This is a genomic window from Myxococcales bacterium (genome assembly GCA_016712525.1).
Classification (GTDB): Bacteria; Myxococcota_A; Polyangia; order Polyangiales; family Polyangiaceae; genus JAAFHV01.
This window is the reverse complement of the sequence record JADJQX010000007.1, coordinates 226988-283807: the sequence shown is the minus strand read 5'-3', so window position 1 is coordinate 283807 and position 56820 is coordinate 226988. Positions and strand designations below refer to the sequence as shown.

General features: G+C 69.5%; 51 protein-coding genes, 1 tRNA gene and 1 pseudogene (2 of these 53 only partly in view). 25 read left to right on the top strand and 28 right to left on the bottom strand.

Features of this window, described 5'->3' with window-relative positions; translation table 11 throughout:
* The 3 genes from IPK71_18375 to IPK71_18365 all read right to left on the bottom strand — a co-directional run.
* Nucleotides 1-224: the 5' end (the start) of a peptidylprolyl isomerase gene (locus IPK71_18375; protein ID MBK8215701.1), read on the bottom strand. Its footprint begins 541 nt before the window's first position; the window shows 224 of its 765 coding nt (coding positions 1-224); it begins with the start codon at nt 222-224; the stop codon falls past the left edge of the window.
* 61 nt (nt 225-285) lie between these two features.
* On the bottom strand, nt 286-876 hold the full coding sequence (locus IPK71_18370) for a DUF192 domain-containing protein (GenBank protein ID MBK8215700.1): 591 nt from the start codon (nt 874-876) through the stop codon (nt 286-288).
* A 60-nt stretch (nt 877-936) separates the two neighbouring features.
* The gene (locus tag IPK71_18365) at nt 937-1899 is read right to left on the bottom strand and encodes a hydroxymethylglutaryl-CoA lyase (protein ID MBK8215699.1); all 963 of its coding nucleotides are present in this window, start codon (nt 1897-1899) and stop codon (nt 937-939) included.
* A gap of 69 nt (nt 1900-1968) precedes the next feature.
* On the opposite strand from IPK71_18365, the gene IPK71_18360 reads away from it, so the two are divergent.
* A complete protein-coding gene (locus IPK71_18360) occupies nt 1969-2760 on the top strand; it encodes a hypothetical protein (protein MBK8215698.1) in 792 nt (263 codons plus the stop codon).
* A gap of 84 nt (nt 2761-2844) precedes the next feature.
* On the opposite strand, the gene IPK71_18355 is transcribed toward IPK71_18360, so the two are convergent.
* From IPK71_18355 to IPK71_18345, 3 genes and pseudogenes are all read right to left on the bottom strand, one after another.
* On the bottom strand, nt 2845-3024 hold the full coding sequence (locus IPK71_18355) for a hypothetical protein (protein ID MBK8215697.1): 180 nt from the start codon (nt 3022-3024) through the stop codon (nt 2845-2847).
* Between the two features lie 86 nt (nt 3025-3110).
* The gene (locus IPK71_18350) at nt 3111-3767 is read right to left on the bottom strand and encodes a hypothetical protein (GenBank protein ID MBK8215696.1); all 657 of its coding nucleotides are present in this window, start codon (nt 3765-3767) and stop codon (nt 3111-3113) included.
* Between the two features lie 30 nt (nt 3768-3797).
* Nucleotides 3798-5520 (bottom strand): annotated as a pseudogene (locus IPK71_18345) (protein kinase).
* A gap of 234 nt (nt 5521-5754) precedes the next feature.
* Between IPK71_18345 and IPK71_18340 the strand changes: the two are divergent.
* The gene (locus IPK71_18340) at nt 5755-6099 is read left to right on the top strand and encodes a hypothetical protein (GenBank protein MBK8215695.1); all 345 of its coding nucleotides are present in this window, start codon (nt 5755-5757) and stop codon (nt 6097-6099) included.
* A gap of 61 nt (nt 6100-6160) precedes the next feature.
* On the opposite strand, the gene alaS is transcribed toward IPK71_18340, so the two are convergent.
* Genes alaS through IPK71_18325 form a run of 3 tightly spaced genes read right to left on the bottom strand, consistent with a single transcriptional unit; the run spans nt 6161 to nt 10951 of the window.
* The gene (gene alaS, locus IPK71_18335; GenBank protein MBK8215694.1) at nt 6161-8881 is read right to left on the bottom strand and encodes an alanine--tRNA ligase; all 2721 of its coding nucleotides are present in this window, start codon (nt 8879-8881) and stop codon (nt 6161-6163) included.
* Between the two features lie 37 nt (nt 8882-8918).
* Entirely contained in the window at nt 8919-10073 is a 1155-nt protein-coding gene (locus IPK71_18330; GenBank protein ID MBK8215693.1) for a glycosyltransferase family 4 protein, read from the bottom strand.
* A gap of 41 nt (nt 10074-10114) precedes the next feature.
* Entirely contained in the window at nt 10115-10951 is an 837-nt protein-coding gene (locus IPK71_18325) for a HEAT repeat domain-containing protein (GenBank protein ID MBK8215692.1), read from the bottom strand.
* Between the two features lie 208 nt (nt 10952-11159).
* Between IPK71_18325 and IPK71_18320 the strand changes: the two genes are divergently transcribed.
* The 4 genes from IPK71_18320 to IPK71_18305 all read left to right on the top strand — a co-directional run bounded on the left by IPK71_18320 (nt 11160) and on the right by IPK71_18305 (nt 16232).
* Nucleotides 11160-12356: a TerB family tellurite resistance protein gene (locus tag IPK71_18320; GenBank protein MBK8215691.1), complete on the top strand. Its 1197-nt coding sequence runs from the start codon at nt 11160-11162 to the stop codon at nt 12354-12356.
* Nucleotides 12357-12418: 62 nt separating this feature from the next.
* Nucleotides 12419-13297 (top strand): MoxR family ATPase, encoded by an 879-nt coding sequence (locus tag IPK71_18315; GenBank protein ID MBK8215690.1) that lies wholly within the window; start codon nt 12419-12421, stop codon nt 13295-13297.
* Nucleotides 13294-14946, top strand: a complete 1653-nt coding sequence (locus IPK71_18310; GenBank protein ID MBK8215689.1) for a DUF58 domain-containing protein — start codon at nt 13294-13296, stop codon at nt 14944-14946. Before IPK71_18315 ends, IPK71_18310 begins: the two co-directional genes overlap by 4 nt.
* Nucleotides 14943-16232: a hypothetical protein gene (locus tag IPK71_18305; GenBank protein MBK8215688.1), complete on the top strand. Its 1290-nt coding sequence runs from the start codon at nt 14943-14945 to the stop codon at nt 16230-16232. The genes IPK71_18310 and IPK71_18305 overlap by 4 nt, the downstream gene beginning before the upstream one ends.
* A gap of 51 nt (nt 16233-16283) precedes the next feature.
* Here IPK71_18305 and IPK71_18300 read toward each other — a convergent pair whose 3' ends face one another.
* Entirely contained in the window at nt 16284-16997 is a 714-nt protein-coding gene (locus IPK71_18300; GenBank protein ID MBK8215687.1) for a glutamine amidotransferase, read from the bottom strand.
* 305 nt (nt 16998-17302) lie between these two features.
* Here IPK71_18300 and IPK71_18295 point away from each other — a divergent pair, with 305 nt between their 5' ends.
* From IPK71_18295 to IPK71_18265, 7 genes are all read left to right on the top strand, one after another.
* Entirely contained in the window at nt 17303-18676 is a 1374-nt protein-coding gene (locus IPK71_18295; GenBank protein ID MBK8215686.1) for an HAD-IG family 5'-nucleotidase, read from the top strand.
* Between the two features lie 121 nt (nt 18677-18797).
* A complete protein-coding gene (locus IPK71_18290; protein MBK8215685.1) occupies nt 18798-19883 on the top strand; it encodes a tRNA pseudouridine(13) synthase TruD in 1086 nt (361 codons plus the stop codon).
* Nucleotides 19884-19973: 90 nt separating this feature from the next.
* Nucleotides 19974-20738 (top strand): MotA/TolQ/ExbB proton channel family protein, encoded by a 765-nt coding sequence (locus IPK71_18285; GenBank protein ID MBK8215684.1) that lies wholly within the window; start codon nt 19974-19976, stop codon nt 20736-20738.
* A complete protein-coding gene (locus IPK71_18280) occupies nt 20738-21199 on the top strand; it encodes a biopolymer transporter ExbD (protein ID MBK8215683.1) in 462 nt (153 codons plus the stop codon). Before IPK71_18285 ends, IPK71_18280 begins: the two co-directional genes overlap by 1 nt.
* Nucleotides 21200-21920: 721 nt before the next feature.
* The gene (locus tag IPK71_18275) at nt 21921-22109 is read left to right on the top strand and encodes an energy transducer TonB (protein MBK8215682.1); all 189 of its coding nucleotides are present in this window, start codon (nt 21921-21923) and stop codon (nt 22107-22109) included.
* A 3-nt stretch (nt 22110-22112) separates the two neighbouring features.
* Complete coding sequence (locus IPK71_18270) at nt 22113-22991, top strand: uracil-DNA glycosylase (protein ID MBK8215681.1); 879 nt, start codon at nt 22113-22115, stop codon at nt 22989-22991.
* A gap of 63 nt (nt 22992-23054) precedes the next feature.
* Nucleotides 23055-23777, top strand: coding sequence for a 2OG-Fe dioxygenase family protein (locus tag IPK71_18265; GenBank protein ID MBK8215680.1), 723 nt, complete (start codon nt 23055-23057; stop codon nt 23775-23777).
* 44 nt (nt 23778-23821) lie between these two features.
* On the opposite strand, the gene IPK71_18260 is transcribed toward IPK71_18265, so the two are convergent.
* Together IPK71_18260 and IPK71_18255 are read right to left on the bottom strand one after the other, a co-directional pair.
* Nucleotides 23822-24556: a HEAT repeat domain-containing protein gene (locus IPK71_18260; GenBank protein MBK8215679.1), complete on the bottom strand. Its 735-nt coding sequence runs from the start codon at nt 24554-24556 to the stop codon at nt 23822-23824.
* 127 nt (nt 24557-24683) lie between these two features.
* Nucleotides 24684-26081: a hypothetical protein gene (locus IPK71_18255; GenBank protein MBK8215678.1), complete on the bottom strand. Its 1398-nt coding sequence runs from the start codon at nt 26079-26081 to the stop codon at nt 24684-24686.
* Between the two features lie 252 nt (nt 26082-26333).
* Here IPK71_18255 and IPK71_18250 point away from each other — a divergent pair, with 252 nt between their 5' ends.
* Nucleotides 26334-27362: a histone deacetylase gene (locus IPK71_18250; protein ID MBK8215677.1), complete on the top strand. Its 1029-nt coding sequence runs from the start codon at nt 26334-26336 to the stop codon at nt 27360-27362.
* 22 nt (nt 27363-27384) lie between these two features.
* Here IPK71_18250 and IPK71_18245 read toward each other — a convergent pair whose 3' ends face one another.
* The 9 genes from IPK71_18245 to IPK71_18205 all read right to left on the bottom strand — a co-directional run bounded on the left by IPK71_18245 (nt 27385) and on the right by IPK71_18205 (nt 34022).
* Entirely contained in the window at nt 27385-27999 is a 615-nt protein-coding gene (locus IPK71_18245; protein ID MBK8215676.1) for a hypothetical protein, read from the bottom strand.
* Complete coding sequence (locus tag IPK71_18240) at nt 27996-28979, bottom strand: hypothetical protein (GenBank protein ID MBK8215675.1); 984 nt, start codon at nt 28977-28979, stop codon at nt 27996-27998. Before IPK71_18240 ends, IPK71_18245 begins: the two co-directional genes overlap by 4 nt.
* A gap of 26 nt (nt 28980-29005) precedes the next feature.
* A complete protein-coding gene (locus IPK71_18235) occupies nt 29006-29623 on the bottom strand; it encodes a hypothetical protein (GenBank protein ID MBK8215674.1) in 618 nt (205 codons plus the stop codon).
* Between the two features lie 121 nt (nt 29624-29744).
* Nucleotides 29745-31070, bottom strand: a complete 1326-nt coding sequence (locus IPK71_18230) for a hypothetical protein (protein MBK8215673.1) — start codon at nt 31068-31070, stop codon at nt 29745-29747.
* Nucleotides 31071-31146: 76 nt separating this feature from the next.
* On the bottom strand, nt 31147-31620 hold the full coding sequence (locus tag IPK71_18225; GenBank protein MBK8215672.1) for a hypothetical protein: 474 nt from the start codon (nt 31618-31620) through the stop codon (nt 31147-31149).
* Nucleotides 31617-32165 carry a prepilin peptidase gene (locus tag IPK71_18220; protein ID MBK8215671.1) on the bottom strand — a complete coding sequence of 183 codons (549 nt, stop codon included), beginning with the start codon at nt 32163-32165 and terminating at the stop codon, nt 31617-31619. The genes IPK71_18225 and IPK71_18220 overlap by 4 nt, the downstream gene beginning before the upstream one ends.
* A gap of 312 nt (nt 32166-32477) precedes the next feature.
* Entirely contained in the window at nt 32478-32672 is a 195-nt protein-coding gene (locus IPK71_18215; protein MBK8215670.1) for a hypothetical protein, read from the bottom strand.
* Between the two features lie 105 nt (nt 32673-32777).
* Nucleotides 32778-32850 (bottom strand) — tRNA-His (locus IPK71_18210).
* Between the two features lie 74 nt (nt 32851-32924).
* A complete protein-coding gene (locus IPK71_18205; protein MBK8215669.1) occupies nt 32925-34022 on the bottom strand; it encodes a phosphatidylserine/phosphatidylglycerophosphate/cardiolipin synthase family protein in 1098 nt (365 codons plus the stop codon).
* 67 nt (nt 34023-34089) lie between these two features.
* On the opposite strand from IPK71_18205, the gene IPK71_18200 reads away from it, so the two are divergent.
* From IPK71_18200 to IPK71_18190, 3 genes are all read left to right on the top strand, one after another.
* Nucleotides 34090-34857 (top strand): phosphotransferase, encoded by a 768-nt coding sequence (locus IPK71_18200; GenBank protein ID MBK8215668.1) that lies wholly within the window; start codon nt 34090-34092, stop codon nt 34855-34857.
* 63 nt (nt 34858-34920) lie between these two features.
* A complete protein-coding gene (locus tag IPK71_18195; protein MBK8215667.1) occupies nt 34921-36087 on the top strand; it encodes a cystathionine gamma-synthase in 1167 nt (388 codons plus the stop codon).
* 74 nt (nt 36088-36161) lie between these two features.
* A complete protein-coding gene (locus tag IPK71_18190) occupies nt 36162-36773 on the top strand; it encodes a hypothetical protein (protein MBK8215666.1) in 612 nt (203 codons plus the stop codon).
* Between the two features lie 104 nt (nt 36774-36877).
* Here the strand turns inward: IPK71_18190 and IPK71_18185 are convergent, their stop codons facing one another.
* On the bottom strand, nt 36878-37396 hold the full coding sequence (locus tag IPK71_18185; protein MBK8215665.1) for a tetratricopeptide repeat protein: 519 nt from the start codon (nt 37394-37396) through the stop codon (nt 36878-36880).
* A gap of 106 nt (nt 37397-37502) precedes the next feature.
* Here IPK71_18185 and IPK71_18180 point away from each other — a divergent pair, with 106 nt between their 5' ends.
* The 5 genes from IPK71_18180 to IPK71_18160 all read left to right on the top strand — a co-directional run bounded on the left by IPK71_18180 (nt 37503) and on the right by IPK71_18160 (nt 44047).
* Nucleotides 37503-38462 carry a hypothetical protein gene (locus IPK71_18180; GenBank protein MBK8215664.1) on the top strand — a complete coding sequence of 320 codons (960 nt, stop codon included), beginning with the start codon at nt 37503-37505 and terminating at the stop codon, nt 38460-38462.
* Between the two features lie 107 nt (nt 38463-38569).
* On the top strand, nt 38570-39694 hold the full coding sequence (locus IPK71_18175; protein MBK8215663.1) for a GNAT family N-acetyltransferase: 1125 nt from the start codon (nt 38570-38572) through the stop codon (nt 39692-39694).
* 40 nt (nt 39695-39734) lie between these two features.
* Nucleotides 39735-40871 carry a glycosyltransferase gene (locus tag IPK71_18170; GenBank protein ID MBK8215662.1) on the top strand — a complete coding sequence of 379 codons (1137 nt, stop codon included), beginning with the start codon at nt 39735-39737 and terminating at the stop codon, nt 40869-40871.
* Nucleotides 40872-40934: 63 nt separating this feature from the next.
* Nucleotides 40935-43163, top strand: coding sequence for a hypothetical protein (locus IPK71_18165; protein MBK8215661.1), 2229 nt, complete (start codon nt 40935-40937; stop codon nt 43161-43163).
* Nucleotides 43164-43174: 11 nt separating this feature from the next.
* Nucleotides 43175-44047 (top strand): hypothetical protein, encoded by an 873-nt coding sequence (locus IPK71_18160; protein ID MBK8215660.1) that lies wholly within the window; start codon nt 43175-43177, stop codon nt 44045-44047.
* An 81-nt stretch (nt 44048-44128) separates the two neighbouring features.
* Here IPK71_18160 and IPK71_18155 read toward each other — a convergent pair whose 3' ends face one another.
* Genes IPK71_18155 through IPK71_18145 form a run of 3 tightly spaced genes read right to left on the bottom strand, consistent with a single transcriptional unit; the run spans nt 44129 to nt 48171 of the window.
* Nucleotides 44129-44362 carry a hypothetical protein gene (locus tag IPK71_18155; GenBank protein ID MBK8215659.1) on the bottom strand — a complete coding sequence of 78 codons (234 nt, stop codon included), beginning with the start codon at nt 44360-44362 and terminating at the stop codon, nt 44129-44131.
* Nucleotides 44359-46581, bottom strand: coding sequence for a glycogen debranching protein GlgX (gene glgX, locus IPK71_18150; protein ID MBK8215658.1), 2223 nt, complete (start codon nt 46579-46581; stop codon nt 44359-44361). The genes IPK71_18155 and glgX overlap by 4 nt, the downstream gene beginning before the upstream one ends.
* A gap of 27 nt (nt 46582-46608) precedes the next feature.
* Nucleotides 46609-48171, bottom strand: coding sequence for a 4-alpha-glucanotransferase (locus IPK71_18145; GenBank protein ID MBK8215657.1), 1563 nt, complete (start codon nt 48169-48171; stop codon nt 46609-46611).
* A 123-nt stretch (nt 48172-48294) separates the two neighbouring features.
* On the opposite strand from IPK71_18145, the gene IPK71_18140 reads away from it, so the two are divergent.
* Nucleotides 48295-49110, top strand: a complete 816-nt coding sequence (locus tag IPK71_18140) for a hypothetical protein (protein MBK8215656.1) — start codon at nt 48295-48297, stop codon at nt 49108-49110.
* 31 nt (nt 49111-49141) lie between these two features.
* Here the strand turns inward: IPK71_18140 and IPK71_18135 are convergent, their stop codons facing one another.
* Together IPK71_18135 and polA are read right to left on the bottom strand one after the other, a co-directional pair.
* Nucleotides 49142-50728: a hypothetical protein gene (locus IPK71_18135; protein ID MBK8215655.1), complete on the bottom strand. Its 1587-nt coding sequence runs from the start codon at nt 50726-50728 to the stop codon at nt 49142-49144.
* A 10-nt stretch (nt 50729-50738) separates the two neighbouring features.
* Nucleotides 50739-53525 carry a DNA polymerase I gene (gene polA / locus IPK71_18130; GenBank protein MBK8215654.1) on the bottom strand — a complete coding sequence of 929 codons (2787 nt, stop codon included), beginning with the start codon at nt 53523-53525 and terminating at the stop codon, nt 50739-50741.
* 148 nt (nt 53526-53673) lie between these two features.
* Here polA and IPK71_18125 point away from each other — a divergent pair, with 148 nt between their 5' ends.
* Entirely contained in the window at nt 53674-55110 is a 1437-nt protein-coding gene (locus IPK71_18125) for a serine/threonine protein kinase (GenBank protein MBK8215653.1), read from the top strand.
* Here IPK71_18125 and IPK71_18120 read toward each other — a convergent pair.
* Nucleotides 55104-55874 carry an NAD-dependent protein deacetylase gene (locus IPK71_18120; GenBank protein ID MBK8215652.1) on the bottom strand — a complete coding sequence of 257 codons (771 nt, stop codon included), beginning with the start codon at nt 55872-55874 and terminating at the stop codon, nt 55104-55106. The genes IPK71_18125 and IPK71_18120 overlap by 7 nt on opposite strands.
* A 252-nt stretch (nt 55875-56126) precedes the next feature.
* Between IPK71_18120 and IPK71_18115 the strand changes: the two genes are divergently transcribed.
* Nucleotides 56127-56820, top strand: the 5' portion of a protein-coding gene (locus tag IPK71_18115) for a hypothetical protein (protein MBK8215651.1). It continues 503 nt past the right edge of the window; 694 of the gene's 1197 nt are visible here — the first part of the coding sequence; the start codon lies at nt 56127-56129; its stop codon lies off the right edge, out of view.

Below are 56820 nucleotides of genomic sequence, written 5' to 3'. Positions count from 1 at the left end.
ATGTCGCGGAGGGCGTCCGCGAGGGCGAACCTGCCGCCGAGCGGATCTCCGCCCTTCGCCGGCGCAGCCTGACCTTGGCCCGGCTGGGCGACGTTCGCGCTCGCAGCAGCCGGAGCGACGGCGGGATCGGCGTGCACGCTCGTGATCTCGGGCGGGGCCGACTTGGAGCACGCGACGAGGAACACCGACACCGTGACGAGGACGAAAGACACCGAAGAGCGCATGGGCGCCCTTTACCATAGGGCCGGCCACACGGTGAAATCGGCGCCGCGCGAGGCCTTCGCGCTACTGCGGCAGGATCGCCTTCATCCCCGCCCGCAGCCCGTGGGCCTTGGAGAAGCCCCCGTTCAGCTCGAGCACGTAGCGCGAGGGCTTGTGCACCGTCCGCTGCGCCTCGTTCAAGATCGGCACGTTCTCGAGGATGCCGACGATGGTGCCGTCGTCGTCGAGGAAGAGCATGTCGAGCGAGATGCATGTATTCCGCATCCAGAAGATCTGCTCCTCGCGGCGAGGCATGCGGAAGAGCATGCCTCGGTACTCGGGCATGCTCGTGCGGTACATGAGCCCGCGCGTGACCTCCTGCTCGGTGCGGGCGATCTCGGCGTCGATGCGCACCTTCGCCTCGGGGATCTCGATGGGCCGCAGGGTCGGGACGCTCGGCGGATCGGGGTCCTTGGGGCAACCGGGAACCGAAGGGCCCTCGGCGACCTTCGGGCTGGTCGTGTCGACCGGAGATGGCGCGGGGGCCGCCACGACCTTGGGCGCGACCGACGTCTCGACGGGCGCGGGGGGCAGCTCCTCGGGGGACCTTCGGCACGCGACGGTGAGGGCCGCGATCGAGACGACGACGAGAGTGCGGGAGACCGAGCGACGCATCGTGGGGTCTCCTCTATCGCGAGCCGACCGCGCGCGCCCACGAATTTCCGACCGAGGGGCTCACACCCGGAGCGAGCGCGTGCCCGCCTTGTGGACCTTTCCGGGAAGCGCATGGCCGACGATGCTCTCGGCGACCTTTCCCGCCTGGACGAGCAGCTCGAGATCGACGCCCGTGCGGACGCCCATGCCCTCGAGCAGGTACACGAGGTCCTCCGTGGCGACGTTCCCCGCGGCCCCCGGCGCGTACGGGCACCCGCCGAGCCCGCCCACCGACGCGTCGAAGTGCCGGACGCCGAGCTCGAGGCCGACGAGCACGTTCGCGAGCGCCGTGCCCCTCGTGTCGTGCATGTGCATGGCGACCGCCTCCAGCGGGAGGGCAGCGAGGGCCGCCCGCATCACACGTTCGGTTTGACGCGGCGTCCCACACCCGATCGTGTCACCGAGAGACACCTGGTAACATCCGAGACCGAATAGCTTTTCGGCGATTCGAATGGAGGCCTCGATGGGCACGTCGCCCTCGTAGGGGCACCCCCACACGCACGAGACGTACGCGCGGACACGCATGCCCGCCGCGAGCGCGGGGCCGACGGTGTCCTCGAAGCCGGCGAGCGACTGGGCGATCGACGCGTTGACGTTCTTCTTGTTGTGCGTCTCGCTCGCGCTGACGAAGACCGCGATCTCCTGGACGTGGGCCGCGCGCGCGCGCTCGAGGCCACGGGAGTTCGGGCAGAGGGCCGAGTACACGACGTTCGGGGGTCGACCGAGCTCGCGGAGCAAGTCGTCGGCGTCGGCGAGCTGGGGGATCCACTTCGGGGACACGAAGCTCGTGGCCTCGATGCGGCGGAGCCCGGCCGAGACCAGCGCGCTCACGAGCCGGATTTTGTCGGGCAAGGCGACCGTGATGCGCTCGTTCTGGAGGCCGTCGCGGGGGGAGACCTCGTAGATCGACACCTCGGCGGGCGCACCCCCGAAGAGACCGGGGTCGGAGGCAAGGGAGGGCCCGTGTCCGGTAAAATTCGCCATTTATGACACCGTTGACACCACAATAACGATTGCCAAGTCCAGACGAAAGAGCGCAGTCTGGAAGGTGCGATGACCTTCGGTTCCGACGATCGTGGGGCGCCGTCCAGTCTGCGGGGGTGGCTATCCGAGGTTTACTTTCCTGCCGTGCTGGCGGGCGCGCTCGAGCCTTTGCTCTTGCGCCTCGGCGCGCGCGCGACCCTCGACGAGCCCATGATCGGGCACGCCGCAGGCCTCGAGCAGCTCGCCGAGAACCTCGGGCAGATGTCCAAGAAGCTCGCCGAGACGAACGCGAGCTGGGACAGGTACGCCTTCGTGACGGGCATCGACCGCGACATGACGGAGGGGATCCTCTCGTTCGATCGCGAGGACCTGCGCATCGCGCTGCCGGTCGCGGTGGTGGCCGAGCGGCGCAAGTCGCGCGAGGTCGAGCTCCGGGTCTACTGCCGCTCGCGTGAGCTGCCTCGGTCCCTCCCGCGGAACCCGCCGTTCATCCCCCCCCTCCCCGCGCTCGTGCCGGACAACGTCCGCGCGCTGCTCGACTGCTTCGCCGCGGGGGACGCGAAGGGGGCGGCCGCGCTCTTCGATGGCGCGAGCTTCACCCGCGAGCCGACCGCACGCCAACGCGAGGGGCGCGAGGCCATCGAGCACGGGTTCGCGAGCCTGCTCGGCGCGGGCGTGGAGCTCTTCCCGACGGGCACCGCCGACGACGGGCGCCACTGCCTCGTCGAGGGCGCGTTGCTCCGTATCGGGGGCACCGAAGTGCGGCCGATCCACAGCCTCTTCGTGCTCGAGCGGAGCGATCAGGGGCTCTTCCGCTCGCTCCGCATCTACGACGACGCGCTCGCCAGCACCGAAGGGTAGCATCGGCCACGGAGCTCGGAGGCGACGGAGCTCCGACGCGAGAGCCCGAGATCGCGGTCGGTCGAAGGGCCTCGCCCCGCGCGGCTATTTCTTGCCGAAGGAGCGCTCGAAGAGGATCGACAGGATGCCGACGGCGATGCCCACGCCGAACGTCGACGCGTAGCCCATCGAGCCTCCGCACGCGCCGGCCTGCGAGGGGCACGCGAGCGCGATCTCGGGGAGCGCGACGACGGAAGCGAGCACCGCGAACGAAACGACCTTCATGCAAGAGAGCCTAGCAGCCCTCTCGGCTCGGTTCGAGCCGAGACCTCGGGCCCCCTCGATCTCGCCGCCAACCCTTTGAAAACGCTTTAGTTTCCGTAGGTCGCAAGGATCGAGATTTTGTACCGGGAGTGGGCGTGGGTGACGCCCTCGAGCGGGGTCTGAGACACCTTCGCGCGGACCGCCTGCGCGCACCCGGAGAGCTGCTTGGCGTTCTTGAAGGAGCGCCCGCTCCTCGGGAGCGTGAGCACGATCGGGTTCTTCTTTCGCACGAACGACACGTCGAGGACGTACTCGATCGTGCCCGCGCCGGCCGAGTCCGGAAGGCACGTGGACGAGCCCTCGATGGCCTTCGCGAAGGCTTGCTCCACTTGCGCGAGGTGATCGCACGTCTCGGTCGCGCCCTTCTTCTTGCCCGAGTCTTGGCAGGAGATCACGCGGGCGTCGGCGAGCTTCACGCGGGGTGGGGCCGCCGAGCCGGACGGTGCCGGCGAAGGGGCCGCGACCACCCCGGCCTCGCCCGCGAGGAGCGCCTTCGGATCTCCGGCATCTTGGGCTTGCGCGAGGTCCTCGGCGCGCGGGCGCCGCCACACGTAGAGAAGGGCGGCCACGAGCACGAACGGGACGAAGAGCGCGCCGAAGAGCTGGAGCCGCAGGGGGCGCTCGTTCGAGACCTCGGCAAAGCTCTTTCGCGAGGGTCGCGGCTCCGACGGAGGATGCGACGGCTTTCGCTGCGGTTCGGTCATGTCGATCGAGGCGTCTCTTTACGCCCCTTTTTAGGTGAGATCGACGAGCTGGCGAACGTTCATGCCGGATTCGTAGCGGGCGATCGACGCGTGGAGATCGAGCCCCTCGGGGAGCATCCCTTGGACCTGCCCCACCACCTGCTCGACGAGGTTCTTCGCCTCGTGCGGACCGGGACCGACCATGGCCACCGCGAAACGCAAGGGGCCGGTCTTTCCGCCGGTGACGGCGATGAGCGAGAGGAGGAGCATGTCGGTGAGCTCGACGACGCGGGTCGCCGCTCGGCGGAGCGCGAGCATCTCGAGGATGGTGGGCCGCTCGGACACCTGGCGGTTCGGACCACGGAGCTCGTAGCGCGCCACGGTGAGCGGCTGCTCGACCCAGTCGGCGAACTGCGCCTCCTCTTCGATCGCCCGGAGCAGGTACTCGGTGGCGTAGAGCCCGGTGAGCCCGTCGCGTTTGGCGAGGTACGCGCGGGCGCGTTTGTGGGCGAGCGAGTCCTTCGGGAAGCTCACGAGCTTGAAGCGGAGCTCACCGAACTGCACCTCGCCCGAGTGCATCAGGTTGACCGTCTTTTTGCGCTCGTACGTGTGCTCCACGTACGTGCCGTTGGTCGACCCTTGATCTTCGATCTGCCAGCTACCGGCTTGCCACCGGAGGTTCGAGTGGTGACCGCTCACCGTCGCCTCGGGGACCACGATGTCGACGTCGGTCCGGCGACCGATCGAGAGCAGCGGCTTGTCGAGGGTGATGAGCTCGCCCACGAACTCGGGCGAGTTCGTCGCGTAGGTCGTGAGCAGCGCCTGAGAGCTCGGTTGGAAGCTCGAGGCCGCGCTGCGCCCTGGAGGCGGTCCGGGATCGAGGCGCTCGCGCGGCACCTGGACCGGGTTCGTCGTGAGGGCCGCCGGATTGAAAAACCTGAGGTGTCTCGCGGGGATACGCTGCGACGGGTCGTCGGACAGGCAGCGGAAGATCTGCTTGATCTCGTCGACCGAGAGGCCCGACGGGACATCGAACATGATCTGGTGCCGCATGGGCTTGGCGCGCGGCTTGTACCCGGGCTCGGGCACGCGGCACGTCCACATTTCCCAGAGCGTCAGGCCGAGGGCGTAGAGGTCGTCTTCTTGGGAGGCGCCGCCCGAACGAATGCGCTCGGGCGCCATGTAGTTCGGGGTGCCGCCGTCGGGTGGGGCCCCGGGGCGACGAGCGCTCGCGCGCGCGCGCTCTTTGGCGAAGCCGAAGTCGAGAACGATCGCCTTGCCGATCGACCCGTCCGGGTTCGACGTGACCATGACGTTGCCGGGCTTGAGGTCGCCGTGGACGAGCCCTTGCGCGTGAATGGCGGCGACGCCGGACGAGATCTCGTGGGCGATGCGACGGAACTCGTCCGCCGTGTACCCGCCGAGGGCTTTTTTTCAAGCGAATATGGGTGTGGAGCGTCTTCCCGGTGATGTGCTCCATCACGAGGATGGGGCCGTACGGAGAGGGCGCCAGGTCGTGAACGCGGCACACGAACGGGTTCGACACGGAGCGCGCGTGAAGCAGCTCTTGCCGCAGGGCCTCGTCGTCGCCCGGCATTCGGGCTTCTTCCCGCACGATCTTCAGGGCCACCTTCTGATGGGTGGTGCGATCGTACGCGAGGAACACCTCGCCCATGCCGCCCTTGCCGAGGCTCTGGGAGATCTCGTACCGCTCGTTGATCACCGTGCCATGCGAGATCGGCGGCGGGGGCGTGGTTCGCTGCGTTTCGGTCATGCCGGATGGGCTCTTCGGGCGTCTACGAGCTAGCGTCGTCGATTCTGACGGACGAAGCAACGACCATTTCGCACAAGCGTCGTCGTCACGAGAAAACGTCGGCGAGCACGGCGAGGGGGCAGCGCAATCGGGCGAATCCATTCTCGTTTTTGGCGGAGAGGGAGAGCCGCTCGGCCGGCCGAGGCGGGCCTTTCGAAAACGTGCCCGAGGGGCCCGGTCTGCTAGAGTCCCGTCATGGGCCCGAAAGCGCTGCTCCGCACCCTCGTGACGTTGGCCCGCAGGGTGGGCGTCGAGGTGCGCGAGGTAGAGCTCTCGCCCCTCCAGCGCACACGGGGTGGTGAATGCCGCGTGCACGGGAAGACCGTGGTCCTCCTCGACGTGACGAGCCCTACGTTCGACCGCGCCTGCCTCGTGGCCGCCGCGCTCGCGAAGCGCGACCTCTCGGGCATCGCGCTCCCCGCCGAGCTTCGTGACCTCATCGATCGTGGCCCGCGCGCCCCGCGGATCATCCCTGCGGAGCAGCTCCGTCCCCTCGCGAAGGCACGCCCACGACCTCGCGCCGAGCGCGCCTCGGTCTGATCCGAGCCGCCGAGCGGCCGCGCCCGAGCCGATGGGGCCCGGGGCGCGCCACGCTCGCTCGCTACTCGGCGGTGAGCTCGTCGAGCTTCTTCAACGCCTCGTCGAGCTTCTGCGTCTCGGTCCCGCCCGCCTGGGCCATGTCGGGGCGGCCACCACCCGAGCCGCCGACGATCTGCGCCACGGGCTTGATGAGATCGCCCGCGCGGAAGCGGCCGACGAGCCCCTTCGACACGGTCACCACGAGCTGGGCCTTGCCGGCGTTCTCGGCGCCGAGCAGCACGATCGCGTCGCCGAGCTTGTCGCGGACCTTCTCGGCCATCTCGCGCAGGACGGCGCCGTCGGGGGCGACCACCTTGGCGGCGAGCACCTTCCCGAACGAACGCGTCGTCGCGCGGGCCGCGAGGTCGTCGAGGCCACCGCCCTTGCCTCCCTCGCCTGCCCCTCCACCGCCCGCGAAGGCGAGCTTGCGCTTGGCCTCGGCGAGCTCCTTTTCGAGCGCGCGCGACGCCTGCGTGAGCTTCTCGAGCTTCTCGGTGAGCTCGTGGGGCTGGGCCTTCAGCACCTGCGCGGCCGACCGCACCTCGCTCTCGAGCTTCTGCACGTAGGCTAGCGCGCCCTCTCCGGTCACCGCCTCGATGCGGCGTACACCCGCGGCGACGCCGGACTCGGACACGACCTTGAAGAGCCCGATGTCGCCCGTCGCGCGCGCGTGCGTGCCGCCGCAGAGCTCCACCGAGTCCGACGTCATGGTGAGGACACGGACCACATCGCCGTACTTCTCGCCGAACATCGCCGTCGCCCCGCGCGCCTTCGCTTCGGCGATCGGCAGCACCTCGGTCACGACCTTCGCGTTCTCGAGGACCTTGGCGTTCACCAAGGCCTCGATCTTGGTGATCTCCTCCGCGCTCACCGCACGGCCATGGGAGAAGTCGAACCTTAGGCGCGACGGCCCGACGAGCGAGCCCTTCTGCGTGGCCTGCTCCCCGAGCACGGCCCGGAGCGCGTAGTGGAGGAGGTGCGTCGCCGAGTGGTTGCGGCGGGTCTCGGCGCGGGCCTTCGTGTCGACCGTCCCGAGCACGGTGTCGCCGACGGCGAGCGCGCCACGCACGACCTTCGCGCGGTGAGCGAACGTCGCGCCGATCGCCTTCTGGGTGTCGGAGACGCGGAGGGTCGCGCCTTCGGTCGAGAGCTCGCCCGTGTCGCCGACCTGGCCGCCCGACTCGGCGTAGAACGCGGTGCGATCGAGCACGACGTCGACCTCGTCGCCCTCGGAGGCGCGCGCCACGCGGGCCCCGTCCTTCACGAGCGCGAGCACCTTGCCGCTCGCCTTGTCCTCCTCGTACCCCACGAAGACGGTCGACTCGGAGCCCGCGCGCGTGAGCTCTTCTTTGAGCGAGAGCCAGACGTCGTCCTTGGCCTTGTCGCCGACCTTCGAGCCCTCGCTGCGCTTCTTCTGCTCTTCGAGGGCGGACTCGTAGCCGGCCTTGTCGACCTCGAGCGAGCGCTCCTTCGCGATCACCTCGGTGAGATCGAGAGGGAAGCCGTACGTGTCGTAGAGCTTGAAGGCGACGTCCCCCGCGAGCGTGCTCGAGCCGCGGCCGCGGAGCGCGACGATCTCGTCGTCGAGGATGCGGAGCCCGCGATCGATGGTCTCGCGGAAGCGGACCTCTTCCTGCTGCGTGACGTCGGCGATGACGTTCTTGCGCTCGACGAGCTCGGGATACGTCTCGCCCATGGTCTCGACGACACGCAGCGCGACGTCGTGCAAAAAGGGCTCCTTGATGCCGAGCCTGTGCCCGTGCCGAATGGCGCGCCGCATGACACGGCGGAGCACGTACTCGCGGTCGCCGCGGTCGGGGAAGACGCCCTCGGCGATGAGGAACGCCGTGGTGCGCGCGTGGTCGGCGATGACGCGCATGGAGACGTCGTCGTCCGAGAGGGTCGCGCCGTAGGGCTTCTTGGCGAGCTCGGACGCCCGCGCGACGAGGGCGCGGAGGAGGTCGGAGTCGTAGTTGGAGCGCTTGCCCTGGAGCACGCTCGTGACACGCTCGAGCCCGGCGCCCGTGTCGACGCAAGGCTTCGGGAGCGGGGTCATCGCGAAGCCGTCCGCCGTCTGTTTGCGGTCGAACTGCATGAAGACGAGGTTCCAGATCTCCATCCAGCCGATGCCGTCGGGGCCGGGCTCGTCGCCGAAGGTGCCGAGGGTGGCCTCGCCGTCGCCGGTGAAATAGTGGATCTCGGTGCACGGGCCGCAGGGGCCGGTGTCGCCCGCGGACCAGAAATTGTCCTTCGCGCCCATGCCGATGATGCGCTCGTCGGAGAAGCCGGTCACCTTGCGCCAAATCGCCCGCGCTTCGTCGTCGGCGGCGATGCCGTTCTCGCCCCCGAAGACGGTGATGACGAGGCGCTCCTTCGGGATCTCCCAGACCTTGGTGAGCAGCTCCCACGCGTACGCGATCGCGTCGTCCTTGAAGTAGTCCCCGAAGCTGAAATTCCCGAGCATTTCGAAGAACGTGTGGTGGCGCGCGGTGACGCCGACGTTCTCGAGGTCGTTGTGCTTGCCCGAGATGCGGATGCACTTCTGGCTGGAGGTGGCGCGGGTGTAGCCGCGCGTCTCTTTGCCGGTGAACACGTCCTTGAACTGGACCATGCCCGCGGCCGTGAACATGAGCGTCGGGTCGTTCTGCGGGACGAGGTTCGCCGAGGGCACGACGGCGTGGCCCTTGCCCTTGAAAAAGTCGAGGAAAGACGCGCGAACCTGGGAGCCTTGCAGAGTGAGCATGGGGTTTCTGCCCGCATACCACTATCGCTCGCGTTTTTCAGCCCGATCGCGGCGCCCCGCCACCGAGCGCGTCCGCGTAGAGCCGGTCGTGGGCCCGCCCAACCACCTCGGGGGAAAAGCGCGCACGATGGAGCTCCTTCCCGGCCTCGGCGGCGCGGGCCCGCGCGTCGGGCGAAAAGAGCGTGACGACGGCATGGGCGAGCGCCTCGTCGTCTCCGAGGGGGACCACATGGGCCGCGTCGCCGAGCGCCTCGAGGGGCCCGCCGCCAGCGACCACCATCGGGACACCGAGCGCGAGCGCCTCGAGGAGCACGAGAGGCACGTCGACCTTGCCGTACAGGTCGTCGACGGGGAACGCCACGACGTCGGAGGCCGCGAGCAGCGTGGGCATGGAGGCGACCTCGCCCACGAAGCGCACCTTCGACGAGAGCCCGGCGCGTGCGATCGCGTCCGAGAGCTCTCGCTCGGCGCCCTCGGCGCGAGGCGTCTTCTTGCGGCACGCGAGCACGAGCGTCACGTCGGGGTGCCGCGAGAGCATGCCCGGGAACGCCGAGACCACGTTGCGAGCGCCACGTGAGTGTTCGATATCCCCTGGATAAAGAACGACTTTTCCGAAGAGGCCGTGTTTCTGCCGGAGCGCCTCGACGTCCGCCTCCGCGGGCACCTCGGGGGCGCGCGCGCACGGCGGAATGACCTCGATGGGGACCCCCTTCACCCCGGCGCCGACGAGCCTGCCGCGCGTCCACTCGCTGAGCGCGACGACGCGGTCGCCGAAGACGAGGCGCGCGACCCCGTCGAACGAACGAGGGGCGCTCGCGATCGTTTGGACCACGGGGCCCCGAAAGCCGAGCGCCCGTCGAAACCGCTTCGCGAAGAGGGCGGCCGCGGAGGACGCCGGGTTCGGCGCGAAGACGAAGTGCCAGAGGTCGTGGGGCTCGCCTCGAAGGAGCCGGGAGAGCACGCGTGCGTTGGCGAAGAGGGCCGGAGAGAACCCCCCGCCCTCGCGGTAGACGGGCTCGACGCGCACGAAGGGCCGAAGGTCGTTCGCTTCGGAGAACGCCTCGGTCGTCATCACGGTGGGCACGGCGTCGACGAGGTTTTCGGCGACGTCGCGCACGAGGTTCTTGGAGCCGTCGTGCCACGGCGGGGCGATCGGCTTCGACACGAAGAGGACGCGGGGGCGAGAGCTCACGCCGCCACCCTACCAGGGCTGCAAAGGGAGCGGGGGGATGCTCAGCGGCTCGCTTCGGCGAGGCCGTGCTCGGCCCCGCGGAGCGCGCTCTCCACGGCGCCGCTGACGACCTCGCCCTGGAGCTCGGCGAGACGCTTCGTGCTCTCGAGCGCCTTGGACGAGTCGCTGCCCGCGGCGCCGCCGTGGAACGTCCCTTTGAGGACCTGGCTCGGCGCCTTCCGGACCACGAACTCGACCTGCGCGGCGTAGGTCACGTTGCCCGCGCCGTCGGCGCGCGAGAGCTTGGACAGTTGGCCGTCGAGCACGAGCACGGGGAGGTGTTTCTCGGAGGCCTTCTGCAGGAGCGCGTCGCCGGGGCCTTCGACCACGACCGCGCCTTTGAGGTGAGCGGCGTGGGTCTTCGCGGCCGCGCGCATCACGTCGGGGAGCTGCGAGTTCCTCACGGTGGTGACGTTCGTCATGTTGCCGAGCTGGACGACGAACTTGGCCGAGTCGAGGCTCGAGCGTTTGAGCTTGGAGATCGTGTCCGTGATGCGTTGACGCACGGACGCCTGGGGCTCGACGGCGGCGCGGGCCTCGAGCGCGCGCACCGCGCCGACGTCCCCGAGCGCCCCGAGGCCGGTCACGGCCGCGATGCGGACCGACTCGGACGGATCCCCGAGGCTCTTCTCCAGCTCGGCGCGGGCGTTCGGGCCGTGCGAACGGCCCAGTTGGAGGAGTTGGACGATGCGGACACGGTTGTCGCCGTTGGGCTGCGACTGGGCGGTCGACTCGAGCGGAGCGACCACCATGCCGACGAAGAGCGCGCCAAGAAGGACAGCGGCGAAGCGGCCGCTCGGCTTCTGCGGAGGCGCGTGATGCGACGGGTGCCCTGACATCGAGTGCCACTCCTTCTCTCCGCACGACCACGGAGCCGACGACCTCGCCGATCCTGAACGCGCTCCCCCCATGGACGCAAGGAGATCCACGATCCCCGAGGTCACTCTTGGGGGACATGGACCTACGTCAGGAGCCCATGTGGGGATGGATGGGACAAGGAAAGCACGACACCCCGCGAGGGAGCCGATACCATCGAGCCCACGGGGTATGCGCGGACACGCCGTCGAGCTTCAAGAAGACTGCCCGCATTGCCGGCTCGAGGGTGGGCTCGCGGAGACCTACGACGCCCGCGAGGCCGCGTGCCGTTTCGGTGTCCCCGCGCGGGCGAGCTGCAAGCTTTGTGGAGTCACGAAGGTAGGCACGGTGTCGGGCACGACGTGCGACGACCTCCAGTCGATCCCGACGAACTTGTGCCCCGCGTGCCGGGCGCCTCTCGAGCCCGAGGCGCTCGACGTTCGCCGTTGCGGGCTCTGCGGCGTGAGGGCCGCTCTCGTCGACGTGACGGGACCTGCGGATCTCTTGGACCGCGCGACGCTCGAGGCGCGCCTCTCGCAGTGGGCCGCGAGCGAGGGCTTCGACGACGCCGAGGAGCTCGTGCGCGCGACCTTCGTGGCGGAGTCGACGTCCGAGGTTCATGCGCGGCTCGTCGCGGGGGACGTGCTCGAGACCGTCATGGATCCGTTCGCGTTCGGAGGCCGAGCCACGGGCGGCTCGTCCGATGGCACGGACGAGAGGCGCGGACCTCGATCCGTGCGCCCCGTGCGACGCAGCGCGACGCCCCCCATTCGTGTGCTCGGCGCCGACGACGAGCCGCCCCCCGCGACGCTCCGCATCCCAGGTGCGCCTACCGTCCCTCGCGACACGGTGGTGGAGGCCCGTCCGGCTGCCCCCGTGCTCGCGGCCCAAGCCCCGCCCCCGCCCCCGCCCCCGCCTTCGACCGCGCGAGCTGCGGGAAGCGAAGGCCACGAAGCGCACGAGCCGCCGCGCTCGGCCCCCCCTCGCGCCATTCTCTACCCGCTCGTGTCGGTCATCTCGGCCGACGGAGAGATCCACCCGAGCGAGCGCGCGTTCGTCGACGCCTTCCTCGCGAGCGAAGGCATGGCCCCCCTCGCCGACGACGAGATCCGTGTCTACTCTCCCCAAGAAGTGGCGAGGTACGTCCCGAAGCACCGCCGCGAGAAGATCGTGGAGCTCATGTGCGAGGTCGCCATGGTCGACGGCCTCGGCGACGACGCCGAGCTCCGCGTGGTGCGCGCGTACGGCTCGGCCTGGCAGATCCCCGAAGAGAAGGTCGAGACCTGGCTCTGGGGATACGAGCACGCGCAGTCGTCCGCCGCCCGCCAATTTTGGCTCCGAATTCGCCGCTTCGTCCTGTCGTCCCGCTGGGAGAACCAAGAACCGTGACCGCTCCGCCCGCCATCGATCCCAACGTCCTACGGGCGCAGTTCCGCGCCGTGCTCGATTCCATGAGGCGCGTCATCCTCGGAAAGGACGAGGTCATCGCGCGTGTGCTTTGGGCCGTGGCCGCCGGGGGCCACGTGCTCTTCCGCGACGTGCCCGGCGTCGGCAAGACCGTGCTCGCAAAGTCGTTCGCGGCGAGCGTGTCCGGCGCGTTCAAGCGCATCCAGTTCACCCCCGACCTCCTCCCCATGGACGTCTCGGGAGCGAACGTGTTCGACATGCGCAAGAAGGCCTTCGAGTTCCAGCCGGGCCCGATCTTCACGAACGTCCTCCTGGCCGACGAGATCAACCGCGCGCCGCCGAAGACCCAGTCGGCCTTGCTCGAGGTCATGGAAGAGCGGCAGGTCACGATCGAGGGCACGACCCACAAGCTCGAGGCCCCGTTCGTCACCCTGGCGACGATGAACCCTCTCGACGACGAGGGCACCTATCCCCTGCCCGCCGCGCAGCTCGATCGGTTCATGATGATGCTCTCGGTGGGGTACCCTCCGGAGGACGCCGAGGTGAAGATGCTCGAGGTGCACCTCGGCGGATCGCCGCTCGCCGACGTGTCGGCGGTGGTGACGAAGGACGACGTGCTCACCTGGCAGCGCACCGTTCCCCACATCTACGTCTCACCCGAAATCCGGCGGTATCTCGTCGCGATCCTGCGCGCGCTCCGCTCCGATCACCGAAACCTGCGCTCCGTCTCGCCGAGGTCCACCCTCCTGCTCGCGCGGGCGTGCCAAGCGCGTGCGCTCTTCGAGGGGCGCGGGTTCGTGAACGTCGAGGACGTGAAGGTCCTCGCTCCCGAGGTGCTCGGCCACCGCGTGCTCACGGCCGACTCGCAGGTGGGCCGCGATTTCGTCGCCCAGTGCACGGAGCGGGTCCCGGCCCCGGCATGACCTTCCTGAAGCTCGTCCGCGCCGGCTTCCACGGCCTCCTCCTCTTCCTGCTCCCGTGGGGGGTCGGAGGTCTCTCGTCGCTCGTGTTCGACACACGCGAGGTCGAGGAGTCGAGCGGCGAGCTCACGCGGTACTTCGCCCTCTTCACGGTGCCCCTCCTCTTCGCGCAGCTCGTCGCGATCTCGGTCAAGGTCGGGCGCGAGCGGCGCGCGCTCCGCGAGGCCGGCGTTCGCGGGTTCACGGGCTTCGTCGAGGCCCTCGACAGGCACGTCCGTGTGCTCACGGGCCGGGGCATCTCGCTCGCGCTCTCGTCGCTCATCGCGGTCGCGCTGGCGCTCTCGGCCAAGTGGGCGCAGCTCGGCGTGCTCGCGGTCGCGGGGCTCGGCATCAACTACGTGCTCGCCACCGCCGCGACGCTCGTCTCGGCCTTCTCGGTGCGGGCCTTCGACGATCGCATCAAGCGCGGGCGAGGCTCGATCGAGCGCGAGCTCCAGCCCGCCGTGGTCGACGCCGGCGAGGCCGTCGAGGAGCGCTTCGTGCTCTCGAAGGTGCCCGTACCGCCCGCGTTTCGCCTGCACATCGAGGAGAGCCTCCCGCGCAGGCTCGGCGGAGAGACGCGCTTCGCCCTCGACAGGTCCGTGTCCCGCGCGGACGCGACCGTCTCCGCCCCGCTGCCGCGCACCCCTCGCGGCGTCTACGCGCTCGGACCGGCGACCATCTGGTACGAGGACGTCCTCGGGCTCACGCGCGTACGTGTGGCCTCGCGGGCCACGGCGAGCCTCCGCGCGCTACCCCGGCTGCGCCCTCTCGCCCTCGAGAAGAAGCCGCGCGCGCTCGCGAAGGCCGAGGGCGCGCTGAGCATGCTCTCGCGCATGGCCACCGAAGAGCACTACGGCGTGCGCGCCTACGTTCCCGGCGACGACGTGCGACGCCTGCATTGGAAGCTCAGCGTGCGCACCGGCACGCTCCAAGTCCGCGTGCCCGAAGCCGTGCCGTACGCGCCGCGGAAGGTGCTGCTCGTCCTCGACAGCTACCTCCCCGAGGCCGACGGGGTCATCGAGGAGCACCTCGAGTCCCTGCTCGATCTGCTCGTCGAGGGGTGGGTGGCGCTCGCCCATACGCTCGCGAAGCGTGGCGAGAAGGTGAGCCTCGCGGTGGCGACGCGTGACGAGAGCGGAGGGGTGCGGGTCGTGGAGCTCGCCGCGCGGCGCGGGGAAGAGCGCAAGTGGCGAGCCCTCGGGGCGGACGTCGCGTGGCAGGCCAAGGTGCCCCTCGACGCCTTCCCCAAGCCTCCCGGGGACATGTCGGCGATCTTCCTCACCGCGGGCTTCGGCGCCTCCGCCGCGGCGGTGGGCCCGGGATCGAGCGTCGTGTTCGCCGATCCGCAGATCGTCTCCGAGACGGCCGCCGAGCTCCCCAAGGGCACGCTCGGTGCGTTCGGGAAGCTGCTCTTCTTTCGCTACCCGGTCGGCTCCGACGACAACCGCACGGACTACCTCGGCCTCTTCCGCGCGAAGCCGAGCCCGAAGGCCGCACAGGATCGCGCCGGCCGGGGAGCCGCCTACGTCACCGAGCTCGCGCGAGGGCGAGGAGCTCACGTGCTCCGCCTGCGCCGCGCCGGCCCCACCCTCGCCTTGGAGTCGCCATGAGCTCTCCCGTCGCCGAGTGGCGCCCCTCGTTCGTCGAGTCGCTCAAGCTCGCGTGGAAGCCTATTTTGGCCTACTCGCTCTTCACGGGCCTCGGCTTTTTCGCGTTCTTCGTGACCATCCTGTCGTACGAGCGCGGCTCGCGCGACAACGTGTTCGAGATCTTCGCCGCGGTCGCCTCGGGGTTCGCGGGCATCCTGCTCGGGCAGCTCGTCGCGCTCCTCCGGGTGCGCACGATCCCCGTGCTGATCGTCGGAACGTTCTCGATCGTGATGGCGGTCTACCTGATCGTCGCCGTGCGCGCCGACCTCCCCCCCGCCGTCGGCATCTCGATCTTCTTCTTCTGCTTCGCGTTCCCGAGCGGCATGGTCGCCCTCCATCATCGCTTCGAGCTGCTCGGCGTCTTCTGGCCTGCGGTCGGATGGATCGGGAGCGTGATGGTGATCTTGAACGAGGAGGGGCGCGCCTCGACGTGGGAGAAGAGCAAGGTCTCGGCGTGGCTCCCTATCCCATTGATACTGCTAGGATTTTTCATCCTCGGCCTCGTCTTGTTCATGACGTCGAAGCAGGCCATGCGCGTGTCGAACTGGCAGGCGCTCTCGGGCGCCGTCGAGCGCCGCGTGCACAAGAAGCACCGCGCCGACGTGGCCGCGCTGCCCAAGAAGAACCTCCTTCCGCTCCTCGGGATCGTCGCCCTCATCTTCGCCTTCACAGCCGTGATCTCGCCGTACCTGTGGCGCACCGGGAAGGGCGATCGCGAAGGCAAGGACGGCGCACACAGCCACGAGCCCGACGATCGCCCGGGGCGCACCCCTCGCCCCCCCGAGCTCGATGGAGAGGCCATCTTGCGCGCGATGCAGCAGGCGGGCAGCTCGGCGAAGGCCGCCGCCGGGGTGCTCTGGCCGCTCCTCCTGCTCGCCCTGCTCTACCGCCCCCTGAAGCGCGCTGCGCTCACGAGCCACCTCGTGACACCGATCTTTCCGACGCCACCGAGCGAACGGATCGACAACCTCTGGGAGTACGTGCGGATCGCCGCGGAGGACGCCGGCAACGTCCCCAAGCCGTCGGACTCGGTGGAGGACTTCGTCGGCCGCATCCGCGCGAGCGGGAAGACCATCGACGAGCTCGATCGCGCCGCGGTCATCTACGAGCGCACCCGCTACGGCTTCACGGTGGCCAAAGGCGACGCGATGGCGATGAAGGCCACGGCCGTCATCGCCGCCACGAAGCTACGCAAGGACATGACCGCCTTCGAGCGCCTGAAGTCGTACTTCCGGCCTCTCTCGTAGCAGACGATTGTTCAATCATAACGAACGCTTACGCAGGAGCGAAAGCTCGAGTCAGCGGCCCAGGACGAGCTCGCGCACGAAGCTCCGGAGGATCGCGCCGCCCGCGGGCGTGTCCGTAGACCGCGCGAGGATCGCGTCGGCGTCGAGCCCCTCGGCCTCGATGAGAGGGCGCCTCAGGGTGACCCAGGACCGCATCGCGTCGCCGTCGATCTCGGGATGAAATTGCACGCCTCGCGCTCGGCCCGGCAGCGCGTACGCGGCGTGGGGCTCGAGCTCGGTGCGCGCGAGCACCCTCGCCCCCGGGGGAAGGCGCGTGACGCTGTCGACGTGCGTCGTGTTGACGGTGAACGTGCTCCCTAGCTCGTCGAAGACCGGATCGGGCTCGAGTACGCGGACCTCGCGTGTGCCGATCTCGCGGCCGTTCGGGTTCTTCTCGACGAGCCCACCGAGCGCCTGCGCCAAGATTTGGTGGCCGAAGCACACCCCGAGCATGGGCACGTCGCGGGCGACACAGTCGCGCAAGTAGGCCTCGAAGGCGAGCATCCACGGCGCCCGCTCGGTCACACTGGCGCTCGAGCCCGTGAGCACGAAGCCCGAGACCTCGGCCGGATCCGGGAACGCGCCGCCGGTGCGTACGTCGTGCTCGAGCCAGGCGTGCGTCCAGGTGCTGCCGACCTCGCGCCGAAACCACCCGAGGTACTCGCCACGCGTAGCCGCGATGGGAGGGGGCACGTCGCCGGAGCGCAAGACCACGAGAGGACGCATGGCTCCGAAGCGTACGCCACTTCGGCACACGCGCGCGCGCCGACTTGCCAATTCCCCTGCGCCCGTGGGACGCTTCCCCTAAGCGCGTGCCGGCGCGCGGCCCTCGCCGGCCCCCACGGCCCGCGCGGCATGCCCCGAGGAGCTCGACCCGATTGACCAACGACGCGAAGCCCACCGCCGCCCCCGAGAGCGCGGCGCGTGAGGGAACCGAACAGCTCGTCCTCCCCCTCGACGATTTCCTGGCCCGCGAGCGCCCCCCGCGCATCCCTCGTCACGAGCGCGTCTTCTGCAACCGCAACCTGCGCATGAGCAACATCGCGTGGGTCGGCTTCGACATGGACTACACGCTCGCGATCTACAACCAGGCCGAGATGGACCGGCTGTCGATCGACGCGACCATCACGAAGCTCATCGGGCGCGGGTACCCCGAGCTCATCCGAGACGTCGAGGTGCCGATCGATTTCGCGGTGCGTGGCCTGCTCATCGACAAGCGCTTCGGCCACGTGCTGAAGATGGACCGCTACAAGAACGTCAACAAGGGCTTCCACGGCTTCCGTGAGCTCACGAAAGAGGAGCTCCGCGCCCTCTATCACACGAAGAAGGTGCGCCCCGCGACGCCGCGGTACCACTGGATCGACACGCTCTACGCGCTCTCCGAGGCCGTCACCTACACCGCCCTCGTGCACACCCTCGAGGATCGCGGCTACGCGGTCGACTACGCGAAGCTCTTCACGGACATCCGCGAGTGCATCGACGAGGCCCACCGCGACGGCACCATCCTCGACGCGATCCTCGCCGACCTGCCAAGGTTCGTCATCAAGGACCCGAAGCTCGCGCCCACGCTCCACAAGCTCCGGAGCGCCGGAAAGCGGCTCTTTTTGCTCACGAACTCGCGCTGGGCGTACACCGAGCGCATGATGACCTACCTCCTCGGTGGGAGCATGAGCGAGTACCCGTCGTGGCGGAACTTCTTCGACGTCGTCATCGTCGCCGCCACGAAGCCCGCGTTCTTTCAGGAGCGACGACCTCTGCTCGAGCACGAGAACGGTCGGACGAAGCCGGTCACGTTTCCCCTCGAGCGCGGGAAGGTCTACGAGGGAGGGAACCTCCACGAGCTCGAGCGCGCCATGGGCGTGACCGGCGACCAGGTGCTCTACGTCGGCGATCACATCTACGGCGACATCCTCCGCTCCAAGAAGGACTCGGCCTGGCGCACGGCGATGATCATCCAGGAGCTCGAGGTCGAGGTGCTCGCCCACGCCTCCTGCAAAGAAGACTTCGAGACGCTCGACCGGCTCGAGGAGCTGCGCGAGCGCCACGAGGACGATCTCCGCTTCTACCAGGCGCGCATCAAGGACCTCACCCGCCAGCTCGAGAAGGACCCGTCCGACAAGCTCGAGGCGGAGCGGCTCCGCGTGAAGCGCGCCGTCGAGCGCATCCGCGGAGTGCTGCGCCAGATCGAGGCCGAAGCGACGGCGATCGAGCGGCGGTCCGACGCGCGTTTCCACGCCTACTTCGGCTCGCTCATGAAAGAGGGCAACGAACAGTCGAGCTTCGGCAAGCAGGTCGACGAGTACGCGTGCATCTACACGTCGCGAGTGTCGAACCTCTCGGCCTACTCGCCGGCTCAGACCTTCCGAAGCCCCCGCGACGAGATGGCGCACGAAATCGGGGACTGACGGCGCCACCCCTTCGCACAACCCCAACGATTCCGGTCACATAGACGCGCCGCAAGGGATCCCGGAGGCCTTTCGCGCAACTGGATTTCATTTTCTCGAGGTTCGCGCTAGAAGCTCGTGCGTGGACAAACCGCGCGCACGGTTCAAGGTGATTCCCGAGGATTTCGTGGTCGACGAGATCCCCGCCTACCTCCCCGAGGGCCAGGGAGACCACCTCTACCTCCACATCAAGAAGCGCGGCCTCACGACGAACGACGCGGTCGCCCGCATCGCCGACACCTGCGGCGTGCCCCGGAGAGACGTGGGCGTCGCTGGCCTCAAGGACAAGGTCGCCGTCACCACCCAGTGGCTCTCGATCCCGGCGCTCCCGGGCACCAAGGTCGAAGAGAAGGCCCGCGCGATCGAGCCCGACGGGACGCTCGAGGTGCTGTCCCTCGCCCGCCACAAAAACAAGCTCCGCACCGGCCACCTCGACGGAAACCGCTTCACGATCCGCCTGCGGGGCCTGCCGGAGGCCGAGCTCCCCGCGATCTCTCGGGCATTTTTGGCGCTCGGCGAGTCCGGTGTGCCGAACGCGTTCGGCGCGCAGCGCTTCGGGAAGTACGGCGACAACGTCGAACGAGCGCTCGCGTTCCTCTCGGGCAAAGAGCGTGGCCCGCGCGATTTTCGCGCCAAAAAGTTCCTCTTTTCCTCCCTCCAGTCGCACGTGTTCAACGCCGTGCTCGCCGAACGCGAGGCCCAAGGCACCTGGAATCGGCCGCTGCTCGGAGACCTCCTCAAGCTCGAGACCGGCGGAATGTTCGTCTGCACCGACGTCGCCACCGACACGGACCGCGCCGTTCGGGGGGAGCTCGGGCCCACGGGTCCCATGTTCGGCGTGAAGATGCGTTCACCCGAGGCCGACGCGCTCGCCTTCGAGACCGCGATCGTCGCGCGCGAGCTCGGGCCTTCGTTCGACCTCGCGGCGACACAAAAGCTCGGCGAAGGCACGCGACGACCGCTGGTCCTCCGCCCCAAGGACGTGGCCTGCCGAGTCGAGGCTACGCCAGGGGAACAAGGCCCCGACCTGTTGGTTGAATTCGTGCTACCGAAGGGTGCCTACGCGACGACCGTCCTTGCCCGGGTGGTCGACGCGCACGAAGGCTCCTCGGAGCCGGCCCACGATTCCGCGGACGGCTCTCAAGACGGCGACCCCATCGACCCGTGACGCATCGTAGGGCGGTAAGGCTTCCCCCCGCCCTCCCCCGAGAAGGAACGAACGGACGTGAATCAGCTCATCGAGCGCGTGAAAAGTGCGATGGTCGGCCTCGGCGCCGGCTGGCTGTTGATCCTCATGCTCGTCCTGAGCGTGGTCTCCCTCGCCATCACGCTGGAGCGGGCCTTCCTCTACTGGTCCCTGCGGGACGACATCCCGTCCCTCATGAAAGACCTCGCGAGGCTGCTCCGCTCGGGCGACATCGACGGCGCGCGACGGCGCCTCGAGGCCTCCCCCAGCGCCGAGGCGGCGGTGGTGGTCGCGGGGATCGTCGAGGCCGAGCTCGGGGCCGAGAGCGCCGAAGAGGCCATGGCGGGGGCGTCGGCCCTCCAGCGCATGAAGCTCGAGAAGCGGCTCGCGTTCCTCGGAACCCTCGGAAATAACGCCCCGTTCATCGGGCTGCTCGGCACGGTCATCGGCATCGTCGGCGCCTTCGACGAGCTCGGCAAGGTCAAGGCGGCTGCCCCGGGTGCGGTGGCCGCTCCTGCCGCCGCGGTCGCCCCCGAGGCCGTCATGACCAATATCGCCGAGGCGCTCGTGGCCACGGCGGTCGGTCTTCTGGTCGCCATCCCGGCGGTCGCGGCGTTCAACACGTTCCAGCGCATCGTGAAGGGCACGCTCGCCAACACGGACGCGATGAGCGCCCTCGTCTTGGCGCACCTCAAGGCCGACCCCGAGGCCCTCGCCGAGCTCGCGAAGGCTCCCGCCAAAGTCTCCAAGCCCGCGTCCAAGAAAGACGACGAGCCGAAGAAGAAGGCGGACAAGGCCAAAGACGAGAAGGCCAAAGACGAAGAGGACGAAGGCTAATGGCCGGCGGCGCTCAAGACTCCGACGACGCGATCAACGGGATCAACGTCACCCCGCTCGTCGATATCATGTTGGTTTTGCTCATCATTTTCATGGTGACGGCCAAAATCATCGTGTCCCAGTCGAACGTCCCGCTCGACCTCCCGAAGGCCTCGAGCGGCCGGAGCGACATCCAGGTCGTCTTCAGCGTGGTGCTCGCGGCCGACGGAACGACCCAGGTCGACTCGAAGCCCGTCCCTAACGACGACGCGATCCTTGCGCTCGCCACCGACGCGGCTCAGAAGAACGCCGACCTCCGCGCGGTCATCAAGGCCGACTCGGCCGTGCCGCACGGGCGGGTGATCCACGTGCTCGATATTTTGAAGAACGCCAAGGTGTCCAAGATCGCCTTCGGGGTCACGCCCGTCGCATCGGGTAGCCCCGCGACCATCCCCGCCCCCGCCCCCGCCCCCAAGCCCTGACCCCGAGCCCGGCCCACCATGCAGCACGCCTACCACCGCCCCGCAGGACGACCGTCATCGCCTCGCGAGTCCGCGCTCGATGGCGTCCTCGGCCTCGACGGTCGCGGCGGTCACGTCGTGTGGGTGGCGTCGGGGATCGCGGTGCTGCTGCACCTCCTCCTTCCGTGGCTCGTGCGCATGACGATCGTGCTCATGAGCCTCATCGGGCTGCTCCTCGCCAAGCTCCTGCCGAGCCCTCCTGCGGCCCCTCCGATGCAGGCCTTCGACGTGGAGCTCGCGGAGCCCGCGCCTCCGCCCCCGAAAGAGGAGCCCAAAGAAGAGCCGAAGGAAGAGCCCAAGCCGGAACCCAAGGAAATTCCTAAGGATCTCAAGGCTCCCGAGGCCCCTAAGGAGGCCCCCGTGGCGGCCGCCGCGCAGGCCGGCGCGGTGCTCACTCAAGAGACGAAACCCGACGAGCCCGTCGACCTGACGAACAGCTTCGTCACGGGCACCGGTTCGACCTATGCGGGGGGGACCACGATGGCCGCCGGAACCGCCACGGCCGCCGTTCGCGCCCCCACGGCTTCGCCCACGGGCGTCGTCGGAGGGACGGGCACGGCAGCCCCGGTGGCCCCAGCGGGTCCCGACCGCTCGCGCAACGCGGGGCTCGGCGGATCCAAGAGCTGGAACGACTGCCCCTTCCCCTCCCGAGGCCGACGTCGACAACATCGACCAAGCCGCGGTGCTGGTGCAGGTCTCGGTCAACCCCGACGGTCGGCCCGGTCAGGCGAAGGTGCTCTCCGACCCGGGTCACGGGTTCGGTCGCGCCGCGCGAGCCTGCGCGATGCAACGCACCTACCAGACCGCCCTCGACCGGGACGGAAAACCCGTCGCCGGCGTGTTCACCGCCAACGTCACCTTCGCGAGGTGACGCGTGACGACGGGCGGACCGGACGAACGCGCGGAGCTCCGGGCCATCGCTGCGAGCCTACGCGCCTACCTCGAGCTCCAGGCCGATAGCGGAGCGACCGGGATCCCACGCGGAGAGAGGATCGCGCGTCCTCGCGGCGAGCCCGTGGTTGCGCCTCCTCCCGCTCCCCCCTCGCCTCCTTCCGCTCCGGAGCCTGTACGACTCGTCGTGGCGTCTCCGCCGCTGGCCGTCCCGAGCGCCCCACCGCAAGTGGCACCGATCGCGCGCGCGCCCGAGCCACCGCCCGCGCAGCCACCCACCAAGGTCCGGGAGCTCCCCGTCCTCGCGGAGGCCGTGGCCTCATGCCGGGCGTGCAGGCTCGCCGAAACCCGCAAAAACACTGTCTTTTCTCGCGGCAACCCGCGCGCGCCGCTCGTCTTCGTGGGCGAGGCTCCGGGTGCCGACGAGGACGCGCAGGGCCTGCCCTTCGTGGGCCGCGCGGGGCAGCTCCTCGACAAGATGATCGTCGCCATGGGGCTCGATCCCGAGCACGACGTCTACGTGTGCAACATCGTGAAGTGCCGGCCCCCCGAGAACCGTCGGCCCGAGCCCGACGAGCTCGCCGCGTGTTTCCCCTACCTCGACGAGCAGCTCGCGAACGTGGCCCCGAAGGTGATGGTCGCCATGGGCAATACGGCGGTGGCCGCGCTCTTCGACACCAAGATGGGCATCACGCGCGTGCGCGGCACCTGGAAAATGTACAAGGGCAAGATCCCGACGATGCCGACCTACCACCCGAGCTACCTGCTTCGAGCCTCGCCCCAACAAGCCGAGGCGAAACGCCAATGCTGGGACGACCTCCAGGCGGTCATGAAAGAGCTCGGGATCTCGAAGAAGCGCTGAGGTCGACGCCCCTCGCCGCGGCGCGCGAAAGGCATTAAGGAGCGGGCGATGCCCCTCACGCTCATGCCCACCGCGCGTCGCGAGCACGTGCTCCACGCCCTCGTGTCCGGAGGCTTCGCGGTGGTCCCGAGAGACGTGCTCTTCACCACGGTGGGCGCCTCCCTCCCCGAGGCCCTCGCGCTCGCGCCCCTCTTCGACGACCTCCCCGCCGACGCGCACCTGAAAGACGGCGGAGCCTACCGTTTTCGTCGGCACGGGTGCTTCGTGCACGAGCTCGAGTCCGACACGCTCACGGCCGTCCCGCACCGGGCGCACTACCAACCGCTCACCTACAACGCGCTCCACGGCGGCATGGAGCGCTGGTTTTCGCCTCTTCACCCCGCGATGAGCGAGAGCTCCGCGTTCTCGGCCCTCGTACGAGGGCTCGGCCAGATCTTCGCCAGCGTCCGCCGAGCCCCACGATACTTCGTCGAGGCCCACGCGTTCCGCATCGACCCGAGCGAGGGCGTCGGCAGACCGACCCCCGAGGGCGCCCACCGCGACGGCGTCGATTTCGTCGCGGTGGTGCTCGTCGATCGGGTCTCCGTCCGAGGGGGAGAGACCCGCGTGTTCGAGGCCGACGGGCCCGAGGGCGTGCGCTTTTCTCTCGTCGAGCCGTGGTCGGCGCTCCTGCTCGACGACACCCGGGTCGTCCACGAGACGACCCCCATCGTGCCGACGGGCCCCACCCCGCACCGCGACACGCTGGTGATCACGTACCGCGAAGCGGGGTTTCAGGCGCCGTAAAGCTCAATCCTTACGGGCAATTACAGTACACCTCGCCGCCGCGTTCACCCCTTCTTCAGGGCGCCGCTACCGTCGACCACGTAGCGCTCGGGGAGGGCTTTGCGCACCTCGTCCCGGCGCTCTTCGGCGATCTCGGCCCCGAGCTGCATGAGGCCCTCGCAGATTTTGTTCTTCACGCGGACGCTCTCTTCGTCGAGGAGCTGAGTGACGAGGGGCTCGACGACCTTCGTGTCCTTCTGGGCGAGCAAGGCCATGACGGCGTTTAGGCGCGCGGTCTCGTTCGAGTCGGCCACGAAGGGCAGCACCGCGGGCACGATCTTCTCGTGCGTGTGGTCCTGGAGCTCTTCGAGGATCTGGAGCTTCGGGTCGATGAACTTGGCGTACTCCGTGTCCCACTTGGAGAGCCACGTGAGGAGCTCTTCGACGTACTCGTCCTCTTCGACGAGCTCTCGGAGGAGGCGCATCGGCCACGAGACGCTCTCGGCTTTGGCCACGAACGCGCGAATGGGCTCGACCGCGCCACGCCCGGCTGCGAGGACGCCCTTCGCCGCGAGATCCTTCTCTTCTTGGTCGGTGATGGACGGGTCGATGATGAAGGTGAACCTACGGAGGAGCGCCTCGGCCGCCTCGGGCGTGCCCATGTTGGCGAGCTCGGTGAGCGCCTCTTGGCGATCGTAGTTCTGCGCGCGTTTGCTGGCGGCGGCCTCGGCCCACTTCGCGGCGGGCGACGACTTCTTGGTGTTGCCCTTGTCCTTCTTGAAAAAGTCGAAAAAGCCCATCAGCAAGCGCTCTCGGTTCTCCGCCCTCGGCTCGCGACGTGCGGAGCCGAGGGGCCATGGTGGTGCGCGCGGGGCGCACAAAAGCGTGACGTGTCGGCGGTGTAGAGTTCGTTCGCCGCGCCAGATGTCAAGTGAGCGGGACGGCCAGCAGCTGAACTTCCTTGTCGGCGCGCTTCACTTGGTAACGAACGGGGCGCCCGTGCTTCTGCGCCGCCTCGGCCTCCATGCTCTGGATGCGCGAGCGGAACGTGGGCTCGGTGATGTGGTCGGTCGCCTCGCCGAGCGCCTTCTTGGCGGCGATGTACTCGGCGAAGAGCCGCTGGTAGTACGCCTCGGGGGCCTCGGCCTTGAGCGCCGCCACGTCGGACCCTGCCTCGACCTCGGTCGCCGGTTGGTAGCTCCGCGCCGACGGCGGGTGCGAGAGGCGACCCTGTTCGTCGCTCGTGTCCTCTTCGACGCCCATGAGCGCGTTCAAGAGCTGATCGATGCGGAACGCGAGGCCACCGAGCTCCTCGTGCTCCAGGTTGAAGCGCTTGTCGCTCTGGCCGTTGACGATCGCGAGGAGCCCCTCTTCGAGCGTGTTGATCGGCGTCGAGATGTAGGAGCCGAGGAACCCGCCCGCCACGATCACGAGCACGAGACCGAGGACCATCGCGCCCAGCACGGGCCAGGCGAGCGAGGCCGGAGCGTCGATCAGCGTGGCCGTCCCGATGGCGAGCGCGGCGACGTGTTTGCCTTCACCGAAGCCGTCGAGGGCCGAGGCCGCGAAGACCGCCCCACCGCCGGCGCCGCTCGCCGCGTGACCGGACGAGATCGCCGTCTTCACCTCGTCGACCGCCTCTTGCTCGAGGCCCTTGGCCGCGTCGCTGCTGGCGGCGGCGAGCTTCACGTCCTTGCCGTCGTTCACGTAGATCGCCACACCTCCGCCCGAGGTGAGGTCGCTCACCTTGGCGATCGCGTCGTTCAGGCCCATGCCGAGCACGAGCAGGGCGATGGGCTTCCCACCGGCGTCACGCACGGGGACGTAGCTCACGACGAACTTGTCGTTCTTGCGCTCGACCCACACGTCCGATCCTCCGACGCCCTTGGCGATCGAGGCCTTCACGAGCGGGTACGACGTGCCCATGTCGTCGCCGCGCTCGAGCGGAGAGCCGTTCCGGCCTACGATCTTGCCGTTCGCGTCGACGACCGCGACGAGCGAGGGCGCCGTGGCGAAGGCCGACTTGGCCGCGCCGGCGACCGAGTCACAGAACGCCGTGGCGGCGTCGCCTTTGGCGCCGTCCGAGGCCTTGTTGAAGATCTCGAGGGCCGCGGGCTCCGTGACCTTCTGGGCGAGCCAGCGCTCGATGCGGAGCCCGTCGAGCTGGAGGCGGGCCGCCACGGCCTGCGCGTCACGCTCGGTCCTGCCCTTGATTCGCTCGGGGTTCGTGGCGGCGGCCAGCGTCGACTGCCGGACGATCACGAACGACAGAAGGCCGACGATGAGCACGATGACGGCGTTGACGGCGATGATCTTGTTTCGCATGCAGCCTCACTGAGAGGAGAGGTACGAGAAGGTGGGACGAGCGTGGCGACGAGCGCGCGAGAACCATGCGCGCCTCGTGGCCCGGTACGAGCGAACGAGACGGAGCCAGAGGCGAACCGAGAGAGGGCAGCCGAGTCCCACCGCCACCTTTGGCTTGGGATCCCAACGCGAAGCTAACACCCGCGACTTCGGCCCGGCAACATGCGATAACGAGGCTCGACGCGGTGCTCCACGGCGCCGCCCCCCGGATTCATGGCTTCTCTCCCCCGCGCGCTCCTCCTCGACGACCCGGCGTTCTCGCGTCACGTCCCCCTCGGGCACCACCCCGAGCGCCCGGAGCGCCTCAGGGCGGCGCGTCAGGCCGTCGAAAAGGCGAAGAAGGACGTGACCTTCGAGGCGATCGTGGCGCGGGAGGCCACCGCCACGGAGCTTGGCCGGGTGCACGCGCCGCAGTACGTCGAAGCGATGGCCGAGCACCACGGCGCTTCGCGCTATCTCGACCCGGACACCTACGTCTCGGCGGAGAGCATCACGATCGCTCGGCAGGCCGCGGGTGGCGTCTTGGCCATGGTCGACGCCGTGCTCGAGGGGGACGTGCGGCAGGGCGTCGCCCTCGTTCGGCCGCCCGGTCATCACGCCCGCCCCGAGCGCGCCATGGGCTTCTGCCTCTTCAACAACGTCGCGGTCGCGGCGGCGCACGCAAGGGCACGCGGCCTCTCGCGGATCGCCATCGTCGACTTCGACGTGCACCACGGGAACGGCACCCAGGAGATGTTCTACGCCGACCCGTCGGTGCTCTACGTCTCCACGCACGAGGCCCCGCTCTACCCGGGCACGGGCCACGTCGACGAGACGGGCGAGCGCGAGGGGCGCGGGTTCACCGTGAACGTGCCGCTGTCGGCCGGTGGCGGCGACGACGTGTACCGCGGCGCCTTCGAGCGCGTGGTGCTGCCCGTGCTCTCGGAGTACGCGCCCGAGCTCGTGATCGTGAGCGCAGGGTTCGACGCGGCGGTGCGCGATCCCCTCTCCGACATGCGGCTCGAGAGCGAGGCCTTCGGGTGGATGACCCGAGAGCTCCGTCGAATCGCCGACCAGAGCGCCGGGGGGCGCACCTTGCTCGTGCTCGAGGGCGGCTACGACTTGGTCGCCCTCGAAGGGGGCCTCGTGTCCGCCATCGGCGGCCTCACGGGCACCGCCACCGACATCGCTCGAGACGTCGATCACCCCGACGTGCACCGCGCCGCTCGCGCCGCTCGCGCCGCGTGGCCGACCCTCGCCTGACCCTCGCCACCAAGGCACGTCGTCAGCGTTTTCCGCAGCGCGCCGCGGCCCCGGTGGCCTTCCCACACTTCGAGCGGCAGGTGTGATGCATGGAGTGGCACACCTCCATTCCGTGCCGCGTGCGGTAGGAGCAGCCCTTGATGCACGCCGACTCGTCGGCGCTCTTCGGGCCCCTGCCCGTGTTCGGCTCGGAGGTCTCCCGATGCGGAAACCTCCGATTCAAGGCTTCGCCGATCGGCCCCTGCTTCGGCTGGAACGCCTCGGCCGCGTGGAGCTCCGTGGGGAACCCCCTCACCCAGTCGGGGTGGCTCATCCGCACCGAGACCGGGAGGACGCACTTGTCGAGCATGTACTGGTGAAGCTCGTCGCGCGTCGGGGTCGTGTCCAAGCCGACGCGCCCTTCGTCCTCGGTCTTCTTGCAGCACTCGAAGCACTTGCTCACCTCGGTGACCTTCTTCACCATCTTCACGCAGGCCTCTTGTTGCAGATCGCAGTCCTCCTGGCAGGAGCCCGTCGTGTCGGCGCAGGCCTCGTCGCCGAGCGCGACCTCGGGCCCTCCTTCACCGAACGACACCGACACGAAGAGCGAGACGACGAAGGCCGCCGTAGCCGCACCGAACATTCGCTTACGATTCATGGTAACACCTCGAGTTTGCTTGTCTTTTTAGCTACGCCGGGTCGGCTCTCGGTGACCGCGAGCACGGTCTTTCCTTCGTCTTTGCGCGCGGCGACGATCACCTCGAAGCCCTCTTTCGAGAACACGCGCAACGTCTGGTCGGCCGCCGGCGGAGTGACGCGCACGAAGCCGGCCTTGCCGAGGGTCGAGTCGTAGTGGGCGGCCACCGTCGCGACCGGCGCGTCGGAGAGGTACACGTTGGTCGTCTGGGAGACCCCTTCGAGCTCCGCGGTGAGCACGCGGCGGGCCCCTTCCGGGCGAGGGACGGCGCCGTCGTGCCCCTCCTTCTCGCCGTCCTCGGCGATGGCCTTGAGGCTGAAGTGCTCGCCCGTGCGCGCGACCGTGACCCGTGTTTTTCCGTCGGCTTCGCGCTTCGCGTAGACGTAGCGGAGCTTGCCGAGGTCTCCGAGATCTTGGGACGCCGCGAACGCCGCGAGCGCCGCCGCCGTGCTGCGCGGCTTCGCAGGATCTCCCTCGAAGCACACCACGACGCCGTCCTTCGGGGTGCCGTTGCGGACGATGCCGTGACGAATCGAGCCCTCGAGGTGGTAGTCGCCGACGCCCTTCACCGTGCCCTTCTCGGGGACGGCGGCGAAGAGGCCATCGAGCGCGCCGGGGCTCGCCGTGCACGTCGACTCGGCCGCGTCGAGCACCTGGGACACGCTCGCGTCCGTCGTGGTCTCGCCGAGCTGAAAACGCTGCCCGTTGAGCACGGCGGTGTAGCCGCCCTCGAGGCCGTCGGTCGCGGTCGCGAGCTCGCGGCCCAGCGAGAGCGCCTGGCCTCCGACGTCGGCGTGGGCCTTGTGCGCGGCGACGAGGCCGAAGGACGCGGTCACGGCGCCGAGGTACGTGAGCACCTTGGCGGCGCCCACGGCGCGGCGCTTCCCGAGGGAGGCCTTGGCGCTGCGGGCTACGAGCAGAAGAACGAGCGGGGTCATCATGGTCGTGTTCCTTTCGAGCCCGAGGCTCAGTCCTTGAGGAAGTCTTCGCGGCCGCCGTTGGTGTCCTCGTGGCCGCCGGCGGCGGTCGTGACCTCCGAGCCGATCGTCTCGGCCATCGAGGCGAGATCGCCGTCCATGGGGGCGTCGTTGCAGAGCGTGACGGAGCGCTCGCCGCGGACCTTGAGCGTGAGCCCCTTGCCCTCCGTCGCCTTCGACGGGAACGGGTTTTTGACCGTGGTGTCGGCGTAGTGCGCCGAGGCGTACCCCGAGCGACCGCTGACGGCCGGCGAGCGAGCCGCCATCGCGCGACCGGACGCGGTGTCGTCGATCGAGCCGGGGGCCGCGAGGGTCGTCTCTTCGCGTGAGACCGCGCCGCTCCCGGCCGCGACCGGCATCGCGCGCTCGTCGCAGTCGTGAGCGGCGAAGGAGAGGGCACGGCTACGGATGGCGTGGTTCTGCGAGATCTTCGTCTCGTACCCGCGGAACATCATGAGGCCGAGGCCGAGGAAACAGACGAGCACGGGGAGCACGACGCCGGCCTCGACCATGGCCGCGCCGCGGCGACATGTGCGACCGGCGAGGAGGACGGGGACGGGGACGGGGACGGGGCGGTGGGGGGTCTCGCCCGAGGCTTTTTTCGACATGGCCCCCCTTCGTCGGCGCCCCGCGCGAAGCCGTTGCGTCCTTTTTTTCGTCGACGCACGAAATCGCCGAAGCCCCCGTCTTCACTAAGGAAAACGGGGGCCTCGGCATGCGTTTGGAGCTTCAGTGCAGGATGGGGTGCGCCGAGGTCTGCCCCAGGCCGTCGAGGAGCGCGCCCCCCGCGTCGTGCACCGACTCCGACCCGGGACCCGAGCGCCCGTCGCTTCCGAACCGGCTCGACGCGCGCTCGGCGAGCCCGATCATGTCGCGGATCCGGAAGGGCCCGGCCTTGGGCAGCCCGACGGGGCGGAGGCGCGCGCGCCACTTCATGTTGAACGTCGCGCGGCTGTCCTCCTCGGCGTCTCCGTTGCAGTCCTTCGAGGCCCACGCGCCCTTGCAGGCGTAGAACATCTCGGCCTGCGCGAAGAACGGCGTGACCTTCGCGGGCTCACCGGCCTTCCGAATTTTGTCGGCCATGGGGAGCCCGACCTTCGAGCCGTGGCCGAGCGCCACCTTCGACGCGTTCGAGCGATCGTCGTAGCCGGGGGGGAGCGACACGCCCCAGACCTGCATGTAGGCCGAGCCGTTCTTCGCCGGCTTGTACATGCGCTTCCAGCCGACGCTCTCGGTCTCCCACGGGAACCCGGAGCAGTAGCTGCCGGCGTCGTTGAAGGCGCCCGCCACCCACGAGAGCACCGCGCCGAGGAAGCCCGGGAAGTAGTCGACGACGCTGTCGGCGGCGAGCTCGCAGAGCTTCGCGTTCTCGACGTTCACGACGGGCAGCCCGAGCTTGGTCGCGTCGTCCTTGTCGGTGTCGTTGGCTCCACCTTGGCCTTGGCGGTCCGTGCCACGGCCGGCCGAGGATGCGCGGCACGCGGCCTCGCCGCTCGAGTCCCCCGATCCGTCGAACATGGAGTCCGTGGCGACGTCGAACGCGAGCCCCGGGACGTGCGAGGAGCCCACGGTGATGGCGCTCGCGTCGTACGCGTCTCCCACACCTGCGGCCTTCAGGGAGGCGAGCCACGGGTAGCCGATCGCGGCGGCGGTCTGGACGCCCGAGAGCGCGGGGAGGACCGGCTTGATGACGAAGGTCTCGTACTTGCTGCGCGCTTGCACGATGGCCTTGTACGCGTTGCAGGAGACGGCGAAGAGCGGCCCGCACAACGCCGCCGTCCACGGGATGACCGCGCACGCGCCGAGGAGGGCCATGGCGACCACGAGCAGATCGCGGAGCACGCTCATGACGAGGAAGAGGAGCGCGAGGATGCGCATGAGCACGTTGAGCGCCGCGACGAGGTTCATGCCTCGGGCGTGCACGACGGCCGCCGCGTACGTCTCGTGATCGGCCGCCTCTTGCATGCGCTGGCGGAACACGATGGCGTCGCCGACGCCCTTCATCGCCCACATCCCCGCGATGAGGAACATCGCGAAGAAGAGCCCCATGAGCATGACGGCCCCTCGCTCCCCGCGGATCAACGTCTCGTCATCGCCACGACAAACATCGGATTTCATTGTCTTATCCCTCTCATTCGTCGGCGTAGGTGGCGCCCTGGTGGGGCAGCTCGGCGACGGCCCGGAGGACCTTCTCCGGGCCTTTGCACACGACCCGCCCCATCATCGGGACGGAGCAGCGGACCTTGGTGGTGACGGTGACGCGGACCGGTCCGCTCGGGTCGGCCGCGCTCGAGGCGTCGTCGACCGAGACCTCGGGCTCGGAGAGCGCGCCCGCCTCGATGAAGGGCAAGATCGCCTCGCGCACGGCGCGGCGCGGGAGATCGTTCTCGCCAGTCGGGGTGCCGGGGTTGTTGCCGTGCACGTTCGACGTGACGGCCGCGGTGCGTGCCCCGCACACCGCCGCGTGCATCACGAGGAGCTTCGTCGTCTCGAGCTTCGTGACCTGCGCGAGCCCGAAGAAGGTGGCGAGGAGCGGCGGGAGCGAGATGGCGAGCTCGGCCATGACGGCCCCGCGGGCGCGGCGAGGGCGCAGCTTCGTCCTCACGACGCCCCCCCGGACACGTGGAGGCCGAGCGCCACGAGCGTGCCCACGAAGATCGCGGGGCCCATTTTCAGCCACGTCATGGCCGCGGCGGGCACCTCGCGCCTCGCGTGAGCCGGGCGGACGAGGTTCGCGGCGAGCGTCACGAGGTTCCCGAGGGTGCGCGCGAACGTGCCTCGGTAGATGAGCGAGACCGGCGCGAGCACGATCGCGACGACGAACGAGAAGCTCAGGATCTCGAGGCCGAGCGACGGATGCGCGAGGGCGCCGAGCGCTGCGAAGAGCTTCACGTCACCGGCGCCGATGGCGGACTTTCGGTAGAGCGTGGCAGGGACGGCGGAGGCGACGAGGGCACCCACGACCGAGAGCGCGCCCTCCAAGGCCACGTCGTCGGCGGCGAGGCCAGCGTGTTTCGCGTAGGCCATGCGGGCGAGGGGCGCGAGCGCGAGGACCGGGAGCGTGAGGCGGTTCGGGATCGTCCCGGTCTTCAGATCGGTGACACATGCGGTGGCGGCGACGGCGGCGGCGGCTACGAAAAACGGGTCCATCGGGGGCTCCTTCGTGGGGTTCGCGAGGTAGGTCGGCGCGCCGGCGCGAGGTGTTGCGTTCGATTTCGCAGAGGCCCCTCTTTTTTCTTCGACACGCGAAAAACCATGGAAAAACACGCCGATCCGCGGAGGATCGGCGCGTCAGGGGCGGCCGTCGGGGGGAGAGAGCGCGCACGGCGGGCGAGCGCGAGCAAGGCTCGGTCGTCGGTGTGGGGGCCGCGGTCACGTCTCGGGCGGACTCCCGGCGATCGCTCGCGGGGAGCCCACGGTGACGCCCTCGTGGCGCGTCGCGCCGAAGCCTCCGGGAGACGCTCAGGGGGTGCTGCGGATCACGTGATCCCGGGCCGCGCGGTAGTCCGCGAAGAGCCGCGCCCCGGCGACCGTGACCCCTAAGATCGTGGGCACGGCGATGGCGGTGAGGACGAGGGCGTACTCGACGAGAGAGGCCCCGCGGCGACGAACGCGCGACGGGCGCGATGGACGGAGGAGAGTGGAGGGAGTGCTCATGGCGGGAGGTCGGCCACGACGCGCGCTTCGTTGCGCGCAAACGACACAAAAAACGAAACCCCTCCGGTTTGGCGGAAGGGTTCGATTTTGTTGCAGTTTCTGGAGGGTGACCGACGGGGATCGAACCCGCGACAGCCGGAGCCACAATCCGGCGCTCTACCTACTGAGCTACGGCCACGGACGACGCGGCACCATAGTCTTCGCGCGGGGATAGGCAACCAAATTCGGCAGGGACCTCTCCCGAGGCGAGGCTCAGAACGGCGTGCTCTTCGCGTAGTCGGCGTCGATCGTGGAGACGACCTTGGCGACCTCGGTGGGGTTGTCCGTCAGGACGCCGACCTCGCGGTTCTTGAGGAGCGCGGTCTGCGTGAAGTTCTGCGAGCCGATGTAGGCGCGGGCGCGATCGACCACGATGCACTTCGCGTGGATGTCGGGGGTGCCCACCTTCACGATGGGGATTTGCGCGGCCCGCAAGGTGGCGATCGCAGCGTCCTGCCCCGTCGACGGCTCGCGGTCGTTCAGGATGATGCGCACCGTCTTGCCCGCGCGCTTCGCCGCGACGAGGGCCTCGACGATCTGGGTGTCGGCGAGGGACTCGCCCTCGAGGTCGACCTCTTTCTGGGCCTGTTGAATGAGGGCGACGAGCCTCTTCTGGGCGTCGAGCTTGGTGGCCGACGCAGGAGACACGACGAGCCGCCCCGGGATGTCCTTCGAGGTGTTCGTGAAGTCGGCCTGGAAGATGGTCTCGAGCTCCGACACCTCGGCCGCACCGGTGATGCGCACGAGGTACTCGCGGTTGTCGAACGGGCTCGTCTCGGTGAGGTTCATCGTCATGATCCAGCCGGACGTGCCGTCGATCACCATCGTCTTCGCGTGGGTGAAGGTGAACGCCGGCGGCGCGTAGACGACGGGCACTCCGCCGGCCGTGAGCGCGTTGAACGCCTTCAGGTTCCCGTTACCGCCCTGGGGAAAATCCTTGTTGAGGACGACCTTCACGTCGCGGCCGGCCTGCTTGGCGGTGCGGAGCGCGGCGATCACGTCGTCGTTCGTGAGGAGATACATCTCGACATGCACCGAGGTCTTGGCGGTGCGGATCGCGTCGAGGATGGCGGCCCCGCGATCGCTCGGCATCACCTGCACGGTGAGCTCGTTCACGAACGTGAGCTCGAGCTTGGGGACCACCGCGCCGTCGGGCAGGACGACCGCGCCGTCCCCCGGATCGACGGGGACCTCGGCGTCCTCCTCGGGGACCGGAGGCGAAGGGGGGGCGGTGACGAGGCCTGCCGTGCTGCACGCGAAGAGCAGCGCCGACACGCCCAAAGCGGAGAGAAGCTTGTAGAAGCGGGTCACTTTCGCAACCATGAACGCAAGCGCCAACCATGGCCAGGAAAAAGGGGCCCTTCCCCCCGACGACCGCATGCCCCAACGACGTCCAGCTCTTCCGCCACCCGAGGGCGCGCGTGCCGAGCGGACGCTCTCGACCGGCCACGGGGGCGAGGTGGTCGTGGTCGTGCGCGAGACCACCCGCCTCGTCGTGAAGCGGCCCTCCCCTCGCCTGCGCGACGACCCCTCCGGGCAGGCACTCCACGCGGTCGAGGCTCGTGCGCTCGCCCGGCTCGGCGGGCACGGCGCGCCACGGCTCGTGGAGAGCGGTCACGACGCGTTCGGCCCCTACCTGCTCATGAGCTACGTGGAGGGCACGCGTCTCGACGAGCTCGAGCACGCCCCCGAGCGCTTCGAGGCGCTCGCGGCGACCACGTTCGAGGCGCTCGCCAGCCTGCACGCGCGTGGCATCGTCCACGGCGACGTCCGCCCCGAGAACCTCATCGTGGGAGCGTTCCCTACGTTCGTCGACTTCGCGTTCGCCCGCCTCGACGACGAGCCCACACCGCCCGGCCCCTTTCGCGGCACCCTCGCTTTCGCGGCACCCGAGGTCGCGCGCGACGGCCCTTCCGGGTCCACCGGCGCGAGCGACGTGTTCGCCCTCGCCCTCGCGCTGGCGGCCCATGCCGGGATCGTCCTGAGGCCCTCTCTCCCTCCGCCGGCCTTGTTGGTGCATGCCGTCGAGGCCAAGGTGGAGCGAGAGCACCTCGAGCGGCTGGCGCGCGGGCTCGGGGCCGCGGTCGCGCACGAGCCTTCGGAGAGACCCTCGGCGGCCGAGCTCGCGCGTCGCCTCCGCCGCTGACCGGGGGCCGGGAGGTGGCGGAAAGGCGCCCGAAAGGGCCCGAACGGTGCTCTAGTCGGCGGCATGACGAACGACGCGAGGTTCGACACGCTCTGCATCCACGCCGGACAGGAGCCCGACCCGGGCACAGGGGCCGTGATGACCCCGATCGTGCTCGCGAGCACGTTCGCGCAAGAGCGGCCCGGAGTGCACAAGGGCTACGACTACGCGCGCGCGGGCAACCCCACACGCGCAGCGCTCGAGGCCTGCCTCGCCGCCCTCGAGGGCGCAAAACACGGGGTCGCCTTCGGCTCGGGCTGCGGCGCGATGACCACGTTGCTCTTGACGCTGAAGAGCGGCGACCACGTCCTCGTGGGCGACGACGTCTACGGAGGGACCTTTCGAATCTTCGATAAGGTACTGAAACAGTTCGGCATTTCGGCGACGTTCATCGACATGGGCGACCTGTCGGCGGTCGCCGCGGCCGTGCGCCCGGAGACGCGCATGCTCTGGCTCGAGACCCCCTCGAACCCGATGCTCAAGGTCTTCGACATCGCCGCGATCGCCGAGATCGCGCACGCCCGCGGGATCCCGCTCACGGTGGACAACACCTTCGCGACGCCCGCGCTCCAGAGCCCGCTCGCCCTCGGCGCGACCGCGGTCGTGCACTCGACGACGAAGTACTTGAATGGCCACTCCGACGTCATCGGCGGCGCGGTCCTCACGTCGGACGACGCGCTCGGCGAGCGGCTCCGTTTCCTCCAGAAGTCCGTCGGCGCCGTCCCCAGCCCGTTCGACTGCTACCTGGTCCTGCGCGGCCTGAAGACGCTCGGCGTGAGGATGCAGAAGCACGTGGCGTCGGCCACGGAGATCGCGCGGGTGCTCGAGGCCCACCCCCAAGTCAAGAAGGTTTACTACCCAGGGCTCCCCTCGCACCCGCAGCACGCGCTCGCGATGCGCCAGATGCGCGGACCGGGTGGCATGATCTCGGTCGAGATCCACGGGGGCCTCCCCGCCGCGGCCGCATTTTTGGGGGCCTTGCGGGTGTTCGTGTGCGCCGAGAGCCTCGGAGGCGTCGAGTCGCTGGCCGAGCACCCCGCGATCATGACTCACGCGAGCGTGCCGCGAGAGGCACGCGAGGCGGTCGGCATCGGCGACGGCCTTCTCCGGCTCTCGGTCGGCATCGAGGACGTGTCCGACCTGCTCGACGACCTCGACCGTGGGTTCGCTGCCGCGCGGGCACTTTCGTGAGCGGACGCTCTCTGTGCCATTTCGACCGACATGGGGTAAGCTCGGTCTCAGCTTCCCTTCGAGGAGATTCGACCATGCCTTCGACGTTCGCCCGCACGGCCCAGAAGCTCGTGCTCGCCGTGTCCGTGCCCGCCGCCGCTCTCGTGCTCGGCTCCGCCTGCTCCGAGACCGTGCCGGCCATCCCGCGCGTGATCCTCGACAGCCAAATTCGCCCGGGCTCCAACACCCAGGCGGCCTGCCAGATCTCCTCGCAAGACTGGCTCCAGATCGGCAACTTCGGCGGCGTCGGCACGGCGCCCCGCCCCGTCGACGACGGCGCCGAGGAGAGCGGCGGTCGGGTGTCGGTGAGCTGCGCCGTCCTCGCCGAGGGCGATGGCTTCCGCGTCAGCGCGTCCACCACGCTGAGCGGCGCGGGCGGCGGCACGGTCACCGTGAGCGGCCTCTTCACGACGGCCCGCCAGCCCCAGCAGAACGTCACGGTCGTGTTCAACCGGTCCGACTTCGGCCGCTTCGAGCAGAAAGACTGCGTCGCGACCTACGACGTGAACGAGAACGCCGGCGTGGCGTCGGGCCGCGTGTGGGCCAAGGTGGTCTGCCCGAAGGCGAGCCGCGAGGGTGGCCGCGCCTGCGAGACCGAGGCGCAGTTCCGTTTCGAGAACTGCGAGCAGGCGGTCAAGGCCGAGTAGAGAAGCCCGCGCTTCCACGACGCACGAACCGAGGCCGGCGGATCCCCGTCGGCCTCGTCGTCATTTGGCCCGCGCCGACCTCCGCCGCGGGCGAGCTCACGCCTTCAGGCCGGTCGACCCTTCGACTTGCCGGCGGCCATGTCCGCGAGCACGGCTTGCACCTCGGTCGCGACCTCGAACTCGGGTTTGGCGGCGAGGAAGGCCTCGAGGTGGCGGCGGGCCGCCGCGTCGTCGCCACGCGCGAGGTACGCCATCCCGAGCGCGTAGAGGGCGTCCGCGTCCCCCGGGGCGCGATCGAGGGCCTGGTTCCCTTCGACGATCGCCTCTTTGATCTCACCGAGCTGACGGAGCACGTGGCAGAGCGCCACACGCGCCCCGAGGTGGTCGGGCGAGACGAGGACACACGCGCGGTAGGCGTCCCGCGCCGGCGGGATCTCGCCGCACTCGAAGAGGGCCTGACCGAGGAAAAAATAGGCGTACGGGTTCTTGGCGTCGACCCGGAGCACGTCGCGGAGGAGCGCGAGGGCCTCGCGGAAGCGCTCCTCGTGGAGCAGCTCGACCGCCTCTTCGACGGCCTGCCAGTGGGCGTGATCTCGAGGCGCGGGTGCCTTCTGGTCGGACATGTGGGGGAGGCGGATACACGAAAGCACGGGCGCCCGCAAAGGCGCTCGACGCGTTTTCGTAGGAGGCGCGCGGGGCCTGCCTTACGATGGGGTCATGTCGCGTGGCATCGGCAAAGGCAAGCTCGTCGCCCTCGGCGTCGTCGGGATCGCGCTCGCAGGCCTCCTCACCCCGGTTCGCCCCGAGATCTCCCCCATGAGCCCGAAGGCCAAGCCCACCCCCATCGACCTCGGCGCGCACTCGGCCGACAAACCGAAGAAGCCCCTGCGCCTCCTCTTCATCCACCACTCCTGCGGAGGTCAGCTCTTCTCCGATCCGGGGCCCGAGAAAGAGCGTGCAAACTGCATCCTCGTCTCGCACGAGAACGGCGGAGGGTTGCGGAGGCGCCTCCTCGACGACGGGTACGAGGTGCACGAGGCGTCGTACGGGTCCGAGATCGGCGACAAGACCGACCTCTTCGACTGGAAGCCCAAGTTCTCCCAAAAGATGGAGAAGGTGCTCACGGTCGACGAAAACGACACGTACTTGAAGGACGGAAAACGTCACGACATCGTGATGTTCAAGTCCTGTTACCCGAACAACCGGTTCGAGGGCCCGGGCACGGCGCCCGGAAATCCTCTGGGACCCGAGCTCACCGTGGCGAACGCGAAGGCCGCGCTCACCTCGCTCCTCGACGAGTTCAAGAAGCACCCGAGCACGCTCTTCGTGTACCTCACGGCCCCCCCCGACGCGCCCCCGGGGAACGAGCGCGCGTTCAAGGTGGCCCTGAAGAAGATCCTCGGAAAGCCCACGCTCTCCGACGTGTCGCGCACCCAAGGCGCGCTCGCGCGCGAGCTCAACTCGTGGGTCGTCGACGCGGGCGGCTGGCTCGCGGGGTACCCGCTCAAGAACGTGGTGGTCTTCGATTACTACGACGCGCTCACCGGCAACGGGCGCTCGGACCTCGCGTTTTACCCGACGGGAGACGGCACCGACAGCCACCCGTCGTCCGAGGGCAACAAGGCCGCAGGCGCCGCGTTTCCGGCCTTCTTGAACCGCGCCGTTCGCCGCGCGGGGCTCTCCGAGTAGCGAGGCGAGCAGCGAGGCGGGACGACGCGGCGAAGAACGGGCGAGCACGCGCGGGAGCGTTCCTTTTTTTCCCACGTGCGCGTCATTCCGAGCGAGCATTCGGGCCAATGCCGTACGCCGCAGTGCCGCTCGATCGAGACACCCAGAAAGACCTCCTCACCTCGCTCTGGGCAGAGAACCTCTCCGATCCGAAAATGGGGGTCGCGAAGGACCGAAGGTTCACCTGGCTCTACGGGGAGAACCCCGCCGGTCCGTCGCGCACCTTCCTCGTCGACGACGAAGGAAAAGACGGGATCATCGGGTGCGCCTCGGCCTACCCGCGCGAGCTCCGCGTGGGCCGGCACGAGCTCCGCGCCGGCGTGCTGTCCGACTTCGCGGTGAAGCGGGCGCATCGGGCCGCGGGCGCTGCCGTGGTGGTCCAGCGCATGATCGCGAGCACGGCGGAGGCGAGCGGGACGAGCCTGCTCTTCGGGTACCCGAACAAGGCGTCGTCGCCCATCTTCAAGCGCCTCGGGTACAAGGTCGTGGCCGAAGCGACGGATCACCTGAAGCCGCTCCGCGCCGGGGCCTACCTCGAGAGGGTCATCGTGCCTCAGCTCGAGAAGCGCGCGCCCGCGCTCGCCCCCTGGGTGCAGGAGAACGCGATGGACACGCTCACGGCGCTCGGAGGCCTCGTCGCCGACGTCGGCATGGGCCTCGCGGAGCGGGTCGCGCGGTACGGCCTCGGCTTCGATTTGGTGTTCGAGGATCTCGGCCGCGTGGACCCGAGGTTCGACGGGCTCTGGGCGCGCGGGAAGGGCCAGACCGCGATCGAGCTCCCACGCACGGCCGCCTACCTGAACTGGCGCTACGCCGATTTTACGACGACGAAATACCGATTCTTTTCGGCTGCTTCCAGGACCACGGGGGAGGTGCGAGGCTACCTCGTCTACACCCTCACCGACGGCTGGGTGAGCGTCGCCGACCTCTTCGTGGACGACGCCAACGTCGTGCTCGATCCGCTCCTCGCGGCGTTCGCTTCGGCCATGCGCGGCGAGGGCCACAAGGCGATCTGCATCGGGCACGTCGGGCGCGACGATCTCGCGAAGCGCCTGAAGCTGCACGGGTTCTTCCCGCAGCCGAACGGGCGCTTCCTCATGGTCCAGGTGGTGAAAGGCGCACCCGAAGAGCTCTCGGCCCTCGCGTACGAGCCCTCGAGCTGGTCGGTCTTCGACGGCGATCTCGACATCTGACACCCGGGCTCGCGCGCGAGCGCGGCCGTGCGGAGCGATCATGACGATTCCCATTGCGTTCGTGGTGAACAACTTCGACGTCGGCGGCCTCGAGAAGGTCGTGCTCGGGCTGCTCCGCCGCCTCGACCCGGCGCGTTTTCGGCCGTTCGCGGTGTGCGTCGACGGGCCGGGCCGGCTCTTCGCCGACGTGCCGCTGCCGAGGGAGCGGGTGCTCGTCCTCGACAAGTCGAAGGCGCGCAAGATCGGGCCGTTTTCGTTCGATCCGGCCGTGCTCACGACGATGGCGAGGTTCTTCTTCGCGAACGGGATCCGCGTCGTCCATGCCCACAACCTCGCGCCGCTCGTGCTCGGCGGGCTCGCGGCGCGCCTCGTCTTTCCGCGCCCGAAGGTCGTCTACTCGGAGCACAACCAGATCTACAGCGCGAGCGACGCCCACGTCTCTCGCTTCCGCCACTACGTGAAGCTCGCCGATCGCGTGATCGCCGTCTCCTACGATCTCGAGCGCACGCTCGCGCGTCGCATCGGCCTCCGCGACGGAGTCTCGGTCGTCCACAACGGGATCGACGGCAAACGCTTCACGCGAAACCCGAGCGCGATCGCCAAGATCCGCGCCGAGCTCGGCGTCGCGGAGGACGAGTTCCTCGTGGGCACGGCCGTGGTGATCTCGAAGCAGAAGGGGCTCGTGCACCTCCTCGGGGCGGCCGAGCGCGTCGTGCGGGCCGACCCGAAGGTGCGCTTCGTGATCGCCGGCGACGGCCCCCTCCGCGCCGAGCTCGAAGAGAAGGCCCGTGTCTCCGGCCTCGGCGACAAGGTGCGGTTCCTCGGATACCGCTCCGACATCCCCGACCTCGTCTCGGCGCTCGACACGTACGTGCTCCCGTCGTTGTGGGAGGGGCTCCCGCTCGCGCTGCTCGAGGGGCTAGCGATCGGCGTCCCGCTCGTCGCCACGACCGTGGGCGGGAACCCCGAGGTCATCGTGCCCGGCGAGAACGGCTACCTCGTTCCCCCGAAGGACGAAGGCGCCCTCGCCGACGCCATCCTACGCGTCAAGGCGGGCGGCCCGGCGTTCGCCCACGAGGTGCGAGAGCGCGGGCGGAGCCGGTTCGAGCGCGCGTTCAGCGAAGAGGCCATGACACGGGCTCACGAGAGCCTCTATGACGCCGTGCTCCAAGGCTGAGCCTGGGATTTTTTCGGTGCACGCGAGCGCCGTTCCCGAGCCGGCGTGCTAGGACCTCGGCCCATGAGTCGCGCTCGTCTCGGGGGCTCGCGCCGCCCGCTAGCCTTCCTCTCCTTGGCCGGGCTCGTGCTCGGCGCGCCCTGCCTCCCGGGCCTCGCTCGTGCGTCCACGTTCGACACACCGACGGGCACGGTCACGCTCGGCGCGGGCGCGGTGCGCGCCGTGTCGTTCGAGGACACGAACGTGCTCCGCGCGATGAACGTGAAGGTCGCGAAGTGGAACGCGCGGAGCTTCCTCGAGCTCGACTACTCCGACGCCACCCCCGAGGCGCTCTCGGCGCTCGTCGCCGAGGGGAAGGACGTCTCCATCGAGGGGAGCCGGTCCCTTCGCATCGGTAAAGACTCGAAAGGGCTCGTCTTTTTCGACAAGAGCTCGTTCGACGCGGTGAAGGGGAGCCGCTTCGAGGTCACCTTCTGGAGCCGCGCGGACGGCATCGCGCCTTCGTTCTTCGTGGCCTACGGCCGCACCGACGAGGACGTCTACACGAAGGACCATTTCCCGTTCGCTCAGGTGCGCGCGCTCCGGACTGGCGTGCAGACCTCCGACGGGTGGGCCGAGTACTCGACCGGCGCGCTCGACGGAGAGGTCTTCGGGGTGGGCGTTCGCGCGATCGGCTTCGTGCCCCGCAGCGTCGACGAAGGCGACACGTTCCTCCTCGACGCGCTCGAGATCCGCAAGGTCGACGACGCGGTGACCAAGCCCGAGCTCTGCACGCAAGACGACGTGTCGAAGCAGTGCGGCCCCGCGGGGGACTGCATGTACGGCCACTGCGTGCCCTCGACGGTCACCTGGGGGCCGCTCCCGACGAAGGCCCTCCGCGAAGAGCTCGCGGAGCGCTGGATCCACGTCATGACCAAGATCCACGGCGACCGCAACTCGGTCGCGCTCGCGAACGCGAAGCTCGTCAAAGAAGCGCGGCGGCTCGCGGCCGAGGCGACGTCGTCCCGCATCTTCGTGGGAGGCCTCGCGCGGCTCGTCAACGAGACCCGCGACAACCACACGAGCTTCGGCGCTCCCTCGAATTTCACGTACTTCGGGCCTCAGCTCACCTTCGCGAGCTCGAGCGGCCTCGGCTGCTTCGGCGTCGTCGAGAAAGACCTCCTCGGCGGCGGCATGGGATACGCCGTGTTCAACGTGACTCAAGACTCGCGCCTCAAGCCCGGAGACGTGCTCGCGTCGATCGACGGCCAAGATCCCAAGGCGTGGATCGACAAGCACTACCCCTCGTTCGTGCGCACGCTCCCCAACGACCCGCGGTCCGACTGGGGCGAGTCCGCGAGCTCCATGGCCGAGCTCCTCGTCTCGCGCGCGAGGACGTTCACGGTCACGCGGTGCGAGAGCGCGTCGTCGTGCGAGGGCGCGGCTCGCACCGAGGTCAAGCTCGACGTCGGCGAGCTCGTCTACCAGGCGATCCTGTCGGGAGAGACCGGCGGCGGCGGATCCATCGCGTGCACGGCGCGCTTCCGGAACGCCGTGAAGGACCCGCAAGCACGGTCGCAGGCCGGCGAGGACAACGTGAACGTCGAGGTCCAGCCCTCCGGCGAGGTCTCGGTCCAGTTCGACGGCTTCAGCGGCCAGGGCGGCTGGGAGGCGCAGATGAACGGCGTCTTCAAGGACGGCCCGGCCAAGGTGCTCATGGACGCGCGCGAGGGTCACGGCGGGTACTACTCGGCCATCGACTACCTCTTCTCGATCACACGCGGCGCGAGCGAGCCCTACGGCGTGGTCTCGGTCGGCCGCGGCGGGCACGACACGATGGACCCGACCGGGCTCTTCACGTCGGCGCGCACGTGCACGGCCCCCCAAGGGGGCAACGAGCTCGTGTGCGTCGCCTCCAACGTCGACGGGTTCTTCTCGATCCCGGGGGCCGCGGATCCGCTCGCCATGCGCAGCAAGATCGCCTGGCTCAACACGGTCGACGTCTCGGCGAACGACTACATGCCGAAGCTCCTCCAAGGCCGCTCCAAGTTCCGCGTCTTCGCGCCGCACCCGACCGCGGGCGCGTTCGGCTCGGTGATCCAGCTGCCTTCGTACCTCTCGGGCTTCCAAGGCGGCTCGATCCAAATCCAAGACAGCCGCTTCGGGAAGACCCTGTCCGATGCGCAGCAGGCCCGCTGGGAGAGCGGTCACGGCGTCGAGCCCGACGAGGTCGTCGTCCAGAAACAATCCGACATCCTGCTCGGCGAGGACACGATCCTGAAGGCCGCGCGCACCTGGCTCGAGGCACCGTGAAAGGCACGACGATGAGCACTCTTCGCACCACGCTGGGCCTCGCCCTCTCGGTCCTCGCGCTCGCCGCCTGCGGAGGCGACGACTCCCCCTACGTGCCGCCGGCACCGCCCTCCCCCACGGCTCCCCCTCCGCCGCCTCCGGGGCCGACCCCGGCGCGCACGCAGGTGACGGGCACGCTCCTCCCCACGACCACCAAGAACCTCTTGCTCGACCCCGGCTTCTTCCTCACCGAGCAGGGCGGGCAGATCGCCGGCGCGTTCCTCGCCGTGTACGAGCAGGGGCAAGGCAACCTCACGCTGCGCGTCCGCGTCGACTCCACCTCACCGGCGGGCTTTGCGGGCGGCGTCGCCATCGCCAAGGAGCCCAAGGCCACCGACGAAAAGGCCCGTAGTATCCAGTTCTTGGCGGCGTTCACCGGCGGCAAGGGGCCCTTCGTCGCCAAGGTGTGGGTCGCCTCGGTCGACGCAGCGGGCGCGCCTCGGGCGTTCCCGGAGGACGGGGGAGGATTCGAAGCGTCGATCCTCGATCCGGGGCGGCAATCGCAGGCCGCCGAGCTCCAGCGCGACGACACTGCGCCGCGCGTGTCCGGCGGTCGGACGTGGGTTCGTTACTCGGGCCAGCTCCCGAGGGACCTCGTGGGCGGAGGCATGATGATCATGACCACGGGCACCAAAGGCGGCGGCTTCGAGCTCGCGGCCCCCGAGATCGTGGCCACGAGCGCGACCACGGCGCTCTCGCGTGTGCCCGTCATGCGCGAGCGTCCGATGCGCGAGACGGAGCGCGCCGCCGTGCTCGCCTACGACAGAATCCCGAAGCGCCTCGAAGCCGCCCCGGCGGGGGAGCGCGCGAAGCGACCGTCGCTCGCGGTGCCGTTCTCTCACTGAAGGCGTCGTCGGCCTCGGAGCGCGCGCGGCTCTGGCGCGGTGCGGTGCGCCGCGAGGTGCTCACCCGCATCTCGCGGTTCTTTATGCCTTTTTCGGCGCGGTGAAGCCCGCCGAGCTCGTCTTGCGCGAGGCGATGAACGCCTCGAGCCCCCGAAACTGGGTGTCGAGCGCGCGCAGCTCTTCGTCGGTCTTGGCCTCTTTGGCGTCGAGGAGGAGCTCGGCGAGCTCGGCGAGCTCACTCGGCCTCGCGACCGCCTTCCAATCGACGAGGGCGACCTCGATTCGCTCGACCAAATCGTCGCGTGTGGCGGTCATGGGAGGTCCCCTTTCGAAGGCGGCGCGATCGACGGCACCGACGACGCGCGCAGAGGCCGATACGAGCCCCGCTCCTTCGACTTTCGCCGATAGACGACGGCGTGGCAAGGCAAGAGGGGCACGACGTCCCCCGGGAGCGCGACGTAGGGCTCGGGCTCGCCGGGCACCGACGTGTCGACGACGAGCGTCCAGAGCTCGCCCCACTCTCGGCTCGGGAAGGTGAACGTCGACGGCTCCCGAGACGCCGACAGCACGACCAAGAACGACTCGTCCTGCACGGGCGCACCGGCCTCGTCGAGCGTGAAGAGGGCGTCCCCCGCGAGGAGCCACGCGATCTTCGCGGCCTCGGGCCCGGGTCGCCCTGCCCTCTGCCAGTCGTCGGGTCCCATCTCCTCTCCGTCGAAGCGGAGCCAGGCGATGTCTTGGGCTTGCGCAAGTCCGCGGGCCGCTCCCTGCAAGAAGCGCCGACGCCGAAAGACGGGGTGGCTCCTGCGCAGCTCGAGCACGTGTCGGCAGAACGCGAGCTGGTGCTCGTGCCGCTCGGTGGGCGTCCAGTCGACCAACGAGATCGCGTTGTCTTGCGCGTAGGGGTTGTTGTTGCCGCCCTGCTCCTTCGCGACCTCGTCGCCGGCGGTGATCATGGGCACGCCGAGCGAGAAGACGAGCGTCAAGAAGAGGTTTCGTGTCTGGCGCGCGCGGAGCTCCAGGATCTCGGGATCGGAGGTCTCTCCCTCGACGCCGCAGTTCCACGCCGCGTTGTCGTCGGAGCCGTCGCGGTTGTCCTCGAGGTTCGCGAGGTTGTGCTTCTTCTCGTAGCTCACGAGATCACGCAGCGTGAACCCGTCGTGCGCCGTCACGAAGTTGATGCTCGCCTGCGGGTGGCGTCCGTCGTCCTCGTAGAGATCGCTCGAGCCCGTGAGCCTGTAGCCCATGTCGGGGACCTGCCGCCCGTCCCCGGTCCAGAACCTGCGGACGGTGTCGCGGAAGCGCCCGTTCCACTCGGTCCACAAGATGGGAAAGTTCCCGACCTGGTATCCCCCTTCGCCGAGATCCCACGGCTCGGCGATGAGCTTGCACTGCGAGAGCACCGGGTCCTGGTGGATGATGTCGAAGAAGCCGCTCATCTTGTCGACCGAGCCCGCTTCACGCGCGAGCGTCGACGCGAGATCGAATCGAAAACCGTCGACGTGCATCTCGGTCACGAAGTACCGAAGGCTGTCCATGACGAGCTTGAGCGCCTGCGGGCTCTGCATGTCGAGGCTGTTGCCGCACCCGGTGAAGTCCTCGTATTTCCTCAGGTTTTCGCGGCGGAGCCGGTAGTAGGTCGCGTTGTCGACCCCGCGCAGGGACAAGGTCGGCCCGAGCTCGTCGCCCTCGCACGTGTGGTTGTAGACGACGTCGAGCACGACCTCGATGCCGCGCGCGTGGAGCCGCTTCACCATGGCTCGAAACTCGTCGACCTCGCGGCCCGGGACGCGCGCGAAGCGGGGCGACACGGCGAAGAACGCGAGCGTCGAGTAGCCCCAGTAGTTCGTGAGCCCGCGCGACGCGATGAAGGGCTCGTCGGCGTGGGCGTGCACGGGGAGGAGCTCGACCGTCGTGACCCCGAGCGACTCGAGGTGATCGAGCATCGCGTCGTGCGCGAGCCCTTCGTACGTGCCACGGAGCTCGCGAGGCACGTCGGGGTGGAGCATGGTGAGCCCCTTCACGTGCGCCTCGTAGAGGACCGTGTCCGCCCAAGGGACGTCGGGGCGAGTGTCCCCCTCCCAGTCGAACGCGCTCACGTCGACCACGACCGACCTCGGCACGAACGCCGCGCTGTCCTCGAGGCTCGGGGTAAGGTCGTCCTTCCCGGCCTCACGTGCGTAGCCGAACACGGGCTTCGTTGTGTCGCACGCGCCCCACACCGCACGCGCGTACGGGTCGACCAAGAGCTTCTTCGGGTTGAACCTGTGGCCGGCCTTGGGCTCGTAGGGGCCGAAGACCCGGTAGCCGTACTTCTGGCCCGGGCGGAGCCCCTCGATCCGGCCGTGGAACACGTGCATGGTGCGTTCGCGGAGCGGGATTCGGGTCTCGCCTCCGGCCTCGTCGAAGAGGCAAAGATCGACGCCCGTCGCGTGCTCGCTGAAGATCGCGAAGTTTACGCCCGTCGCGTCCGGGGTCGCGCCGAGGGGGTGGGGCTTTCCGGGGCGTAGCACGTACGGCATGGAGGCCTTCATCCTACGCCGTGGCCTTCGACCTTTCTCTCACGATCGACCGCGACCGCTCGCCTCGACGAGGGCGCGGATGCGCGCGAAACGAGCCGCCGTGTCGGGGCACGCGGCGAGCTCCTCGACCGTGCGGGGGAGCTTGTACGTCCAGTTCTCGGGCCCGACGACGCCCGGAGTGTTCACCCGGGTCTTGTCGAAGAGGATCTCTTGCACGAGCACGAGCGACAGCTCCGAACGCGCCGAGAAGAGCGCGCCGAGGAGCAAAAGGTTCCGCTCGTCCTCGCTCCCCCACGTGCCGATGTTCCAGTTTTTCACGAGCGCGTCACGCTCCCAGGTCTCGAGCTCGTCCCACCAGGAGGTGATCGGCGCCGTGTCGTGGGTGCTCCACGACGCGACGCTCATCTCGGGGATGGCCTCGGGCCGCGCATACACGCCGTCGGCGCGATCCCAGGGGAGCACGCGGTAGCCCGGGATCTTGAGGGCGAGCAGGCTCTCTCGCGCGAAATCGGGGATGACCCCGAGGTCCTCGGCGATGACCTTCGCGGGGTGGGCCGCCTCGACGATGGCGGAGAGCACCTTCTCGCCACGGGCCTTCTGCGCGGGCTCGGCATCGGGAATGAAGCGCCCCTTCTCGCCGTGCGGCTTCACCCACTGACGGAAGTACCCGATGGCGTGGTCGAGCCGGAAGCGATCGTAGAGGGTGGCCGCGTGTGTCGTACGTTCTCGAATCCATTGAAGATTCTTCGCGTCGAGCGAGGCGAAGTCGTACGCGGGGAGGCCCCAGTCCTGGCCGTCGGCCGAGAAGGCGTCCGGGGGCGCCCCGAGAGACACGTCGAGGCGGAAGTCGGCGCGGTTCGCCCAGACGTCGGCGCTCTCCGAGCCCACCACGAACGGCAGGTCGCCCATGAGCTCGACCCCGAGCTTCGCGAGCTCGGCGCGGGCGGCCTTCCACTCGCCCTCGAGCAAGAACTGCCGATAGAGGTGCTCGAGCACGGCGCGGCCGAGGGGCGTCTCGAGGTCGGGGGAGTCGGCGTGGCGCGTGACGTCGGGCGTGTGGTCCCGCTCGGCCTCGGGCCAGGTCGACCACCCGTAGCCCGCGTGGGAGTCGCGGAGGGCCACGTAGAGAGCGAGCTCACGAGCCCACCGAGCGCGCGCGACGAACGCCCCGAACTCCGCGGCGCGAGCCGTCTTTCGCGAGAGCTCGCGGTCGACGAAGCGAGAGAACGCCACGCCGAGGGCCCGCTCTTTCAACGCGCGTGTGGCCGTGAAGTCGACTCGCTCGAGGGACCGGAGGCGGAGGATCTCGGCCTTGACCTCGGGCGAGAGGAACGCGGCGAGCGCGCCCTCGTCGAGCTCGGGGATGCGCTCGACGGTCACGTAGAGCGGGTCGATCCCGAAGGCCGTGCGCGCGCCGTAGGGGCTCGTCTCGCCGGCGGAGAGCTCGTACGCCGGGAGGATCTGGACGAGCGAAAAACCCGCGCCCGCGACGAGCTTGGCGAACGGGACGAGGGCCGAGACCTGGCCTACGCCCCAGTCGTCGCCCGTGCGAAGGGCGGACAAGGATACGGTGACACCCGCGGTGCGCGAAGACGTGCTCATTTTGGCCCCTCTCATGGCACCGAGCGCGCGCCCCCGCAAGCAAAACGTGCCTCTTTCGTGAGGTGCGACGCAACGGAGGCTCGGCTCGGGAACCTTCGCGATTCGTGGGACACTGTCCCGGTCGTGCAACGCCCCTTCGCCAAGGCCGCGGCCCTCACCCTCTCGATCGCCGCCCACGGGGCCGCGCTCGGGGCCTTCTTTCTGCCCCGACCGGCGGCTCTCGTGCAAGCCCCGACCGAAGAATCCACGCTCCCCGAGCCGCGTGGCCTCGAGGGCGACTCGTTCGAGATTCCGGCGCCGAACGCCGAGTCCGACGACCTCCCCGCGGCGCCGAACGGACCGAGCCCCGGAGCGCCCGAGCCGCCGCGCCCGAATGGACCGCCGGCCCGCGCGGCGCACACCCCGAGCACCGAAGGAGACGCGCCACCGAAGACGGCCGGTGGGCACGCCGGGGCGCGAGACACACCCCAAGGGAGCGCCCACGGGGGCGAAGGCGGAGAAGGCCCGGCGGTCTACGGCGCGGCGGGCGATCGTTCGGCGGTCGACCTCGCCACGGCGGTCACACGAGGGTTCCCCCAAGCGGCGAGCGCCGATCCGCAGTGGGCCACCGTCCCCATCGGCCCCGGCGGAGAGGCCACCCTGGTGCTCACCCTCGACGAGACCGGCAAGCTCCAGTCGAGCGAGGTCGTGGGATCCCCCAGCCCGGCGCTCGCCGAAGGGATCCGGCGCACGCTCGCCCTCGTTCGGGGCCGCTCCTTCACGGCGCGCGGGCGCGTGACCAAGCTCCACCTCGTGGCCACGATCTCGCCCGACACGGTCCACGACGGCCTGCACGGGGACGTGTTCGCGATCGGCGGGAGCTACACCGGGAGCGAGGGACTGGCCTTCTTCGCCCTCGCGATCGGTCGGCGCGTCGACCTTCGCGTCCGCCCGCGCTGAAGGCGACGAGGGACGAACGAAGCCGGCGCGACTACGGGGCCCGCCGCTCGAGCACCACGAGCTTGCCGCGCTCGAGCACCGGACGGTACTCCGCAGGGACGCTGGCGCGCACGTCGTCCGAGGCCTCCCAGAGCAGCACGTGATCGAACCGAGGGAGCGCCTCGCGCCACATCTCGTCCCAGCGCTCGCGGTACTCCCGGCGGCAGTCGTCGGGCTCGAGGTTGTTCTCGTGGAGGAAGGCGCACATGTGCGCGGCCGACTTCATCCCCGGCGCGAACCCCTCGAGCACGAGGTGATTGAACCTGTCCGGAGGAGGCTCCCTGTACATGACCGGGAAGCTCCGCGAGTGCGCGAAGAGGAGCGGGGCGCTCGTGTCCTTGGCGATGACGTAGAAGCCCCACGCGTGGAGGAGGCTCCGCGAGTTCTCGCTCACGCCCTTCGCCCGGAAGAGCAGCGGCAGGAGGCGAGCGCCCTCGGGCACCGCCGAGATCCCGGCGATGAAGTCGCGACGATCCCGCTCGAGCCGCACGTAGTCGACGGCCATCGCGCCCGCGTTCACGACCGCCCCGACGAGCCCGAGCGCGACGAGCCCGCGAGGCAAGCGCGGAGGGACCCGCAGCAGGGCAAAGAACCAAAAATACGCCAAAAATCGCGAGTTTACATGAAACCAGTTGGTCGCCGCGTAGGGCGTCACCAGGTACACGACGACGAGCACGAGCCCCGCCCACTTCGAGAAGAACGGCACGTCGTCCTCGCGGTGGCGAAAGGCGTAGATCGCGAGCACCACGGTGGGCACGAGCGTCATGAACTCGAGCCGCGTGAACGCCCAGAGCCACTCGGCCCACGCGTTGTAGAGGAGCTCCCAGACCGGCAGCGCCTTGAAGATGTCGACGTGGCCGTTCATCGTGCCCTTCGGCTCGAAGAGGTGGAGCAGCACCGAAGCGACCACGAGCAGCGCCGCGGGGGACAACGGCAAGACGAGGGCGCGGAGGCCCCTCACGACGCCGGCCTTGCCGTGGCGCAGGAGCTCGATCGTCACGAGCATGTACGCGATCAAGAGCGCGAACCCGTGCGCGTACCAGGTCGCCGCGCCGAGCACCGCCATCCCGAGGCCACGCCGAACGGTAGGGCCTTCGAGCTGGCGCTTCGCGAGCGCGAGCAGCGCGAGCGACAACGGGACGCCGAGGGCGTAGTCGAGCATGCCCATCGACACGAACCAGTTGTGGACGAGCGGCCACGCGAAGAGGGACGCCATCACCGAGCGTCGCGCGTCGCCCGTGAGCACGCACACCGCCCAAGGGAGCACGAACGCGGCCGTAGCGAGCGTGAGGGCCGCGAAGAGCTTCGCCGCGACGAAGCTCCCCGTGAGCTTCCCCACGAGGTGGAGCCACGCGAAGAGCGCGCCGTTCGTCTTGAAATGCCCGTTGAAGACGAACTCGGGGTACTTGTCGGCGTGCTCGACCACGTGGATGGACGCGAGGTGGTTCGGGAGATCTTGGTACGGCGGGACCTCGACGAGCAGCAGCGGGAACGCCGAGAGCACGAAGAGCACGAGCCCGAGCCGCGCGGCGACGACGCGAGGGGGCCCGGAGGCGAGCTTGTCGACGAACGCGCTCACGCCGCCCATCTCAGTGCGCCGACGCCCAATCGGGGCCCGAGGACGCGTCGACGACGAGCGGCACGCGGAGCGAAATCACGCCCTCCATGGTGGCCTTCGCGCGACGGCACGCGAGGTCGACCTCGCCGTGGGGGACCTCGAACACGATCTCGTCGTGCACGGTGAGCAGCATGCGCGCCCCGGGGGACACGGGCTCGCGGTCGAGGGCGAGCATCGCGAGCTTCATGACGTCGGCCGCGGAGCCCTGGATGGGCGTATTTTTGGCGATGCGCTCGGCCTCGAACCGAAGGCCACGGTTCGCCGAGTGGAGGTTCGGCAAGAAGCGCCGACGGCCGAGGATGGTGTGGACCGCCTCGCCCCGCTTCGCGTCGGCGACGGTCTTCTCGAGGAAGACACGCACACCTACGTACCTCGCGAAGTACGCCTCGATGAAGCGCGCGGCCTCGGCGCGAGGGATGCCGAGCTGCTTGCCGAGCGCGGACTCGCCCATGCCGTAGATCACGCCGAAATTGATGGCCTTCGCCTTGCGGCGCATGTCCTTCGTGACGTCGGCGAGGGGCACGTCGAACACCTGCGAGGCCGTGAACGCGTGCACGTCCTCGCCGCTCGCGAAGGCGCGCGCCAGCATGGGATCGTCCGAGAGGTGCGCGAGGAGGCGGAGCTCGATCTGCGAGTAGTCGGCCGACACGATCGCGTGGCCCTCCTTCGCGACGAAGCACCCTCGGATCTCGCGCCCGACGGCGCTCCGGATCGGGATGTTCTGGAGGTTCGGATCGACGGACGAGAGCCTCCCCGTGGCCGCCACGGTCTGCTCGAAGCGTGTGTGGATCCGCCCGGTCTCCGGGTTCACGACGCGCGGGAGCGCCTCGACGTACGTGCCCTTCAGCTTGTCGAGCTCGCGGTGCTCGACGATCACGGCGGGCAGTGGGTGTTTGTCGGACAGCTCGTCGAGGACGGCCGCGTCCGTGCTCCTGCCGCCCTTCGGGGTCCGCTTCACGACGGGCAGCCCGAGCTCGTCGAAGAGGATGGCCTCGAGCTGATCGCGCGACCTCAGCGAGAAGTCGTGCCCGACGAGCTCCTTCGCCTTGATCTCGAGCGCGGCGAGCTCGTGGACCATGCGCTCGCCGACGGCCTCGAGGCGCGCCACGTCGATCCGCACGCCTTCGCGCTCAAGCTTCACGAGGACCCGCGCGAGCGGCAGCTCCACGTCGTCGAGGAGCTTCGCGAGGCCCTCCTGCGCGACCCGGACCTCGAGCAGCCGCGCGAGCGAGAGGGTGACGTCTCCGAGGAGGCCCCCGTACGCGAGCACCGACTCGACGTCGGTCTCGTCGAGCTCTCGGCGCTCCTTCTTTTTGGCGCCTGTCTGCGGGGCCACGAGGGTCACACCGAGCTCGCGGGTCGCGAGGTCGACGAGCGCGTGCGGGCTCTCGGGATCGAGAACGTAGCTCGCGAGCAGCGGGTCGAACACCCGACCTCCGAGCGGCATGCCGTGACGCTCGAGCACGTGCTCCACGAACCGACCGCTCGCCGCGTCCTTGACGACGTTCGGGTCGGAGAGCACGGGGCCGAGGATCTTCACGACGTCCGCGAGCGCGATTTGCGCGGGGGCGCCCAGGGTTCGGTGCGCGAGCGGCAGGTAGTGCCCCTCGCCCTCTTCGACGGCGAGCGAGACGCCGACGAGCGACGCGCGCATCGGGTCGTCGCTCCCCGCCGTGAGCACCGCCACGCCGAGGCGCCCCTTCGCGCGGGCTCGGTCGACCAGCGCCGAGAGCGCACGAGCCTCGAGGAGGGTCGCCTGCGTGCGCACGAGGGCCGACGGGGCGGGGCGGGGCGGGGCCTTCGGGGCGGCGACGTTGGGCTCCCCGTCGCGGCCCTGTCGCGCGGGCGAGGGCGCGGGCCTCTCGCCGTTCGCCTGGTCGAGCATGTCGCGGAGGCGCGTGAACTCGAGCTCGGCGAAGAGGGCACGGAGCCGCGGGACGTCGGCCCCGCCATAGGCCAAAGCTTGGGGATCCCAGGAGATTTCGGCGTCCGCCTTCAGCGTCACGAGCGTCCGCGAGAGGCGCGCGTCGGCCTCGTTGGCCGCGAGCGCCTCGCGGAGCTTCGGGCGCTTCACGTCCGCGAGGTGCGTGTAGATCGCATCGAGAGTCCCGAACTGGTTCAAGAGATCGGCCGCGGTCTTCGGCCCGACGCTCGGAACACCCGGGACGTTGTCGCTCGAGTCCCCGGTGAGAGCGAGGAGGTCGCGGAGCTTGCTCGGCGGGACCCCGAACTTCTGCGCGACCTCCGCAGGCCCGTAGACCCGATCGCGCATCGAGTCCCAAAGCACGACACGGGAGTCATGGTCCCGTACGAGCTGCATGAGGTCCTTGTCGGCGCTGACGACGACGACGACGAGCCCGTCCTCGAGGGCTCGGCTCGTGACCGCGGCGATGAGATCGTCGGCCTCGAGCCCGTCTTCCTGGAAGACCGGGATCGCGTAGGCGTCGACCACTTCGCGACATCGCACCATCTGCGACACGAGGTCGGGGGGCGGGGGCGGCCTCGTCGCCTTGTACCGGGGATCGAGCGACTTGCGGAAGCTCGGGGTGCGCGAGTCCATCGCCACGGCGAAGAGCGCGGGTTTGCGGTCGTTGACGACCTTCTGGAGCATGTTGACGGTGCCCATGACCGCGTGGGTCACTTCGCCCTTGGACGACGAGAGCGGCGCGATCGCGTGGTAGGCCCGGAAGACGTACCCCGAGAGGTCCACGAGGTAGAGGGTCTTGGGATCGCCCGGAGGCGGCAGGGCTGCGCTCACGGACGGCGCTATAGCGGAGATCCCCTCGCCCGCCCACACGTCTTCGGGTGGCGTTCCTTTACTCGGCCCATGTCGCCGGCTACCCTCCAGGGAGAGGGCTTCGGGCGCGCCCCTTGCATCCGCAGGGTCACCCTTACCCTACGTCCCCATGAACCAGACGCTCCCCCCCACCTCCTCCTCGCTCGTCGCAGGCAAATACCAGCTCGTCCGCCGCATCGGGCAGGGAGGGATGGGCTCGGTCTGGGAGGGGAGGCACGCGTCGCTCGGCACGCGTGTCGCCATCAAGTTCATCGAGGCCGACTACGCCGACAACGGGGAGGCGCGTTCACGGTTCGATCGTGAAGCGAAGGCCGCAGCGAGCATTCAGTCGAAGCACGCCATCCAGATCTTCGACCACGGCGTCACGGACGACGGCAAGCCCTACATCGTCATGGAGATGCTCTCGGGCGAACCGCTCGACAAGCGCATCCAACGGCTCGGGCGGCTCCCCCTCCAAGACACGGCGCGCATCCTCCAGCAGGTCGGCCGCGCCCTCGGCCAAGCGCACGAGAAGGGCATCGTCCACCGAGACCTCAAGCCCGAGAACATCTTCCTCGTCCACGACGAGGACGACGAGCTCGCCAAGGTGCTCGACTTCGGCATCGCGAAGATTCAGAGCGGCGCCGACGGCTCGCCGGGCCTCACGTCGAGCACCAAGACGGGGGCCGTGCTGGGCACGCCGTACTACATGTCGCCGGAGCAGGCACGCGGGCTCCGCAACGTCGACCACCGCACGGACGTGTGGTCGGTCGGGGTCATCGCCTATCGCGCCGTGACGGGCCATCTCCCGTTCGAGGGCGAGTCGGTCGGCGACTTGCTCGTCAAGATCTGCACGTCCCCGGTGCCCGTCCCCTCGCACGCGCTCCCCGGCCTCCCCCCCGCGTTCGACGCGTGGTTCGCGAGGTGCCTCGAGCGCGAGCCCTCGCGGCGGTTCTCCACCATCGGCGAGGCCACCGACGCGCTCTCGTACGCCGCTGGCATCACCGTCCGCGGGCGCGGACCCACGACCTCGGGCGTCCCGATCCTCCCGACCCAGGTCGATCCTCCCCTCCCCGTCGCGCCCACCGCCATGCTCGGCTCGCAGGGCACCGCCGCACCTTTCACGGCCAACGCGGTCGACGAGGGCACACGTCGTTCGGGCGGCTCGCGAGGCCTCATCGTCGGCGCGCTCGTCGGCGTCGTCGTCCTCGCCGGAGTCGTCGGGGGAGCGCTGGCGCTGAAGGGCGGATCGAAGGGTACCACCGCCGCGGCCATCTCGGCGTCGCCCCCTCCCCCCGAGTCGCACACGACCCAAGCGCCGACGGCGCCGCTCCCCTCCATCGAGCAACTGCCGACCGCGTCCGCCCCCGCGGTCGCCGCCGTCGTTCCTGAAAAAGGCGGAAAAGCCGTTACAAAACCAGTAGTTACACCTGGCAAGCCCGGCAAGCCCGAGCCCGCCACCAAGCCGTCGGGCGCGGCTCCTCCGCCCCCCCAACCGACGACCCCGCCGCCTCCGCCTCCGCCCCCCGCGAAGCCGCCGAGCGATCACCACAACGCCGGCTACTGACCCAGGCGCGCGAGGCCTTCGGCGATGGCCTCGAGGGCGTCGCGCGCCTTCATCGCGAGACCGACGTGAGCGCCGCGAGGGACCTCGGGCTCGCGTGCGTTGATGCGCACGAGGCTCCCTCCGGTCGCGCGCACGAGCCTTTCGGAGAAGGCCCGCACCGTGGGGACGTGGGTGCCCGCGCCACACTCGACGACGACCAGCTCGGACGCGGCCACGTCGAGCCCGGCGAGCCACGCGTCGAGCCGAAGATCCTGCGCGCTCGAGCGGGAGTCGTCCCACGCGCCGTCGCCGAACATGAGGATCGCGGGCCGAAGCAGGGCGCCGCAGACACAGCGCGGAAGGGGGGACGTCGCGCGGAACGTCGCGGGATCGACCTCGATCTCGAGCCCGTCGGCCGAGGCGAGGGGTCGTCCGCATTCACGTGTACATTGCACGTGATGGATGCTCCCGTGGCACTCGACGACGCGGCTCTCGTCGAAGCCCGCTCGTTGGAACTGCCCGTCGACGTTCGAGGTGAGCACGAACGCCCCGTGCCGGAGCCGAGAGGCGATCTCGCGCAGTCGCGCGAACCCGGAGTGAGGGACCGTGCGCCGGTAGAGGGCGAGGCGATGCCCGTAGAACCCCCAGGCGAGGTCGGGATCCGTCAAGAACCAGCGGGGGTTCGCGAGATCGACGAACGAGAGCCCGAGATGCCCGTACGCCGGATAGGCACGCCAGAAGCCCTCGTCGCCGCGAAAATCGGGGAGCCCCGAGTCGACCCCCATGCCCGCCCCCGCCGCCACCACGAGCGCGCGGGCGCCCGAAAGGAGAGAGACCGCTTCACCGATCGGGCCGTCGTCGTTCACTCCCCCAGACTACCGCTCGGCGAGGAGAAACGAACGACCGTCGGCGGCCACCGCGCGCCCCCATCGAAGTGAACGGGGTCGGCGCTCTCGTGTAGTGTGGTAGCCGGGCCCATGCCGACCGAGCGACGGAGACTGGGGAGAGCGTCGACGCCATGGGGCGCGGTGGGTCTCGTGGCCGCTGCCCTGGCGTCTATGTTCGCGCCGACGCGCAGCGCGCACGCCGAGGCCACCGAGCTCTCCGAGGCCGAGCGCAAAGCGGCCGCCCGGAGCCTCTTTCAAGAGGGTGTGAAGGCTCAGGACGCCGGGCGCCATGCCGAGGCCCTGGTGCTCTTCTCCAAGGCGCAGAAGCTCTACGACGCGCCCACCCACCTGCTGCACATCGCCGAGTGCCAAGCCCTCACGGGCAAGCTCGTCGAGGCCGCGGAGACGTACGAGACCTTGAAGCGCGTTTCCCTCGCCCCGGGCGCCCCCGACGTGTTCGTCGAGGCCAAACGGCGCGCCGAACAGGACCTCCCCGCCCTCCGCGCGCGCATTCCGTCGCTCCGGATCGACGTCTCCCCGCGCCCCGAGGGTCTTCTCGCGTTTCAGCTCGTCGTCAACGGAGTGCGCATCCCGCTCGAGCTCGTCGGGGTGGCCCGCCCCGTCGATCCGGGTACGACCGTCGTCGAGGCCACGGCCGACGGGTTCGAGCCCGCGCGCCTTGCGGTCGTGGTCCAAGAGAAGGAGTCGCGCACCGTGGGGCTCGCGCTCGTCGCCCGACGCTCGCCTGCCCCTCCGCTCGCCGTGCCCTACGCGCCCGCGCCGCCACCGTACGCCCCGTATCCGGCTCCTGCGCCCTACGGACCGCCCTACCCCCAGGCGCTGC

Coding starts and splice junctions, on each gene's coding strand:
- IPK71_18370 (MBK8215700.1), bottom strand. CDS start 876: ATGCGTCGCTCGGTCTCCCGCACTCTCGTCGTCGTCTCGATCGCGGCC.
- IPK71_18365 (MBK8215699.1), bottom strand. CDS start 1,899: ATGGCGAATTTTACCGGACACGGGCCCTCCCTTGCCTCCGACCCCGGT.
- IPK71_18360 (MBK8215698.1), top strand. CDS start 1,969: ATGACCTTCGGTTCCGACGATCGTGGGGCGCCGTCCAGTCTGCGGGGG.
- IPK71_18355 (MBK8215697.1), bottom strand. CDS start 3,024: ATGAAGGTCGTTTCGTTCGCGGTGCTCGCTTCCGTCGTCGCGCTCCCC.
- IPK71_18350 (MBK8215696.1), bottom strand. CDS start 3,767: ATGACCGAACCGCAGCGAAAGCCGTCGCATCCTCCGTCGGAGCCGCGA.
- IPK71_18340 (MBK8215695.1), top strand. CDS start 5,755: ATGGGCCCGAAAGCGCTGCTCCGCACCCTCGTGACGTTGGCCCGCAGG.
- alaS (MBK8215694.1), bottom strand. CDS start 8,881: ATGCTCACTCTGCAAGGCTCCCAGGTTCGCGCGTCTTTCCTCGACTTT.
- IPK71_18325 (MBK8215692.1), bottom strand. CDS start 10,951: ATGTCAGGGCACCCGTCGCATCACGCGCCTCCGCAGAAGCCGAGCGGC.
- IPK71_18320 (MBK8215691.1), top strand. CDS start 11,160: ATGCGCGGACACGCCGTCGAGCTTCAAGAAGACTGCCCGCATTGCCGG.
- IPK71_18315 (MBK8215690.1), top strand. CDS start 12,419: ATGAGGCGCGTCATCCTCGGAAAGGACGAGGTCATCGCGCGTGTGCTT.
- IPK71_18310 (MBK8215689.1), top strand. CDS start 13,294: ATGACCTTCCTGAAGCTCGTCCGCGCCGGCTTCCACGGCCTCCTCCTC.
- IPK71_18305 (MBK8215688.1), top strand. CDS start 14,943: ATGAGCTCTCCCGTCGCCGAGTGGCGCCCCTCGTTCGTCGAGTCGCTC.
- IPK71_18300 (MBK8215687.1), bottom strand. CDS start 16,997: ATGCGTCCTCTCGTGGTCTTGCGCTCCGGCGACGTGCCCCCTCCCATC.
- IPK71_18295 (MBK8215686.1), top strand. CDS start 17,303: ATGAGCAACATCGCGTGGGTCGGCTTCGACATGGACTACACGCTCGCG.
- IPK71_18285 (MBK8215684.1), top strand. CDS start 19,974: ATGGTCGGCCTCGGCGCCGGCTGGCTGTTGATCCTCATGCTCGTCCTG.
- IPK71_18280 (MBK8215683.1), top strand. CDS start 20,738: ATGGCCGGCGGCGCTCAAGACTCCGACGACGCGATCAACGGGATCAAC.
- IPK71_18265 (MBK8215680.1), top strand. CDS start 23,055: ATGCCCACCGCGCGTCGCGAGCACGTGCTCCACGCCCTCGTGTCCGGA.
- IPK71_18260 (MBK8215679.1), bottom strand. CDS start 24,556: ATGGGCTTTTTCGACTTTTTCAAGAAGGACAAGGGCAACACCAAGAAG.
- IPK71_18255 (MBK8215678.1), bottom strand. CDS start 26,081: ATGCGAAACAAGATCATCGCCGTCAACGCCGTCATCGTGCTCATCGTC.
- IPK71_18250 (MBK8215677.1), top strand. CDS start 26,334: ATGGCTTCTCTCCCCCGCGCGCTCCTCCTCGACGACCCGGCGTTCTCG.
- IPK71_18245 (MBK8215676.1), bottom strand. CDS start 27,999: ATGAATCGTAAGCGAATGTTCGGTGCGGCTACGGCGGCCTTCGTCGTC.
- IPK71_18240 (MBK8215675.1), bottom strand. CDS start 28,979: ATGATGACCCCGCTCGTTCTTCTGCTCGTAGCCCGCAGCGCCAAGGCC.
- IPK71_18235 (MBK8215674.1), bottom strand. CDS start 29,623: ATGTCGAAAAAAGCCTCGGGCGAGACCCCCCACCGCCCCGTCCCCGTC.
- IPK71_18230 (MBK8215673.1), bottom strand. CDS start 31,070: ATGCTCATGGGGCTCTTCTTCGCGATGTTCCTCATCGCGGGGATGTGG.
- IPK71_18220 (MBK8215671.1), bottom strand. CDS start 32,165: ATGGACCCGTTTTTCGTAGCCGCCGCCGCCGTCGCCGCCACCGCATGT.
- IPK71_18215 (MBK8215670.1), bottom strand. CDS start 32,672: ATGAGCACTCCCTCCACTCTCCTCCGTCCATCGCGCCCGTCGCGCGTT.
- IPK71_18200 (MBK8215668.1), top strand. CDS start 34,090: ATGCCCCAACGACGTCCAGCTCTTCCGCCACCCGAGGGCGCGCGTGCC.
- IPK71_18195 (MBK8215667.1), top strand. CDS start 34,921: ATGACGAACGACGCGAGGTTCGACACGCTCTGCATCCACGCCGGACAG.
- IPK71_18190 (MBK8215666.1), top strand. CDS start 36,162: ATGCCTTCGACGTTCGCCCGCACGGCCCAGAAGCTCGTGCTCGCCGTG.
- IPK71_18185 (MBK8215665.1), bottom strand. CDS start 37,396: ATGTCCGACCAGAAGGCACCCGCGCCTCGAGATCACGCCCACTGGCAG.
- IPK71_18175 (MBK8215663.1), top strand. CDS start 38,570: ATGCCGTACGCCGCAGTGCCGCTCGATCGAGACACCCAGAAAGACCTC.
- IPK71_18170 (MBK8215662.1), top strand. CDS start 39,735: ATGACGATTCCCATTGCGTTCGTGGTGAACAACTTCGACGTCGGCGGC.
- IPK71_18165 (MBK8215661.1), top strand. CDS start 40,935: ATGAGTCGCGCTCGTCTCGGGGGCTCGCGCCGCCCGCTAGCCTTCCTC.
- IPK71_18160 (MBK8215660.1), top strand. CDS start 43,175: ATGAGCACTCTTCGCACCACGCTGGGCCTCGCCCTCTCGGTCCTCGCG.
- IPK71_18155 (MBK8215659.1), bottom strand. CDS start 44,362: ATGACCGCCACACGCGACGATTTGGTCGAGCGAATCGAGGTCGCCCTC.
- glgX (MBK8215658.1), bottom strand. CDS start 46,581: ATGAAGGCCTCCATGCCGTACGTGCTACGCCCCGGAAAGCCCCACCCC.
- IPK71_18145 (MBK8215657.1), bottom strand. CDS start 48,171: ATGAGCACGTCTTCGCGCACCGCGGGTGTCACCGTATCCTTGTCCGCC.
- IPK71_18125 (MBK8215653.1), top strand. CDS start 53,674: ATGAACCAGACGCTCCCCCCCACCTCCTCCTCGCTCGTCGCAGGCAAA.
- IPK71_18120 (MBK8215652.1), bottom strand. CDS start 55,874: ATGGGGGTCGACTCGGGGCTCCCCGATTTTCGCGGCGACGAGGGCTTC.